This is a genomic window from Luteibacter sp., assembly GCF_035539195.1.
Lineage (GTDB): Bacteria > Pseudomonadota > Gammaproteobacteria > Xanthomonadales > Rhodanobacteraceae > Luteibacter.
Window position 1 is genome coordinate 1 of the sequence record NZ_DATLIW010000028.1, and the last position, 55,558, is coordinate 55,558.

Annotated in this window: 59 protein-coding genes, 1 tRNA gene and 1 riboswitch (1 of these 61 cut by a window edge); of the genes, 42 read left to right on the top strand and 18 right to left on the bottom strand. The window is 64.8% G+C overall.

All coding sequences use genetic code 11. From position 1 onward, the window contains the following. Positions 1-192: 192 nt before the first annotated feature. The gene (locus tag VM621_RS08605; protein ID WP_325468555.1) at positions 193-1,029 is read right to left on the bottom strand and encodes a hypothetical protein; all 837 of its coding nucleotides are present in this window, start codon (positions 1,027-1,029) and stop codon (positions 193-195) included. Positions 1,030-1,317: 288 nt separating this feature from the next. Between VM621_RS08605 and VM621_RS08610 the strand changes: the two genes are divergently transcribed. From VM621_RS08610 to VM621_RS08745, 28 genes are all read left to right on the top strand, one after another. Next, positions 1,318-2,457, top strand: coding sequence for a tetratricopeptide repeat protein (locus tag VM621_RS08610; RefSeq protein ID WP_325468556.1), 1,140 nt, complete (start codon positions 1,318-1,320; stop codon positions 2,455-2,457). A 1-nt stretch (position 2,458) separates the two neighbouring features. Then, positions 2,459-2,731: a flagellar biosynthetic protein FliQ gene (locus VM621_RS08615; RefSeq protein WP_325468557.1), complete on the top strand. Its 273-nt coding sequence runs from the start codon at positions 2,459-2,461 to the stop codon at positions 2,729-2,731. After that, the gene (locus VM621_RS08620; protein ID WP_325468558.1) at positions 2,728-3,477 is read left to right on the top strand and encodes a flagellar biosynthetic protein FliR; all 750 of its coding nucleotides are present in this window, start codon (positions 2,728-2,730) and stop codon (positions 3,475-3,477) included. Before VM621_RS08615 ends, VM621_RS08620 begins: the two co-directional genes overlap by 4 nt. A gap of 1 nt (position 3,478) precedes the next feature. Continuing rightward, positions 3,479-4,555 carry an EscU/YscU/HrcU family type III secretion system export apparatus switch protein gene (locus VM621_RS08625; RefSeq protein WP_325468559.1) on the top strand — a complete coding sequence of 359 codons (1,077 nt, stop codon included), beginning with the start codon at positions 3,479-3,481 and terminating at the stop codon, positions 4,553-4,555. After that, entirely contained in the window at positions 4,552-6,624 is a 2,073-nt protein-coding gene (locus tag VM621_RS08630) for a flagellar biosynthesis protein FlhA (protein WP_325468560.1), read from the top strand. Before VM621_RS08625 ends, VM621_RS08630 begins: the two co-directional genes overlap by 4 nt. Before the next feature lie 2 nt (positions 6,625-6,626). Beyond that, positions 6,627-7,304 (top strand): flagellar hook basal-body protein, encoded by a 678-nt coding sequence (locus VM621_RS08635; RefSeq protein ID WP_325468561.1) that lies wholly within the window; start codon positions 6,627-6,629, stop codon positions 7,302-7,304. 4 nt (positions 7,305-7,308) lie between these two features. Next, on the top strand, positions 7,309-8,076 hold the full coding sequence (flgG, locus tag VM621_RS08640) for a flagellar basal-body rod protein FlgG (RefSeq protein ID WP_325468562.1): 768 nt from the start codon (positions 7,309-7,311) through the stop codon (positions 8,074-8,076). Continuing rightward, positions 8,073-8,756, top strand: coding sequence for a flagella basal body P-ring formation protein FlgA (locus VM621_RS08645; protein WP_325468563.1), 684 nt, complete (start codon positions 8,073-8,075; stop codon positions 8,754-8,756). Before flgG ends, VM621_RS08645 begins: the two co-directional genes overlap by 4 nt. Then, positions 8,746-9,348 carry a flagellar basal body L-ring protein FlgH gene (locus tag VM621_RS08650; protein ID WP_325468564.1) on the top strand — a complete coding sequence of 201 codons (603 nt, stop codon included), beginning with the start codon at positions 8,746-8,748 and terminating at the stop codon, positions 9,346-9,348. The genes VM621_RS08645 and VM621_RS08650 overlap by 11 nt, the downstream gene beginning before the upstream one ends. After that, positions 9,345-10,475, top strand: coding sequence for a flagellar basal body P-ring protein FlgI (locus VM621_RS08655; protein ID WP_325468565.1), 1,131 nt, complete (start codon positions 9,345-9,347; stop codon positions 10,473-10,475). Before VM621_RS08650 ends, VM621_RS08655 begins: the two co-directional genes overlap by 4 nt. A 9-nt stretch (positions 10,476-10,484) precedes the next feature. Next, on the top strand, positions 10,485-10,859 hold the full coding sequence (locus VM621_RS08660; RefSeq protein ID WP_325468566.1) for a hypothetical protein: 375 nt from the start codon (positions 10,485-10,487) through the stop codon (positions 10,857-10,859). Beyond that, positions 10,856-11,230 carry a flagellar basal body rod protein FlgC gene (locus VM621_RS08665; protein ID WP_325468567.1) on the top strand — a complete coding sequence of 125 codons (375 nt, stop codon included), beginning with the start codon at positions 10,856-10,858 and terminating at the stop codon, positions 11,228-11,230. The genes VM621_RS08660 and VM621_RS08665 overlap by 4 nt, the downstream gene beginning before the upstream one ends. A 2-nt stretch (positions 11,231-11,232) precedes the next feature. Continuing rightward, entirely contained in the window at positions 11,233-11,532 is a 300-nt protein-coding gene (fliE, locus tag VM621_RS08670) for a flagellar hook-basal body complex protein FliE (protein ID WP_325468568.1), read from the top strand. A gap of 7 nt (positions 11,533-11,539) precedes the next feature. Then, on the top strand, positions 11,540-12,919 hold the full coding sequence (gene fliF, locus VM621_RS08675; RefSeq protein WP_325468569.1) for a flagellar basal-body MS-ring/collar protein FliF: 1,380 nt from the start codon (positions 11,540-11,542) through the stop codon (positions 12,917-12,919). Further along, on the top strand, positions 12,916-13,281 hold the full coding sequence (locus VM621_RS08680; RefSeq protein ID WP_325468570.1) for a hypothetical protein: 366 nt from the start codon (positions 12,916-12,918) through the stop codon (positions 13,279-13,281). Before fliF ends, VM621_RS08680 begins: the two co-directional genes overlap by 4 nt. Before the next feature lie 2 nt (positions 13,282-13,283). Further along, complete coding sequence (locus tag VM621_RS08685) at positions 13,284-13,943, top strand: FliH/SctL family protein (RefSeq protein WP_325468571.1); 660 nt, start codon at positions 13,284-13,286, stop codon at positions 13,941-13,943. Further along, on the top strand, positions 13,940-15,265 hold the full coding sequence (locus VM621_RS08690) for a FliI/YscN family ATPase (RefSeq protein WP_325468572.1): 1,326 nt from the start codon (positions 13,940-13,942) through the stop codon (positions 15,263-15,265). The genes VM621_RS08685 and VM621_RS08690 overlap by 4 nt, the downstream gene beginning before the upstream one ends. Next, entirely contained in the window at positions 15,262-15,708 is a 447-nt protein-coding gene (locus VM621_RS08695) for a hypothetical protein (protein WP_325468573.1), read from the top strand. Before VM621_RS08690 ends, VM621_RS08695 begins: the two co-directional genes overlap by 4 nt. Further along, entirely contained in the window at positions 15,705-16,490 is a 786-nt protein-coding gene (locus tag VM621_RS08700) for a hypothetical protein (protein WP_325468574.1), read from the top strand. The genes VM621_RS08695 and VM621_RS08700 overlap by 4 nt, the downstream gene beginning before the upstream one ends. Further along, entirely contained in the window at positions 16,480-16,905 is a 426-nt protein-coding gene (locus VM621_RS08705) for a flagellar hook assembly protein FlgD (RefSeq protein WP_325468575.1), read from the top strand. Before VM621_RS08700 ends, VM621_RS08705 begins: the two co-directional genes overlap by 11 nt. An 11-nt stretch (positions 16,906-16,916) precedes the next feature. Continuing rightward, the gene (locus tag VM621_RS08710) at positions 16,917-18,083 is read left to right on the top strand and encodes a flagellar hook-basal body complex protein (protein WP_325468576.1); all 1,167 of its coding nucleotides are present in this window, start codon (positions 16,917-16,919) and stop codon (positions 18,081-18,083) included. Next, positions 18,076-18,819: a hypothetical protein gene (locus VM621_RS08715; protein WP_325468577.1), complete on the top strand. Its 744-nt coding sequence runs from the start codon at positions 18,076-18,078 to the stop codon at positions 18,817-18,819. Before VM621_RS08710 ends, VM621_RS08715 begins: the two co-directional genes overlap by 8 nt. Before the next feature lie 20 nt (positions 18,820-18,839). Beyond that, a complete protein-coding gene (locus VM621_RS08720) occupies positions 18,840-19,148 on the top strand; it encodes a FliM/FliN family flagellar motor C-terminal domain-containing protein (RefSeq protein ID WP_325468578.1) in 309 nt (102 codons plus the stop codon). Positions 19,149-19,153: 5 nt separating this feature from the next. Continuing rightward, entirely contained in the window at positions 19,154-19,501 is a 348-nt protein-coding gene (locus tag VM621_RS08725) for a hypothetical protein (protein ID WP_325468579.1), read from the top strand. Next, entirely contained in the window at positions 19,498-20,241 is a 744-nt protein-coding gene (gene fliP, locus VM621_RS08730; protein ID WP_325468580.1) for a flagellar type III secretion system pore protein FliP, read from the top strand. The genes VM621_RS08725 and fliP overlap by 4 nt, the downstream gene beginning before the upstream one ends. Before the next feature lies 1 nt (position 20,242). Then, a complete protein-coding gene (locus VM621_RS08735) occupies positions 20,243-20,971 on the top strand; it encodes a sigma-70 family RNA polymerase sigma factor (protein ID WP_325468581.1) in 729 nt (242 codons plus the stop codon). Positions 20,972-21,090: 119 nt separating this feature from the next. After that, the gene (locus VM621_RS08740; protein ID WP_325468582.1) at positions 21,091-21,366 is read left to right on the top strand and encodes a hypothetical protein; all 276 of its coding nucleotides are present in this window, start codon (positions 21,091-21,093) and stop codon (positions 21,364-21,366) included. Continuing rightward, the gene (locus tag VM621_RS08745) at positions 21,363-22,310 is read left to right on the top strand and encodes an NAD-dependent epimerase/dehydratase family protein (protein ID WP_325468583.1); all 948 of its coding nucleotides are present in this window, start codon (positions 21,363-21,365) and stop codon (positions 22,308-22,310) included. The genes VM621_RS08740 and VM621_RS08745 overlap by 4 nt, the downstream gene beginning before the upstream one ends. A gap of 350 nt (positions 22,311-22,660) precedes the next feature. Here VM621_RS08745 and VM621_RS08750 read toward each other — a convergent pair whose 3' ends face one another. After that, the gene (locus tag VM621_RS08750; RefSeq protein ID WP_325468584.1) at positions 22,661-22,972 is read right to left on the bottom strand and encodes an alpha/beta fold hydrolase; all 312 of its coding nucleotides are present in this window, start codon (positions 22,970-22,972) and stop codon (positions 22,661-22,663) included. A 236-nt stretch (positions 22,973-23,208) separates the two neighbouring features. On the opposite strand from VM621_RS08750, the gene VM621_RS08755 reads away from it, so the two are divergent. Both VM621_RS08755 and VM621_RS08760 read left to right on the top strand, forming a co-directional pair. Continuing rightward, positions 23,209-23,628 (top strand): heavy metal-responsive transcriptional regulator, encoded by a 420-nt coding sequence (locus tag VM621_RS08755; RefSeq protein WP_325468585.1) that lies wholly within the window; start codon positions 23,209-23,211, stop codon positions 23,626-23,628. Then, positions 23,625-25,949 carry a heavy metal translocating P-type ATPase gene (locus VM621_RS08760; protein WP_325468586.1) on the top strand — a complete coding sequence of 775 codons (2,325 nt, stop codon included), beginning with the start codon at positions 23,625-23,627 and terminating at the stop codon, positions 25,947-25,949. Before VM621_RS08755 ends, VM621_RS08760 begins: the two co-directional genes overlap by 4 nt. A gap of 109 nt (positions 25,950-26,058) precedes the next feature. Here VM621_RS08760 and VM621_RS08765 read toward each other — a convergent pair whose 3' ends face one another. From VM621_RS08765 to gcvP, 4 genes are all read right to left on the bottom strand, one after another. After that, positions 26,059-28,464 carry a GH92 family glycosyl hydrolase gene (locus tag VM621_RS08765; RefSeq protein ID WP_325468587.1) on the bottom strand — a complete coding sequence of 802 codons (2,406 nt, stop codon included), beginning with the start codon at positions 28,462-28,464 and terminating at the stop codon, positions 26,059-26,061. 113 nt (positions 28,465-28,577) lie between these two features. Continuing rightward, complete coding sequence (locus VM621_RS08770) at positions 28,578-29,456, bottom strand: bestrophin family protein (RefSeq protein ID WP_325468588.1); 879 nt, start codon at positions 29,454-29,456, stop codon at positions 28,578-28,580. Then, the gene (locus VM621_RS08775) at positions 29,453-30,124 is read right to left on the bottom strand and encodes a carbonic anhydrase (protein ID WP_325468589.1); all 672 of its coding nucleotides are present in this window, start codon (positions 30,122-30,124) and stop codon (positions 29,453-29,455) included. Before VM621_RS08775 ends, VM621_RS08770 begins: the two co-directional genes overlap by 4 nt. A gap of 222 nt (positions 30,125-30,346) precedes the next feature. Beyond that, the gene (gene gcvP / locus VM621_RS08780) at positions 30,347-33,217 is read right to left on the bottom strand and encodes an aminomethyl-transferring glycine dehydrogenase (protein WP_325468590.1); all 2,871 of its coding nucleotides are present in this window, start codon (positions 33,215-33,217) and stop codon (positions 30,347-30,349) included. A gap of 41 nt (positions 33,218-33,258) precedes the next feature. After that, a riboswitch (glycine riboswitch) is annotated at positions 33,259-33,355 on the bottom strand. A 466-nt stretch (positions 33,356-33,821) separates the two neighbouring features. Between gcvP and VM621_RS08785 the strand changes: the two genes are divergently transcribed. Next, positions 33,822-35,786, top strand: a complete 1,965-nt coding sequence (locus VM621_RS08785) for an RICIN domain-containing protein (protein ID WP_325468591.1) — start codon at positions 33,822-33,824, stop codon at positions 35,784-35,786. Between the two features lie 118 nt (positions 35,787-35,904). On the opposite strand, the gene VM621_RS08790 is transcribed toward VM621_RS08785, so the two are convergent. Beyond that, complete coding sequence (locus tag VM621_RS08790; protein ID WP_325468592.1) at positions 35,905-36,636, bottom strand: SDR family oxidoreductase; 732 nt, start codon at positions 36,634-36,636, stop codon at positions 35,905-35,907. A gap of 187 nt (positions 36,637-36,823) precedes the next feature. Between VM621_RS08790 and VM621_RS08795 the strand changes: the two genes are divergently transcribed. The 3 genes from VM621_RS08795 (at position 36,824) to VM621_RS08805 (ending at position 38,864) form a co-directional block, all read left to right on the top strand. After that, complete coding sequence (locus VM621_RS08795; protein ID WP_414674514.1) at positions 36,824-37,348, top strand: TetR/AcrR family transcriptional regulator; 525 nt, start codon at positions 36,824-36,826, stop codon at positions 37,346-37,348. A gap of 65 nt (positions 37,349-37,413) precedes the next feature. Beyond that, a complete protein-coding gene (locus VM621_RS08800) occupies positions 37,414-38,196 on the top strand; it encodes an SDR family oxidoreductase (RefSeq protein WP_325468594.1) in 783 nt (260 codons plus the stop codon). Between the two features lie 17 nt (positions 38,197-38,213). Beyond that, complete coding sequence (locus VM621_RS08805) at positions 38,214-38,864, top strand: TetR family transcriptional regulator (protein ID WP_325468595.1); 651 nt, start codon at positions 38,214-38,216, stop codon at positions 38,862-38,864. Between the two features lie 32 nt (positions 38,865-38,896). On the opposite strand, the gene VM621_RS19585 is transcribed toward VM621_RS08805, so the two are convergent. The 3 genes from VM621_RS19585 to VM621_RS08820 all read right to left on the bottom strand — a co-directional run bounded on the left by VM621_RS19585 (position 38,897) and on the right by VM621_RS08820 (position 40,866). Beyond that, complete coding sequence (locus tag VM621_RS19585; protein WP_414674515.1) at positions 38,897-39,397, bottom strand: alpha/beta hydrolase; 501 nt, start codon at positions 39,395-39,397, stop codon at positions 38,897-38,899. Between the two features lie 621 nt (positions 39,398-40,018). Next, positions 40,019-40,399 (bottom strand): VOC family protein, encoded by a 381-nt coding sequence (locus VM621_RS08815; RefSeq protein ID WP_325468597.1) that lies wholly within the window; start codon positions 40,397-40,399, stop codon positions 40,019-40,021. Positions 40,400-40,494: 95 nt separating this feature from the next. Beyond that, complete coding sequence (locus VM621_RS08820) at positions 40,495-40,866, bottom strand: hypothetical protein (RefSeq protein WP_325468598.1); 372 nt, start codon at positions 40,864-40,866, stop codon at positions 40,495-40,497. 270 nt (positions 40,867-41,136) lie between these two features. On the opposite strand from VM621_RS08820, the gene VM621_RS08825 reads away from it, so the two are divergent. Next, positions 41,137-41,850 (top strand): hypothetical protein, encoded by a 714-nt coding sequence (locus VM621_RS08825; protein WP_325468599.1) that lies wholly within the window; start codon positions 41,137-41,139, stop codon positions 41,848-41,850. Here VM621_RS08825 and VM621_RS08830 read toward each other — a convergent pair. Continuing rightward, positions 41,820-42,422 carry a pentapeptide repeat-containing protein gene (locus VM621_RS08830; RefSeq protein ID WP_325468600.1) on the bottom strand — a complete coding sequence of 201 codons (603 nt, stop codon included), beginning with the start codon at positions 42,420-42,422 and terminating at the stop codon, positions 41,820-41,822. The two genes, VM621_RS08825 and VM621_RS08830, sit on opposite strands and share 31 nt — an antisense overlap. A gap of 157 nt (positions 42,423-42,579) precedes the next feature. Between VM621_RS08830 and VM621_RS08835 the strand changes: the two genes are divergently transcribed. Continuing rightward, positions 42,580-43,278, top strand: a complete 699-nt coding sequence (locus tag VM621_RS08835) for an aspartate/glutamate racemase family protein (protein WP_325468601.1) — start codon at positions 42,580-42,582, stop codon at positions 43,276-43,278. Further along, positions 43,271-43,912 carry a dihydrofolate reductase family protein gene (locus VM621_RS08840; protein WP_325468602.1) on the top strand — a complete coding sequence of 214 codons (642 nt, stop codon included), beginning with the start codon at positions 43,271-43,273 and terminating at the stop codon, positions 43,910-43,912. Before VM621_RS08835 ends, VM621_RS08840 begins: the two co-directional genes overlap by 8 nt. Positions 43,913-43,972: 60 nt before the next feature. Here the strand turns inward: VM621_RS08840 and VM621_RS08845 are convergent. Beyond that, positions 43,973-44,057 (bottom strand) — tRNA-Leu (locus VM621_RS08845). Positions 44,058-44,177: 120 nt separating this feature from the next. On the opposite strand from VM621_RS08845, the gene rnr reads away from it, so the two are divergent. The 4 genes from rnr (at position 44,178) to sugE (ending at position 48,423) form a co-directional block, all read left to right on the top strand. Continuing rightward, entirely contained in the window at positions 44,178-46,943 is a 2,766-nt protein-coding gene (gene rnr, locus VM621_RS08850) for a ribonuclease R (RefSeq protein WP_325468603.1), read from the top strand. Beyond that, the gene (gene rlmB, locus VM621_RS08855; protein ID WP_325468604.1) at positions 46,940-47,686 is read left to right on the top strand and encodes a 23S rRNA (guanosine(2251)-2'-O)-methyltransferase RlmB; all 747 of its coding nucleotides are present in this window, start codon (positions 46,940-46,942) and stop codon (positions 47,684-47,686) included. Before rnr ends, rlmB begins: the two co-directional genes overlap by 4 nt. Further along, complete coding sequence (locus tag VM621_RS08860; protein WP_325468605.1) at positions 47,683-47,967, top strand: CBU_0592 family membrane protein; 285 nt, start codon at positions 47,683-47,685, stop codon at positions 47,965-47,967. The genes rlmB and VM621_RS08860 overlap by 4 nt, the downstream gene beginning before the upstream one ends. Positions 47,968-48,102: 135 nt before the next feature. Beyond that, positions 48,103-48,423, top strand: coding sequence for a quaternary ammonium compound efflux SMR transporter SugE (gene sugE / locus VM621_RS08865; protein WP_325468606.1), 321 nt, complete (start codon positions 48,103-48,105; stop codon positions 48,421-48,423). 240 nt (positions 48,424-48,663) lie between these two features. Here sugE and phoU read toward each other — a convergent pair whose 3' ends face one another. The 6 genes from phoU to rnt form a co-directional block, all read right to left on the bottom strand. Further along, complete coding sequence (gene phoU, locus VM621_RS08870; RefSeq protein WP_325468607.1) at positions 48,664-49,380, bottom strand: phosphate signaling complex protein PhoU; 717 nt, start codon at positions 49,378-49,380, stop codon at positions 48,664-48,666. A gap of 20 nt (positions 49,381-49,400) precedes the next feature. After that, positions 49,401-50,144 carry a phosphate ABC transporter ATP-binding protein PstB gene (gene pstB / locus VM621_RS08875; protein WP_325468650.1) on the bottom strand — a complete coding sequence of 248 codons (744 nt, stop codon included), beginning with the start codon at positions 50,142-50,144 and terminating at the stop codon, positions 49,401-49,403. 82 nt (positions 50,145-50,226) lie between these two features. Continuing rightward, on the bottom strand, positions 50,227-51,096 hold the full coding sequence (pstA, locus tag VM621_RS08880; RefSeq protein ID WP_325468608.1) for a phosphate ABC transporter permease PstA: 870 nt from the start codon (positions 51,094-51,096) through the stop codon (positions 50,227-50,229). Beyond that, positions 51,096-52,127 (bottom strand): phosphate ABC transporter permease subunit PstC, encoded by a 1,032-nt coding sequence (gene pstC / locus VM621_RS08885; protein WP_325468609.1) that lies wholly within the window; start codon positions 52,125-52,127, stop codon positions 51,096-51,098. Before pstC ends, pstA begins: the two co-directional genes overlap by 1 nt. 113 nt (positions 52,128-52,240) lie before the next feature. Next, positions 52,241-53,227, bottom strand: coding sequence for a phosphate ABC transporter substrate-binding protein PstS (gene pstS, locus VM621_RS08890; RefSeq protein ID WP_325468651.1), 987 nt, complete (start codon positions 53,225-53,227; stop codon positions 52,241-52,243). Between the two features lie 178 nt (positions 53,228-53,405). Continuing rightward, on the bottom strand, positions 53,406-54,065 hold the full coding sequence (gene rnt / locus VM621_RS08895) for a ribonuclease T (RefSeq protein ID WP_325468610.1): 660 nt from the start codon (positions 54,063-54,065) through the stop codon (positions 53,406-53,408). A 208-nt stretch (positions 54,066-54,273) separates the two neighbouring features. Here rnt and VM621_RS08900 point away from each other — a divergent pair, with 208 nt between their 5' ends. Then, positions 54,274-55,558: the 5' portion of a carbohydrate porin gene (locus tag VM621_RS08900; protein ID WP_325468611.1), read on the top strand. Its footprint extends 104 nt past the window's final position; only the first 1,285 of its 1,389 coding nucleotides appear in the window; the start codon lies at positions 54,274-54,276; its stop codon lies off the right edge, out of view.

Sequence of the window (55,558 nt, forward strand, 5' to 3'; positions counted from 1 at the left end):
CCCGACTCGGCCAGGCGCAGCGCGTAGATGACCTGTTCTTCGGTAAACCGCGACTTCTTCATCGCTCCTCCGGGGCCCGATCGGGCCGGTGGGTGAAGCGACCTTACCTCTAGTTATGGGCTGTGTCGAAAAAGCGGGATAGCGTCACTTCTTATGCGTCGTAGGAAGCATGGATCGATCACGTCCATTGAACTAACTCCAAAACTCAGCAAACGATGCCTGACGCTTCGTATCCGACGTCATATGCATCAAAGCGATCTCCTGTCCCGCTGGCCCCGGTTCCAGAAACCGGCCGGTGATGCGATGCCTCAGCGGTGGTGACAAATGACAAAGCCAGTTGCAGATCGCCGGGAGCGAGCTGACAACCAGTCCGTCAGTATGGATAGCCTCATTGAGTGCGCTTTGATCACAGATAAGCGCACCCTGCGTCGCATGGATACCGTCGCCAAAGCGCGCGCGCCAGGCCTCCCAATGCGGCGCGTCGGCGGTCAGTGCGAAGACGCCTGCGTTGTAATAGGTCTGCCACAACGTCCGTCGCGCGCTTGTCGAGCCGAAGTAGCGATACATGCGGTCGTAACGCCAGTGCGTGGATGCCTCAGTCTGTGCGTAGCTGAAGTGCACCTGGGGCACTAAGGCCATCCCGCATCCGCGTGCACCTGCCACCAGCCAGTCGATCGCCACCGCGTGTTGTACGTGCACGTCGGTGTCGATCCATACGTAGATGTCGTAGCCGGGCAGGTAGCGTCGCAGGTGGGGACGGACGGTCAGGACGCGAAGATACGCCTCGTTGAGCCGAATGCTCTCCGACACGTCGAAGTCCCATGCCGGCTCGATGAGCTGCACGCCGAGCGATCGCAGTGCCTCACGTGTCGCTTCGCTCAACCCCAGGTCGAAGCAGGCGACGTCATAGCCTCTCGGGCGCGCGGCGGCGCAGATCTCGGATCCCCAACCGCGCAGCCGAATGGCAAACGCTTCGTCTGCGCCGGTGACGATGACTACCCGTGGCGTCTGGTTCTGGATGCCGCTCATACCTTCTCCCGCGTCCGTGCGCGCTTTTTACATATGGACATAGTGAACCAACATGTGCAAAGCCGGCAAATTTGTAGGAAAAACCCTACACAACTATCAGGTTGTGGACTACAAGGATGACGCCGTAGATTCGCTGCTGCTGGAGCTTTGAGAAAAAACTCAAAAGCTCTCTATACGGGCAGTAGGCGTCCAGTTTCGGACGGCAGGGGGCATGGTGAGTTCTTCAATGGATGACGCGCAAAATATTGCGCGTGGTGAGCTGTCGTGCGCGCTCCAGGGAGCCTTTGCATGGATCGCCTGAGCGAACTACGTAATTTCTTTCGACAGGATCCCGAAAACTTGCCCCTGGCGATCGACCTGGTCGATGCGTTGCTTAGCGCGGGTGAAGTGGCTGAAGCCGATGCCTTGATCGCCTCCTGGCCATCCGCCTGGCTCACCCGCCCCGAATGCCAATTCCGGGTCGGTCGCTGTGCGATCGCCCGTGCGGACTACGCTGCCGCCGTGCCGCCACTGCGCAGCATGGTGGATGGTGGTGTCGACGAGCCGGCGGTCCATCACGATCTGGCGTACGCGTTGCTCGGCTTGGGTGACGTGGACGGTGCGGAGCGGGTGCTTGCACCGCTCGTGCCGCAGTCCATCGTGATACCGAGCATCGGCCTGCTGCATGCCCGCGTGCTTCACTACCGCCGCCGTTACGACGACGCCGCGCTCATTCTCGAAGCGATCGTTTCCGAGCGCCCGGACGATGCGCAGGCCTGGGGCGTCCTGGCCATGATCGAGATGGATCGGGAAGACGCCGACGCCGCTGGCTTTGCCGCAGGCCGTGCGCTGAGCCTGTCGCCGAACCAGCCCGACGCCCTTGCCACGCTGGGCACGCTTTCCCTGGCGCGCTTTGATTCCGAGGGTTCGTACGCCAGCTTCTCCCGCTTGCTGGAGTCGCAGCCGCATAACGGCCGCGCGCTGGCCGGTGCGGGCGAGGCTCTGCTTCTGCGGGGCGATTCGCAGGGCGCCCGTCCTCTGCTGGAGAAGGCGTCGCATGCCATGCCGGGGCATCTCGGTACGTGGCACGCGCTGGCCTGGTCTGCGCTATTGGAAGGGGACGTTACCGCGGCACGCGCGAGTTTCGATGCGGCGCTCGCCGCCGACCGCAACTTTGGCGAGAGCCATGGCGGTGTTGCGCTGGTGCATGCCTTGCGCGGTGAATTCGACGATGCGCGCCAGGGCGTGCGGGTGGCCTTGCGCCTCGATCCGGCCGGGCGTAACGCGCGTTACGCGCAGAGCCTTATCTGGCGTGCCGAAGGGCGCGAGCGTGAGGCGACAGCCATGGTCGACGGCATTCTCGCCGAGGTGGGCATCGATGCCGCAGGGCGTCCGGCGGACTTTTTCGCGCGCCTCCAGGCGCGGATCACCGGTACTGGCGAACACTGAGATGGACGCCGATACGGGCATGCACCTGCTCGCCGAGACGCTGCTCACGGCGGCGAAGATCTCCGCGCCGATCCTCGTCGGCACGCTGGCGATCGGTTTGCTCATCTCGGTGTTCCAGGTGGTGACCCAGATTCAGGAAATGACGCTGACCTTCATCCCCAAGCTGGTGCTCGTGGTCGGTATGTTCCTGCTGCTCGGCTCCTGGATGATGTCGGTGGTGGTGGAGTTCGCCAAGCGCGTGATCGGCATGGCCGGCGGATTCGGCGGCCCATGAGTCAGTCCCTTTCCCTTGCCGTGGTCGGGTGGCTGCTGGCCTTGCTGCGCTTCGCCCCGTTGCTGATCATTCCGGCGGTGACGCCTTTCAGCTGGGCACCGCTGCACGTGCGAATCCTCCTGCTGTTCGTTCTGTCAGTGTTGCTTGCGGGCGTCGCCCCCCTGGGCAGTTTGCCTGACGGGCTTTTCGCCGCGACGGTGTCCGAGTTGTTGATCGGCGGCTGCTACGGCCTGGCGGTGATGCTGCCGATGGCGGCACTGGGCCTGTCGGCACGCGTGCTCGATATCCAGGCGGGTCTGGCATCGGCGAGCCTGTTCAATCCCAGCCTGCAAACCAACGACACCACCCTCGGCAGTGCGCTGTCCATGGTGGGCACGTTCGCCTTCTTCGCGCTCGGGTTTCATTTGCTGGTGGTGCGCAGCCTGATCGCCTCGGCGCGCTGGCTGCCTCTCGGTGCCGGCGCGCGGCTGCCGGCGGCGGCGGCCCTGTTCGCGATGCTGGGCTCGCAGTTCCTGCTGGGCCTGATGGTGGTGATGCCGGTGATGATCGGCCTGTTCGCGATCGACGTGTTCGTCGCCATCGCGAGTCGCTCCATGCCCCAGGCCAATATCTATTTTCTCGCGCTGCCGATGAAGGTTGCCGCGGTGCTGGTGCTGCTCGCCGCCTCATTGAAGATGGCGCCGACGCTCATGGCACGCCTGTTCCGCGATGCGCTCGACGGCGCCAACGCGATGGTGGGAGGCTGAGATGGCTGACGACCAACAGGACAAGACCGAACAGCCCACCGCTTCACGCCTGCGCGATGCTCGGGAAAAGGGCCAGGCCGCGAAGAGCGCCGAGCTCACCGGCGTCATCACGTTGATCGTCTTCGCCGTCGCCTTTACCTCGGCGCTTGGCGGGCTGGCGGTGGCCTTTGCACGCGCCATGCGTGCTTCGTTGCTGATAGCGGGTGCAGGCCCCGCGCTATCGGGTGGCCTTGCACGCTGGCTGGCCGCGGCGTTCGCGCCGGCATGGAGCGCCTTGCTGCCCTCGCTGTTTGCCTTGGTGGTGACGGCCATCGCGGCTAACGTGATGCAGACCGGTTTCATGTTCTCGACCGAGCCGCTCAAGGCCGACTTTTCTCGCATGAGCCCGGTCAAGGGGTTCAAGCGGGTGTTCTCCATTCGCACGGTGTGGGATCTGTTTCGTCTGCTGCTGAAGATAGCGATCCTGGGCGTGGTGTTGTACGCCTTGAGTCACTCGCTCGAGGGCACCTTGCTGGCCTCGGCGACGCGCTCGCCGGCCGACATGCCGGCTTTGCTCGAGGAATCGTTCGTTCGCGTGCTGAAGTGGGTACTGAGCATGCTCGCCTTGATCGCGGTGCTCGATCTGCTGTTCTCTCGCCGCGAATTCATCCAGAAGCTCCGCATGAGTCGCCGTGACATGAAGGACGAGCACAAGCGCCAGGAAGGCGATCCGGCTATCCGCAGCAAGCGCCGCCGCCTGGCTCGCGACCTGCTCAAGAAAGCCCGTTCCATCGCCCGTGTGCCGTCCGCCGATGTGATTGTCACTAATCCCACCCATGTGGCGGTGGCGCTACGTTATCGACCGGCGACGATGCTCGCACCGATCGTCGTCTCCAAGGGTAGCGGCTGGATGGCAGCGCGTATTCGTCGCATGGCGGCGAACCATGGCGTCCCGATGATGCGGTCGCCGGAACTGGCACGCGCCTTGTTCCGCGATTGCGATGTCGACGATGCGATTCCCGCCGACCGCTACACCGAGACCGGTCTGGTCTACCGCTGGGTCATGGCCCGGCCCGGTCATAAGGTCCACGCCGCATGAACGCCTTCCGTTATCTCCTCAAAGGCAAGGGCGAGTTGCTGCTGGTCGGCGCGATGATCTTTATCCTCACGATCCTCTTCGTGCCGGTGCCGGCCGGGTTGCTGGATTTCCTGCTGATCGTGAACTTCAGCGTGGCCCTGCTGGTTCTGCTGATCACCTTCCTGACCGACTCGCCGCTCAACTTTTCCACGTTCCCGTCGCTGCTGCTGATCGCCACGCTGTTCCGCCTGGCGCTCAACGTCTCGGCCACCCGCCTGATTCTCGCCGGCGGCAATGCCGGTCACGTGATCGGTGCGGTGGGGGCGTATGTGGTGGGCGGCAACTACGTCATCGGCCTGGTGGTCTTCCTCATCCTGGTGGTCGTGCAGTACGTGGTCGTGACCAGCGGTGCGCAGCGCGTGGCCGAGGTCGCCGCACGCTTCACCCTGGACAGCATGCCCGGCAAGCAGATGAGCATCGATGCCGACATGAACATGGGCCTGATCGACGAGACGGAGGCCCGTCGTCGTCGCGCCCTTATCGAGCGGGAAGCGAATTTCTACGGCGCCATGGACGGTGCCACCAAGTTCGTCAAGGGCGACGCGGTCGCGGGCATCATCATCCTGCTGATCGACATCATCGGTGGCCTTTCCATCGGTATGCTCCAGCACGGCATGCCATGGACCGAAGCGGTGCACCGCTACACGCTGCTGACCGTGGGCGATGGCATCGTGACGCAGATCCCGTCGCTGGTTATCGCGGTGGCGACCGGCATCATCATCACGCGCGCCGCGTCCGACGGTGAGCTGGGCGGCGAGATCGCGCGGCAGGTGCTGTCGAATCCGCGCACCCTGCTCGTGGTCGGCATCACGCTGTTCCTGGTCATGCTGCTGCCCGGCCTGCCGGCCTTCCCGGTACTGATCGTGCTGGCCGGTATCGCGTTGATGATCAACGTGGCCAGGCATCGCAAGAGCGAGGCGGTGGAAGAGGCCCTGGTCGAGGCCGCGACCGTGAGCCGCGCCGAGGCGACGGCGCAGGAAGACGACTTCTATCGCAGCCTCGATATCGAGCCGCTGGAGATCCGCCTGGGTGCAGCGATCGCCGAGACCTTCCGCACGCGCACGGTGGAAATGAACGAGCGCGTGCAGGGCCTGCGCCGCCAGTTCGCGCTGGACTATGGTTTCGTGCTCCCGGCGATCATGACCCGCGAAGGCCAGCCGGGCACGGTGACGGATCACCAGTATCAGGTGTTCCTGCATGGCAACCGTATCGGGCAGGGCGAGCTGCATTTCGACGGCGTGCTGGCGATCAACCCGGGCGGCAACCGGCCGCGCCTCGAAGGCCGCGAGACTCGCGACCCGGCCTATGGTTTACCCGCTCAGTGGATTGCCCCGGAGTCGCGCCAGTTCGCGCGCGGTGCCGGCTACACACTGGTCGACCCGGACACGGTGCTGGTCACCCACCTCAACGAGCTGGTGAAACGCCATGCAGCCGAGCTGCTCAGCCGGGCCGAAGTCGAACGCCTGAGCATTCGCATGAAGGAACGTCATGCCAGCCTGGTCGACGAACTGATTCCTTCGGTGATGAGCTACACCGACGTGCAGAAGGTCTTGCAACAGTTGTTGCGCGAGCTGGTCAGCATCCGCCAGCTCGAAACCATCTTCGAAACCCTGGTCGATGCGGGCAAGACGACCAAGGTAGCCGAGGATCTCGCCGAGCGCGTGCGTGAGCGCCTGGGCGCGACGATCTGCCAGCGCGCAAGTAACGACCAGGGCGAGCTGCACGTGCTTACACTCGCCCCGGACTTCGAACGCTCCATGCTGGTGGCCTCACGCCAGCGCGAAGGGCAGGGGCCTCTCGTGGCCGACGCCACCCAGCTCGACGGTTTCCTTTCCAGCCTCGCACGGCAGTCCGACGCCATGCTCGGCAAGAGTCTCAGCCCTGTGCTGTTGTGCCCGGCGGCGCTGCGTCGCCAGATCCGCGCACTGATCCAGCGTTCCCTGCCGCATGTGGCCGTGATCGGGGTGAACGAACTCCCGGCCACGGTCATGGTGCGCGCTTTCGCCACTGTCACTCCTTCGGCGACCTGACCATGACCGATCCGATTTCTTACATTGCCCGCTTCCTCAGTGCAGATGTGCGCGCACTCGGCACGCTGAGCCAGAACGTGGCGAACATGACGACGCCGGGCTACCGCGCGCTGCGCCGCGTGGAGGGCTTCGGTGCAACGCTGACCGCTTCTACCAGCGTGAACCGCGACGATGGCGCACTGATCCATACCGGCAGGCCGCTCGATCTGGCCCTGCAGGGTCCGGGCTTTTTCCAGGTCACCGATGGCGACCGTACCTTCCTCACCCGCAACGGCCAGTTCGTCCTCGGTGCGGACGGTCGTGTCGTCGATGCGCGGGGCAGGGCACTCGTCGGCGAATCCGGTCCGCTGTCGATCGCCGGCGGTGCGATCACCATCGGTGAAGACGGCTCCGTGCGTGCCGACGGCGAGGATGTCGACCGCATTGGCCTTGTCGACGTGCCGGCGGACGTTTCGCTCGATGTGCTCGGTGACGGTCTCTACAGCGCGCCCGACGGGAGCACGTCGGAGGCCAGTGCCAAGGTGCATCAGGGCGCGCTCGAAGGTTCCAACGTCGACCCCGGCAGCGAGATGGTAAAGCTCATGGAGCTCACCCGCCACGCCGGTTCGGTACAGCACGCCATCTCCACTTATCACTCGGCGGTCATCGCCGGGATCGACGAACTCGGCAAGGAATCCTGATCCCATGATCGACGCACTCCATATCGCCGCCAGCGGCCTGACGTCGCAGCAACAGCAGATCGACGTGATCTCCAACAACCTGGCCAACATGCAGACGCCCGGCTACAAGCGCTCGCGCGTGGCGTTCGCCGACGTGTCCTCGCTGACGCCCGCCCAGGCGCGCGAAGGCCAGGCGACGAACGAGGTGGGCGCAGGCACCCAGATCACCACGACCTCGCCGGTGATGGTGGATGGCACGATGCAGGAGACCAACAACCCTTGGGACCTCGCCATCCAGGGCAATGGTTTCTTCGAAGTGCAGAATGGGGACAGCGATCGCCTCTACACTCGTGCCGGCAGCCTGAAGATCGACAGCGACGGTTATGTCGCGACGGCCTCCGGCCAGCGTCTCGCCCAGGGCATCCAGATTCCCGCAGACGCTACGCACATCGTCATTGCCACCAACGGCGAGATCAGTGCCCAGCTCCCCGGTGACAAAACCACCACCGTCATCGGCCAGATCGAACTCTCCACCTTCGCCGCGCCCGAGGCATTGCGCTCCGTGGGCGGGAACAACTTCGCCGCGACCGACCTTTCCGGCGACGCCACGGTCGGCAAACCGGGCGATGCCGGCTTCGGCACGGTGACTCAGGGCTATATCGAAGGATCCAATGTCGATCTGGTGAGCGAGATGTCCACGCTCGTCCTTGCACAGCGTGCCTACCAGCTCAACGCACGCGTGTTGCAGGCCTCGGACCAGATCCTCGACACGATCAACAACCTCAATCGATGAGCGCTCGTTTTCTCCTTCCCTTGCTGGTGGCGCCATTCGCCAGCGCGGCGGCGGCCGCACCCACGACCACCGACGCCGTGGTGGAGGCTGCACGCTCGTCGGTCGAGACGAGTCTCGGCCAGCGCTACGGCCAGATCGATCTGGCTGTGACGGGGCGCCCGGCCGCGGTACCGAAAACGGACGTCGCGTTGCGCGCGATGCCGGTCGTTGGCCGCTTTCCGCGTGAGCGCTTCACCGTGGATGTGGAGCTGCTGCGTGACGGGCGCGTCGTCGGCAAGGCGACCGTCGGCTTCTCCCTGCACGCGAGCACCGAAGGTTGGGTCTACAGCGCCGATGCGCACGACCACGACCTGGCGACTGCCGTGACGATGCAGCGACAGACCGTGGACGTGGCGCATGGCGAATGCGTGACGCCGGAACAGGTCGAGGGACTTCGACTCAAACACAACGTGAGGGCGGGGCAGGCCGTGTCGTTGGCGGACTTCGAGCGCGTGCCGGACATCGACAACCGGCAGCCTATCCGCCTGCGTGCCGCGTTCGGTGACATCACCGTGGAGCGTGCCGGCATGGCCATGCGAGCGGGCAATCGTGGCGATGTCGTCACCGTCCAGGTGGATGGTGCGACGGCGCCGGTCAAGGCGACGGTCACCGACCGGGGAGAGGCGGAACTTGTCCAGTAAACATCACGCCATCGGGCGGCTGGGCCTCGCGCTGCTCGTCGCGCAAGCGATGCCGCTGGCGTTCGCTCAGGACCACGGCACCGGCATGATCGACCCGCGGACCTACCACGGCCTCGCTGAGGATCGTCGTGCCTGGCGCATCGGCGACACGCTCACCGTGCTCGTGGTGGAGACCTCGCGTGCGTCGGCCGCCGCCAATACCGATTCCTCCAACGATGTGACCCTCGCAGGCGCCGTCCGCGGTACGCACGCCTCGCACAGCGGCTCGATCGGTATTTCCGGCAGTGACACCGGCGCGGGGCAGACCACGCGCTCGGGCGCCCTGCAGGCACAGCTGGCGGTGCGTGTGGTCAATATCGACCAGGTCGGCACGCTGATCGTTCACGGCGAACAGGCGGTCGTGGTCAACGGCGAAACGCAGCACATCGCGCTCAATGGTGCGGTTCGCCCGGAGGACATCAGCTCGGGCAACACCATCCTGTCGACGCGTATCAGCGAAGCCCACATCGAGTTCACCGGCCGTGGTGACGTGAGCGCGCCGCAGCGCCGCAGCATTCTCTATCGCATCACGAAATGGCTGGGTCTCCTATGACACGCCTGCAGCGACTCGTCCTCTTTACCCTGGCCCTGTGCGCGATGCCGATGGCCTTCGCGCAGCAGACCTTCGTGGGTGTGCGCCTGAAAGAGATCGCGCGTGCGGAAGGCGTGCAGGACAACGCCTTGATCGGTTACGGCCTCGTGGTTGGCCTGGCGGGTTCGGGCGATACTTCGCGCAATCACGCCACCTTGCAGTCGGTCGGAAACACGCTGAGCCACTTCGGCATCAACGTGACGCCGGAAGACCTCAACAGCCGCAACGTGGCGGCGGTGATGGTGACCACCACCTTGCCGGCGTTCGCCGAGCCGGGTCAGAAGCTCGACGTGTCCGTGGCATCGATCGGCGACGCGCGCAGCCTCAGTGGCGGAACGCTGCTGCTGGCGCCGCTGGATGGTCCCGACGGGCAGCTCTACGCGCTGGCGCAGGGCGCGATCTCCACCGGCAGCTACAAGGTCCAGTCGTTCGGCAGCTCCGAGCAGAAGAACCACCCGACCGCCGGTAACGTGCCCGAGGGTGCCACGGTGCAGCGCGCCGCGCCGCTCGGCGACCTGGGTACGGCGGGACGGATCAACATCATCCTGTACCAGCCCGACTTCACCACCGCCACGCGGGTCGCCCAGGCCATTCGTCGCGCCATACCCGGCGCTACCGCCACGGCGGCACACGCGGGCAAGGTGGTGGTGGACTTCGGTGCCGGCTCACCCAGCGCGGTGCAGAACATCGCCGCGCTGGAAAGCGTGATGGTCGAACCGGACCAGGTGGCACGCGTCGTCGTCAACGAACGCACGGGCACGGTGGTCTCGGGCGGCGATGTGCGGCTGGCCAGCGTGACGATTTCGCAGGGTGACCTTCGCGTATCGATCAAGACCGATTACCTCGTGTCGCAGCCGGACGGCGTGTTCGTCGACCCGGGTCGCAACGTACGTACCGCCGTGGTGCCCGAATCGAAGATTCGCGTCAACGAGGACGACGCACGCATGGTCAACCTTCACAACGGGGCGACCGTGGCCGACCTGATTGCCGCGCTGCGTTCCATTCATCTCTCCACCCGTGACGTCATCAGCGTCCTGCAGTCGATCAAGGCTGCTGGTGCGTTGCGTGGCGAACTCCTCATCCAATAAGCCGCCCTCATGACGATCAACAGCCTTACCGTAGGTGCCGTTGACCTCGCGCTCGACATGGCCCAGCGCCGTGCCGAAGTGGCGAGCCGCAACATCGCCCTGACCAATGTGCCGGGCAGCCGCATGGAGCGTCCGGATTTCGCGGCCGCCAACGATCTTCTCGGTCGCGTGGCGCAAGGCGACGCGATTCCGCGCGACACCCTGGGCTCGGTGGATATCCGTGCGACGACCTCGCAGCCGAGCCTCGGCGTCGAAGGCGAGGGCGACGTGGATGGCCAGGTGGCCGACCTCGCGCTGGCCAGTGCGCATTTCCAGGCACTGTCCGAGGCACTCAACCGCCAGTTCGGCCTGATGTCGATCGCGCTTTCCGGAGACCAGTCATGAGTACGGATGCCATCTTTGCCGTCACCCGCCAGGGCCTCGATTTCGAGCGCGGCCGCATGGAGGCAGCGAGCCGCCGCATCGCAACCGCCAACCTGCCGCTTGCCACCCGACGCGATGCCCTCAAGGCGGCAGGCGCGAACGAGTTCGCCGCCACCCTGCCGGGTACCGACTCGGCTGACGGGGCACACAACGTACAGGATCCGCAAAGTCCGCTTGCCGGGGCGGACGGCATGGTGGCCTATCCCGATACCGACCTCGCGCAGGAAATGTCGACGCTCATGTCGGCACAGCGCGGCTACCAGGCGGACATCCGTGCGTTCAACGCCCTGCACGGCATGTTGCTCAAGTCGCTGACGATCGGGGGACGCTGACCGTGATCGAAGCGATTGCTCCCCTGGGCGCCATGCCCGACCTCGAGAAACCGGCCCTCGTGCTGCCGCCCGTGACCCAGGGGCCGACGTTCGCCACGGCGATCGGAGACGGCCTTGCCGGTATCAACCAGTCGGTGACCGCGGCTGATTCGGCGACACGTGCCCTTGCCGCTGGCGAGGACATCCCCGTGCACGACGTAATGATCGCGCTGGAAGAAGCGCGGGTGGATATGCAGATGGTGGTGCAGGTGCGTAATCGCCTGCTCTCGGCGTACCACGACATCGTAACGATGCAGGTCTGACGCGCGCATGGAACAGGCAAAGACATTCTGGCAGGACTGGTCCACGCAGAAGCGGGTCACGCTCATTGGTGGCGCCCTGGCCATCATCGCTATCGGTGCGGCCCTGGCCTGGTGGTCGATGCGCCCGCGCTTCGAAACCTTGTTTTCCGAACTGAAGGAAACCGATGCGGCCGAAATCAGCGCGGCACTCGACACGCTGCAGGTACCGCATCATTTTGCCGACGGCGGTGCGACCTTGCTCGTGCCGTCCGACGCGGTGTACGACACGCGCATGAAGCTCGTCGCACAGGGCGTGCCGCACGGCGGAAGCGTCGGCTTCGAATCCTTCAAGGATTCGGACTTTGGCGTGACCGAGTTTGCGCAGCGCGTGAACTACCAGCGGGCCTTGCAGGGCGAGCTGGAGCGGACCATCGGTTCGATCGCTGAAGTGGCTTCGGTGCGGGTGCATCTCACCCTGCGTCGGGCTGGCATGTTCGAAAGCGACGAGTCGCCGTCCAAGGCGTCGGTGACGCTTGCATTGCATCCCGGAAGCACGCTCGAACCGCGCCAGGTGGCGGGCATCCAGCGGTTGGTTGCCTCTGCCGTGGAAGGCTTGGTGCCGGAGCGCGTCGCCGTGCTCGGGCCGGGAGGCATGCCGCTGTCCAGTGGCTCCGGCAACGCGGCGGAGCAGGGTGACGAGCAAGCTCGTATTGAAAGCCGGCTGCGGCAGCGCGTGGATGGCCTCTTGCACGACGTGCTCGGCGACGGTGCCCGCTACAGCGTTTCCGTCGATGTAAGACTCAATTACGACCGTGTGAAACAGGTGAGCGACCGGCTCGTCGCGCAGGGAAAGGATGGCAATGGCCTTGTCGTGCGGCAGAAATCCTCGACCAACCACGGAGCGACGACCGCTGAAGGCGAAGCGGGTCGCAGTGGTGGCGATTCCGAACTCGAATTCGCTCACGGTCGTGAGCAGGAAGAAGTGGAGCGGGCCCCCGGTCGGATCGACCGCATCAGCATTGGCGTTATCGTCCCCGCGGGCCTCGATGCGGCGACGATGTCACACCTCGAAGCCGTGATCGGTGCGGCGGCGGGACTGGATACGCAGCGTGGTGACCGACTTGACGTCGCGGCCGTATCCGGCGTGACGCGCGTGGCGCCGGCCGCGGCGCACGCATTGCGCCCTGCGCCGCCTGTGGCGGCGATAGCCAGCCGTGCGACGCCGGCAAGCGATGTGCCGGTCTGGATGTGGGCTGTGCCGGGAAGCGCGCTGCTTGCCGGTGTTATCGGTGCCGGTTTCGGTGTCGCGGCACAGCGTCGTCGTCAACCGAAGCGCCTGGCTCTGGCCGAGCGCGAACGTCTGCTGGCCGACGTCCGCCAGTGGATCGATGTGGCGGAGTCGCGATGAACCGCGCGGGCCTTCGCTACACCGCACTGCGCCTGGCGACGCTGCATCCCGCCGATCGCGACTGGCTGCTCGAGCGCCTGCCGGTGGCGGCGGCTGACGCCCTGCGTGCGCTCGGCAAGACACCGGGTCTGGACCGCCTGGCCCGGGTCGCGGACAGCATCGAGCCGCCCCGTGAGCCTGCCGAAACACCGGTCACGCCAGTCACCGACGATCGTCCGCTCCTTATCCCGCGCGACCTCGATCCGACCTGGGCGGCCCTCTGGGCCCAGGCAAGCGGTGGCGTGCATGGCGAGGGTCCGATGCCAGCGCGACTCCGGGCCGCCTTGACGAGCTGGGTGCCACCGAAGGACGTGGACGCGTGAACATGGACGACGAACAAGGCGCCCGTCGTGTCGAAGCGAACGTGGTGAGCCGCGGTGTGGCGCGACGCCTTACCGCGTCGTCCGGCGCGGGCATCTCCGCGGACGAACTCGATCATCGGCTCGGATTCGACCTGGGCTACCGCGATGGTCTTGCTCGCGCCACTGCCGAGGCCGAGACAGCAGCTATCGAAGCAAGGTTGAACTGGGAAGCCCAGGCGCAAGTGCAACTCGATACCGCCCTCGCCGAACTGACGACGGCGCGGGAGCGACTCACGGTCGCCGCCGACGCCTTGAATGTGGCCTGCCTCGACGAGCGCGACTGGGCGGTCGGTCTCGCTGTCGAGATCGCTTATGCGGCGGTTGTGCGCCTGCTCGGCGAACGTCATGCGCAGAACGATCTGATCGGCGCGCTGTGCGCACGGGTGGTGCAGGACATCCCGGAGCGTCCTCTACGCCTGCGGGTGCCGCCGGACGATGTGGAGGCTGTATCGGCGCATGTGCGCGGTATGAGCGTGGACGGTGACGAGCGTCTCTCCCGTGGTGCCTGCGTGCTCGAAACGCCGCGCGGTCGTGTCGTTGCCGGTCTTGCCGAACGCTTGTCCGTACTGCGCGATACCTTGCTTGCCGTGGTCGGCGCCGGCTCCGGGAGCCCGGGCGCATGAACGCGGCAGCGGCTCTCCTTGATGCCATCCAGTCCATGCCGGTGGGCTACCGTGAGGGTGAGGTGGCCGCCTGTAACGGGCTGGTGATCGAGGCCTATGGACCCGATGCCCGCATGGGCGAGGTATGCGAGTTGCATTCGCGGGATCATGGCGCGCCGGTGCTGACCCAGGTCATCGGGTTTCGCGAGGGACGGGTGCTGTTGATGCCCTATGGCGATACCGCCGGTGTCGCCGTGGGCGATCGCGTGCGGGCCTGCGGCATCGAACTCTCCGTGCCGGTGGGCCCGGCGTTGCTCGGTCGCACGATCGACGCTTTCGGCCGGCCCCTCGATGGCGGACCGCCGATCCAGGCGGAAGCGCAATGGCCGGTACGACGTGAGCCCATCGAGCCGCTTCGTCGCCGCGACGACAACGACGTCCTGGAAACCGGGGTGCGGGTCGTCGATACGCTGCTCACGCTGGGCAAGGGCCAGCGTGTCGGGGTGTTCGCTGGTTCGGGCGTGGGCAAGAGCACCTTGCTCGGCATGCTGGCGCGCCATGTACGCGCCGACGTCGCCGTGATCGGCCTGATCGGCGAGCGCGGCCGGGAGGTGGGTGACTTCATTGCGCACGCCTTGGGGCCCGACGGCATGCGCCGGGCGGTGGTCATCGCTGCGACTTCCGACCAGCCGGCGCTGGTGCGAGCGCATGCGACACATGTCGCTCATGCCGTCGCCGAGTACTTTCGCGACCAGGGCAACGATGTCCTGCTGATGGTCGATTCGGTGACGCGGTTCGCGATGGCCCAGCGCGAGATCGGCCTCGCCGCGGGCGAGCCGCCGACCTCACGCGGTTATCCGCCGTCCGTCTTCAACGCGCTGCCACGCCTTACGGAGCGTGGTGGCGCGATCACCGGCGCAGGGTCTATTTCCAGCATCTACAGCGTGCTGGTGGAAGGTGACGACATGAACGAGCCCGTCGCCGACCACATGCGTGCCTTGCTCGACGGGCACATCGTGCTGACGCGCGAGCAAGCGAACCGTGGCCAGTGGCCGGCGGTGGACCCGCTGCAAAGCGTCAGTCGCTGGGTCGGCCGGTTGATGACGCGCGAGGAGCGTGAGCTGGCCACCGAGGTCCAGCGGCTTTTCGCCACTTACGAGGCATCGCGCGACCTCATCGACATGGGTGCCTGGCAACGTGGCGCCAACGCGACGCTGGACCGTGCCGTGGAACAGGTGCCGGCGCTCCAGGCGTTGTTCCGCCAGGCGCCGGGCGACAGCCACGATCGCGACGACGGTTACACTCGTCTCTCGGCGCTCCTCGCCAGCGGGGAGGCGGCATGAGGAACGCGCGCGTACGACTCGCGACGCGAATCGCAGCAGTCGAGGCCTTCCGCGAAGAGCGCGACCGCCAGAAGCTCGCCGTGGCCCGCCACGAGTCGACCCTCGCCGAGGCGGCGCTGACGAAAGCCGAGCTGGCCTGGCGTGGGATCGAAGAAGAGCGCGCCGTCGCCCTTGCCGTGCATCACGACCTTGCGCGCTACATGCTTTGGGGCGACCTCGCCGCCCATGCCTGTGATGTGCACGCGCTGGCGACCACGAAAGCGACCCTTGCCGATGCGATGGCGACGGAAGCTTCTCAACATTGGGCCGACGCGCGCGTGCGCGCCGACGCCACGCAGGACCGCGCCGAGCGTGTCGAACGCGATGACACCGCGGCCGTCGACGCGCGTATCTTCGCCGATGCGGTGGATCTGTGGCTGTCGCGTGCGCAGAGGCCGGCGTGAAGACCCTTCCTTCCGAACAGATGGCCGTCCGCGAGACCGATGCGGCGCGCAAGACACGCGACGACACCCGGGAATCATTCGAGCGCCACATCACATCCGCGAAGATGGAGACAGGTAGCGATGCAGGCCGGGCGGATCATGTCGATATCGGCGTGGCCGCCACGCCTGACGCGAACGCCAAGCCGTTTGCACCGGCCGCCGCCGTGAATGCAGTGCCCTTGGCGCCGACAGATGCGCTGTTCGGCAGCGGCGCGAGGGTCTACCCGCAAGGGCTTGCCGTGGTCGGTTACCTGTCCATGCTGGCGGCGGCGACGGATACGTCCCCCGATGGCCCGGTGGTTCTTTCCGCGGATACGCCGGCTGCAAACGCAACGATGCGGCCGCTGGTCGGCGCGCCGTCGGCTATCGCGGCTGGGCATGGCGACACCGATGTTGCGGCACCGACGCCCATGGGACGTGCTTCGCTCAGGAGTGCCGAGAGTGCCGAGAGTGCTGATGAGGCGTCCGATGCGACGCCTGTTTTGACCGGCATGGCCGACATGCCCGCATGGCTCGCTCGGCGGGTTTCATTCGCCGGTCGGGGCGCAACGACCACGTTGCGCCTGCGCGACTACCGCATCGGCGACGCCGGCCACGGCGACCTGGTCGATCAGTTGCTGCGCTACGCCAGCACGCAGGACCAGTCGGTCGGTCGCGTCGTCATCAACGGTCGCGAGGTCTGGCGGCGGGACGGCATGGACACACATATCAACGAACAGGGAGTGACGTGGCATGACAGTTGATTCGATTGGTGCTGTTCTCGGTGCCTCCGACACCGCCTCGGGTGTGCAGGCGAAGTCGATCGACCAGCAGGATTTCGTTCGCCTGTTCGTCAGCGAGTTGCAGTTTCAGGATCCGATGCAGCCACTGGATAACAGCCAGTTCCTGCTGCAGATGTCGCAGTTCGAGAGCATCGAACTGGCGGGAGAAACCAACCAGGGCATCCAGGACATGCTGACGATGAACTCGTCGAGCCAGTCCATGACCTTGCTCAATCACGCGGTACAGGTCACCGATTCGGATGGCTCGACATCCGCCGGAAAGATCAGCGCCGTGGAATTCACCACCGGTGGCGTTCAGCTCTCCGTGACCGATAGCGCCACGGGTGCGGTCGTCACCGGGGTGCGCATGTCACAGATCAGTCTGGTCCAGCCCTAAGGAGCGACACAATGCTGCAGGCACTTTATAACGGCTTGTCGGGTCTGTTCGGCTTCTCCAAGAGCCTCGACGAGATCGGCGACAACATCTCCAACATGAATACACCGGGCTATCGCGGCCAGAGCGCCTTCTTCGAGAACGTCGGCAGCGGCATCGGTTCGCAGCTGAGCGGCGAGCAGACCGACCTCCAGCAAGGCGATACGCAGCAGACGGGGACTGGCACCGACGTGGCGATACAGGGCAACGGCCTCTTTGTCCTGAAGAGCGATCGCGGCGATACGTTCTACACGCGAGCCGGGCACTTCCGTTTCGATGGCAATGGCATCTTGATCGACGACAACACGGGCTATCGCGTCGCGTCGCTGAACGACGCAGGCCAGGCAGCGGACTTCGATATCTCCAGTCTCGCCACGTTGCCGCCGGTGGCGACGACCTCGATCGGATTCACGGGCAATCTGCTGGTGAAGACGGACACGACCAAGCAGGTCACCGGGCTGCAGGTGTACGACGCGTCGGGCGGTGTGCACACGCTGACGCTCACCTTGACGAACACCAACGCCGCGACGCCGAACAGCTGGTCGGTGTCCGTGAAGGACGATAGCGGCGCGCTGGTCGGATCCGGGCAGATTCGCTTCGATTCGACCGGTTCACCGATGGCAGGGTTCAGCGATATGACCCTGAACCTTGCCTACAATGGCAACAAGCAGAACGTGAAGCTTTCGTTCGGTACGGCGGGGACCTTCAGCGGCGTTACGCAGATCACCGGCGGCACGTCGTCGCTCGGCGGCAAGGTGGCCGACGGTCACGGCGTGCTCGGTGTGTCGAACTCGACCTTCGATGACGACGGTGTTCTGCAGATCACCTATACCGACGGCGAGACCGTGAGCGGGCCGCGCCTCGCACTGGCGAAGGTGTCGGACGAACAGCAACTCGTCCTGCAGCAAGGTGCCATGTACCGCGCGCCGGGCTCCGTGGACGTGAAGCTCGGCAAGGCGAACGATGCCGACTTCGGATCGATTGTCGGTGGCAGCCTCGAGTTGTCCAATGTGGATCTCACGCGCGAGCTGACGCAGATGATCATCGTCCAGCGTGGGTACCAGGCAAGCTCGCGCGTTCTCACCGTAACGGACAGCATGTTGCAGGAGCTGTACTCCAGCACGGGAGGCGGCGGTGGCTGATCGCTTCGGTTGGATTGGAACGACCCGCCAGCAGTTCGTCGTCGATTGGGTCGCCGCGCAGGTGCGCGAGTGGTGGGGCGACTGGTCGGCGCTCGACGCCGCACCGGCGGTGCGACTCGCTGAAACGATGGACAGTCTGGCGGACGCCGGCGATGACGCTACATCGCTGCTATTAACGACCGATTTCTTTTTGGCGATCCCGGGTCCGTCTGCCCTTGCGGGCGCCTTCGTCGGCGTAGCGGTCGATGCGCCGGGATCGCTGGCGAGCTACGTCGGCGAAGAGGCGACGCACGACCTGGTGCATCGCCTTTCCCGCGATGACCGCCGAAAGGCTTCGCAGCTGCCGGACGCGGCGGCATTGCCGCCAGCATTGTCCGATCCGAGGCTGGGATGCGTCGCCCTGACGGTGGAGATAGGCGGACTGGCCTTGCGCATCCGGCTGGCGAGACGCCTGGTCGACACGATCCACTCGCCGGAGCGCGCTCGCGGTGTGTCCCTGACCACGCTTCGTCTCGCCATCGGCGAGGCTTCCGCCCGGCTTCGTGGCCAGCTGGACCTCGGCGAGATTGCACTCGCTGAACTACGAGCGCTCAAGCCCGGCGATGTCCTCGTCACACGCGCCCGGCTGGAGACGTTGCCTGCGCTCGTTATCGAAAGCGACGGCGCTGCAGTCGTCGCACGCGCCCAACTCGGCGAGCACCGGGGCCAGCGCGCCCTGCAATTGCTCGCACCCTGATATCCAAGGAGCACCCCATCATGAGTTCCGTCCTGGTCGAACCCCTCGAACTTGAAACGCTGGTAAACCCCGCCTCGGATGAGCCGGCGGCGAGCCTGGCCACCGATCTGTCAATGGTCGGGCACGTGCGCGTCAGCCTCACGGCGATCCTCGGCGACGTGGAGCTGCCGTTGGCCGAGCTGATGGATCTGAAGGCCGGCGTGGTCGTTGCGCTCGACCGACAGATGGATGAGCCAGTGACACTTGCACTCAACGGCAAGCCGGTTGCGACGGCTCATCTCGTCGCCGTGGGCGATCACTTTGGCGTACAGATCGAGAAAGTGCTCTGAATCAGATGCCTGTCATGCCGGCGCATGCGTCGTCGACGGCGGCGATTCCGTTCGAACAGCCCGCTGCGGCACCGATGGCCGGCTCCACAGGCGGCCTGCTTGTCGCCACAGTGCTGCTGGGTGCGGCGTTCGTCGTGCTCTGGTGGCTGCGCCGTCGTGGCTTCGGAGGCGTTCCCGCTACAGGCGCGGCGGAACGCGGTGGCGACTCTCGCCTGACGGTGGCTCAGAGGTTGCGTCTGGGCCCGACGTGCAGTGCCTTCGTCGTGCACGACGGCGACACACGCCTGCTTATCGTCGAATCGCGTTATGGCGTGCACGTCAGTTCATTGTCTCCGACGGAGCCGGCACCATGACGCGGTATCGCTTTGCATCGCTCGGCATGTCCATGGCGGTGGCGTTGCTGGCATTCGCGTGGCCACACGCCGCCTTCGCCGACCCATGGAGGGACATGGCGGGGCAGCCCGACATCGCCCCTGCACTGCGCCAGGTGATGATGCTTACGGCGCTGTCGATGATTCCCGCGCTGTTGATTGCGATGACATCGTTCACCCGGATCGTGATCGTCCTGTCGATGATTCGTGGCGCGCTCGGTCTGCAGCAGACGCCCCCCAATGTCGTGATCATCACGCTGTCACTGTTCCTCACGCTCTTCTCCATGTCACCGGTGCTGCAGGCGGCCAAGGAACGCGCCGTCGACCCATGGGTCGCCAAGACGATGGATACCGGCTCGGCGGTGGCTGCAGGCTTTCAGCCGTTCAAGGAGTTCATGATCCGGCAGACGCGTGAGGGCGACCTGCGCGCGGTCGTCGACATGGCTCGTGCGCCGCAACCGAAGAACCTCGACGAAGTACAGGCGCTGCATCTCATTCCGGCGTTCATGCTCAGCGAATTGCGCACCGCGTTTCAGATTGGCTTCGTCATTTTCCTTCCCTTCCTGCTCATCGACCTGGTGGTCGCTGCCATCCTCATGGCGCTCGGCATGATCATGGTGCCGCCGGCGACGGTGAGCCTGCCGCTGAAGATCCTGCTGTTCCTGCTGATCAACGGCTGGGTCCTGGTGGCACAGGCGCTGCTTGGAAGCTACCGGCACTGACATGGCCACCGCCGCTCCGTCGATTTCCGAGGTAGACCTGCCCGAGACCGCGGCGGCGGTATGGCGCCGATGCCGCGAGGGATGGGAGCAGGGTCGTGCGGAATTGGCTCGACGCTACGCGCCCTGGGTACGCTCGGTGGCGCGCAGTGTCTTCCTGCGGGTCCGCGGCCGAAGCGACGACTGGCCCGATTACGTGCAAAACGCCATGCTCGGCATGCTCGAAGCGATGAATTCGTTCGATGTGGAGCGAGGTGTTCCGTTCGAAGCGTACGCGCGACCCCGCGTCCGCGGTGCCGTGTTCAACGGCCTTCGTGCCTTACGAACGCTGCCCCCGGAACTGAGTGGAGCGCGGCTGTCCGAGGAGTCGGTAGCATCCCTGCTCGACGATGAACACGACGACCCAGTCGAGCGCCTGATCGCCATGGTCTCGGGGCTGGCGCTCGGCCACGGATTGTCGCTTCATGGCGATATGGCCGCGATGGTCGAACCTACCGGGCCTTACGATGCGGCAGTGCGTAGCCAGTTAGGCGAGCGTCTGTCCAAGCATCTGAAGCGGCTGGGCGAGCGGGAACGACTGGTGCTGGAGTGGCACTATCTTCAGCACCTGTCGTTTACCCACGTCGCCGATACCCTGGGTATTTCACGGGGGCGCGTGTCCCAGCTGCATCGACAGGCGCTTCTGCGTCTGCGCGAGCGTATGATACACGACCAATGGCAGCAGTCCCTGTGACTGGCCGGCGCGAAGGGTAGTCTACCGTGGATCCGATACGTCCCGACGCATCGCAAGTGCTCATAGAGACGCTGGCCTCCCTGCGCGCCGAAGGCCGGGGACGTAAGCATGGGCCCAAGGTGGAAGCCCGCCGCGAATCGGCGATGTTACGACGACAGTTGCAGGCCATCGTCGCCGGCGTTTCTCCTGCGGATGAGAAGGCCATGGCGTCGGTTCGTTTGCCCGTGCTCCGTTGTATCCTGGGTGAGCAATACGGTGGCGATCTGGGCACGGATCCTTTATTCGCCGAGGTGCTCGCGTCGGTCGATCGCGACATTCGCGAACGGCCCGAGTTGGATGCCGTTTTCCGTCAGGCCATCGCGAGCCTGGTCACGAGGCGATCGTCTGCTCCGTGAGTGAAACCATCTTATTGATTGGCGCCGCAGGCTTTGTCGGTCGCCATCTCACGTCTGCGTTCCTAGACGCAGGACACTCCGTAAATGCTGTGACCCGTCGCGGCACCTCCGCAATCGATCGTCGTGCCAGCCAGATTGCGTTGGATACGGTCGGTGGCGAAGCGGGCGGGTGGGCACCGTATCTTGACGCCAGTTCCGTGGTCATTCACCTGGCGAGCGCCTCGACTCCCGGTAGCTCTGCGGGCAGCCCGCGTAAAGAAATCGATCAGAACCTTCTGCCGTTCCTGTTGCTTCTCGACGCACTCCAGTCGCGACCACATATCCCGTTACAGTATTTTTCTTCGGCAGGATCCCTCTACGCACCGCGTGAAGGGAGGCCTAGCGCGGAAAGCGACCCGGTTTCGCCACGGTCTTATCACGGGGCGGCAAAAATAGCTGCGGAACACTTTATTTCCGCCTGGGCGGCACAGTTTTCGACGTCTGCCACGGTCATCCGCCCGTCCAATATCTACGGGCCTGGGCAACTTCCGCGCAGCGGCTTCGGTGTCATTCCCCATGCTTTCGCACGCATGACTCAAGGTCTGGCCATGGATGTGTGGGGCGACGGCAACGAGACGCGCGATTACCTGTTCGTGGGCGACCTCGTTGATCTCTGTCTGGCCGCCCTTGTGCGTCCGCCCAGCGGAAAAGTACGTACCATCAACGCAGCTCACGGCGAGAGTACGAGCTTGAACGCGCTGTTCTCTTTGCTAGAGAAGATAGTGGAGCTGCCACTGAAGCGTACTTATCATCCCCAACGGTCGGTCGATGCGGACCATGTCGTCGTCAACACACGATACGCTGACGAGTTATTCGGGTGGAGGGCGCGCACATCTCTGGAAAGAGGGCTGGCCGAGACTTGGCAATGGTTTCGCAGCACACAGGTGGTTGGTTGGGGCGGGTAGCCCAGAAGGACACCCACCCCCATCCTCGTCAGAGACGATCCGCGTCGACAATCGCCTGGGCGAATGCCTGGGGCGCTTCCTCGGGCAGGTTATGCCCGATCCCACCGGCAATCAGCCGGAACTCATACTTCCCGGTGAACTGCTTGGCGTACGCCTCCGGCTTCGGATGCGGCGCGCCGTTGGCATCGCCCTCCAGCGTGATTGTCGGTACTGAAATCTTCGGAGCCTGAGCCAGTCGCTTCTCGAGGGCGTCGTACTTCGCCTCGCCCTAGGCGAGGTTCAACCGCCAGCGGTAATTGTGGATGGTGATGGCGACATGGTCCGGATTCTCGAGCGCCTGGGCGCTGCGCTCATAGGTCGCGTCGTCGAAGCTCCAAGAACTGATACCACCACTGGTATTCGGCTTCGGGAGGCAGCGGCGCCTGGCCGGCTTCCTGACTGCCGATGAGGTATCCGCTCACGCTGACCAGCGCTTTCACGCGTTCCGGCCACAGCGCCGCAACGATGTCGGTCGGGCGTGCGCCCCAGTCGAAGCCACCGAAGACCGCGCGCTTGATGTGCAGCGCGTCCATGAAGTCGATGACGTCCTGACCCAGTGCGGCAGGCTCAGTAATGGTCGGCCCCGGATACGTTTCGATACAAAGGCGTTCCGCGTTTATCATGCGAAGGCGATAGCTCTGAGCAAACCCCGGAGCAGGTACACGTGGCATTTGGAGAAAAGGACACCCATCGGACATTCAGACGTCTTTTTCTGACGAAGGGAAGCCGGAGAGAGCGGCTATGATTCCTCGCGTCCGTCGGTCGGTGATAAGCAGTGACAAGGTAAAGGGAAGCCGACAAGCCGAGGCGTAGCGTAGCGATTGACTCTAGACCTAGATCAAGGGTCTAGACTTGCCCCATGAACACTCAAACCTCCGCCCTCACCATCGGCCGCATCGCGCAGAGCGCGGGCGTCGCCATCGATACGATCCGGTTCTACGAGCGGGAAGGGCTGCTGCCCGAGCCGCGGCGCCGGCCTTCCGGTTACCGCGAGTACGACCAGGCCACGGTATCCCGCTTGCGGTTCATCCGGCGGGCGAAGGATCTGGGTTTCACGCTCGATGAGATCCGTGAGCTGCTCGCCCTCTCGGCCGACCGCCATGGCGGTGTGGAAGGGGTGCGTGAGCGTGCAGCGGCGCGGCTTCTGGCCATCGACGAGCGTATCGCCGAGTTGCAGCGCGTACGCGATGGTTTGTCCGAGCTGGTCGACGCCTGCCCGGGGCACGGCTCACCGGAAGACTGTCCGATCCTGAAGGCGCTGACGGAGCCGAACCCGTGACCCACGCTTGCTGCTCGCACAACGCGGCTACCGAGGCCGCGACCGCGATCGATCCCGTCTGCGGCATGACCGTGGACCCGGCGACGACGCCGCACCACGCCACGCACGATGGCCACGAATACCATTTCTGCGGGGCACGCTGTCGCGAACGCTTCATGGCCGAGCCCACCCGTTTCCTCGGGCCGCCGCAGGCGGAGGCGCCGATGCCGGCGGGGACGATCTACACCTGCCCGATGCATCCGGAAGTCCGCCAGGTAGGTCCCGGTGCATGCACGAAGTGTGGCATGGCCCTCGAACCCGCCATGCCGTCGCTCGACGACGACGACGGCGAGGTGCGGTCGCTCGGTCGCCGTCTCGGCGTGCTCGTCGCCATCAGCGTTCCCGTCTTTCTGATCGCCATGGTCCCGCACGTCACCGGGCATATGTGGCATCAGCCATGGGCGGCGATGCTGGCCTGGGTGGAAGCGCTGTTGGCGACGGTCGTCGTGTTGTGGGGCGGCGCGCCGTTCTTCGCGCGCGGTTGGCGCTCCCTGCGGCCCTGGTCGCCCAACATGTATACGCTGATCGCGCTGGGTACCGGAGTGGCGTGGCTGTACAGCGCCGTGGCCTTTGCGTTGCCTGGTCTCTTCCCGCCTGCCATGCGTGACATGCACGGGCAGATAGCCGTCTATTTCGAATCGGCCGCGGTCATCGTCACGCTGGTGACGCTGGGTGACTTCCTGGAACTTCGCGCTCGTCGCCAGACCGGCGAGGCCTTGAGTGGCTTGCTCGGCCTGGTGCCGAAGACGGCGCGACGCATCGGCACGGATGGTACCGAAAGCGATGTGCCCCTGGCTGCGCTGCACGTCGGCGATAACGTGCGCGTCCGTCCGGGCGAGAAGCTGCCGGCAGACGGCACGGTGATCGACGGCGAAAGCTATGTCGACGAAGCGATGCTGACCGGCGAGCCCGTGCCCGTGGCGAAGAAGGCGCACGACAAGGTCACCGGCGGCACACAGAACCAGCATGGTGCGCTGGTGGTTCGCGTCGACCACGTCGGCCAGGACACCGTGCTCTCGCGGATCGTCGCGCTGGTGGCCGAAGCGCAGCGATCGCGTGCACCGCTGCAACGCGTGGCCGACCGGGTGGCGACATGGTTCGTGCCGACCGTGGTCGTCGTTGCGCTGGTCGCCTTCGCGGCATGGTGGACGGTGGGGCCGGCGCCTGCATTCACGCACGCATTGGTCGCCGCGGTCTCCGTGCTGATCATCGCTTGTCCGTGTGCGCTGGGCCTGGCGACGCCGATGTCGATCATGGTCGCCAGCGGTCGCGGTGCGCAGGCGGGCGTGTTGTTTCGCGATGCCGCCGCCATCGAAACGCTTCGAGAGATCGATACCCTGGTCTTCGACAAGACCGGCACGCTTACCGAAGGCCGGCCGACGCTGGTCGACCTGCAGGTCTTCGGGCGGGAGCGCTCGGATGTCCTGGCGATGGCTGCGGCGGTCGAGCGGCTCAGCGAGCATCCGCTGGCGTCGGCCATCGTGGCGGCGGCGGAGTCCGAAGGACTCGCGATTCCGGCGATCGCCGGTTTCCAGGCCGTCGTCGGCCGCGGTGTAAGCGGTCGCGTGGATGGTCACGACGTCGCGCTGGGCAATGCGGACATGATGGACGACGAACGCATCGATGTGACGACAGGTCGCGAGATCGCTGAAAAAGCGCGCGCGAAGGGTGCGACGGCCATGTTCATGGCGATCGATGGCCGTCTCGCGGCGGTGCTCGCGTTGGCGGATGCCGTGAAGCCGTCGACGAAGCCGGCGCTGGATGCCCTCCATGCTGCCGGCGTGACGCTGGCGATGCTTACCGGCGATAACGAAGCCACGGCCAAAGCGGTTGCCGCATCGCTGCCGATCGACGAAGTGCACGCCGGCGCGTCGCCCGAGGACAAGGCGAACCTTGTCAAGACGCTGAAGGCGGCCGGCCGTCGGGTTGCCATGGCCGGTGACGGCGTGAACGATGCGCCGGCCCTGGCGGCGGCGGATATCGGCGTCGGCATGGGCAATGGCAGCGATATAGCCATCCAGAATGCGTCGGTCACCCTGCTAAAGGGCGATCTCGCGGGCATCGCGCGCGCCCGTGCGCTTTCCGAAGCGACGGTGAAGAACATCCGGCAGAACCTGTTCTTCGCCTTCGTCTATAACGCGGTGGGTGTGCCGTTGGCGGCGGGGGTGTTGTATCCGGTGTTCGGGATCACCTTGTCGCCAATGATCGCGGCGGTGGCGATGAGTCTGAGTTCGGTGTCCGTCGTTGGAAACGCGCTGCGGCTGCGCCGCGTTTCCATCTGATCGTCATAGCCGATCCCGCTCCATGTGGGAGCCGCTTCAGCGGCGATGGGATGTGTCGCAAGCATCCAATCGCCGCTGAAGCGGCTCCCACACTTACCTTCAGTGCGGATTACTTCCGGGTGTCGAACGAGGGTGGGGCGTCGGCTGGCTTGCTTGCCCAGGCCTTGTTCGGCTTATCCGACAGGTCGAACTCCAGCTTGCCGCCCTTGAGGGCGAAGGACTCCGGCAGCCACGACTTCGTCGTCGGCTTGCCATCGACCTTGAGTGCCGTGACGTACGGCTTGCCCATGCCGGCGTTCGGGGCTTCGATCACTACGTCGCCGTCGGGACGGTGCACGGTGGCCTTGGTAAACAGCGGGCTACCCACGACCATCTCCGCACGACCCGGAATGGACGGATACACGCCTAGCGCGGCAAACACGTACCACGACGACATCTCGCCGAGATCGTCGTTGCCCGGAATACCGTTCGGCGCGTTCACCCAGATCGTATCCAGCACGCGGCGTACGAGTTCCTGCGTCTTCCAGGGCTGGCCGGCGAAGTTGTACAGCCACGGTGTGCCGATCGACGGCTCGTTGTCCAGTTCCGCGTGCAGCGGGCCGGACTTGGTGACAGCGAACGTGCCATCCGGCTGGTAGAAGAAGCCGTCGAGCCGCTTGCGCGCTTTCTCGCGGCCGCCCATGGCATCGAACAGACCGCCGACGTTGAACGGCACCATCCACACGTACTGCGCTGCGCTGCCTTCGACGAAGCCGTCTTCGGTGGACGGCGTGAAGGCGTGCGGCTGCTCCTTGTCGTCGTCCTTGATCAGCGCCCACGTGCCATCGGCATTGCGGTTGCGAATGTAGCCCCCTTCCGGCGTCGCCTTCGGATCGAACAGGTTGCGCCAGTACTGCGCGCGGCCGAGGAAGCGCCGCGAAGTGGCGGTATCGCCCAGGCGTGCCGCGAGCGCGCTGATACCGAACTCGGCAGCGACGATCTCCAGCGTATCGGCAGCCGGGCCCCACGCGGGTGCGCCGACGGGGATGTAGTGCAGCTTGAGCCATACGTCGAGACCGGGCCGCTGGCCGACACACTCCACTTCGCAGCCATCGTGCGAAAGGTCGAGCGCAGTCGGGTTATCGGCGGCATGGACGAGCGAGGCGAGGGCAGCTTTGGCGTCGAAGTCGCGACCGCCGAAGGCGTAAATGCCGGCCATCGCCGCGGCGGCGGGATCGCCGTTCATCACGTGCGTGCCACCGTTGTTATGCGTCCAGCGGTCCCACACACCGTTGTTTTGCTGAGCCTGGTTGTAGAGGCTTTGCGCGATGTCGCTGGCTGTCTTCGGTTCGAGCCACGCGACCATCGGCAACTGCGAGCGATAGACGTCCCAACCGGAGAAGTTCGCGTACTGCGCGTTCTGTGTGCCGCTCACCTTGTGTATCCGCTGGTCGAAGCCGGCGTATTCGCCGTTGACGTCGCTGAACACGTTCGGTGTCATCAGCGAGTGGTAGAGGGCCGTGTAGAACACGGTGCGCTGGTCGGGCGTGCCGCCTTCGATGTCGATGTGCGAGAGCCGCGCGTTCCATGCGTCGACCGCCTTGTCGCGCAGCGCTTCGAACGTGGTGCCCTTGGGGTTTTCCGCATCGAGGTTGGCCTGCGCATTCGCCGTGCTGACGTACGAGATACCGACACGCGCGTTGACCGTGCTTGTGCCCTTGGCAAAGCCGACCCATGCGCCCGATCCCTTGCCCGATTCCGGGAAGCCCTTCGCACCGTAACCCGTGCCACCGTCGGCCTGCTTGCCGCCCTTGGTGACGGTGGTGTCCTGCCAGGTGCCCGTGGTCGCAAAGGGCCGATCGAACTCGATCACGTAATGGACGGTGTAATAGCTGCGCCGATCCGCTTCGTTGATGTAGCCGCAGAAGTTGCCGCTGGTGACCTCGCCGCTGATACGTTGGTGGGTCGCGTCGACGGTGACCGTCGCTTTCTCGGAGCCCGATTCGGAATCCGAGGCGCGCACGAGCACGTTGGCCGGCTTGCCGGCAGGGAAGGCGAAGCGTGCCGCACCCGAATGCAGGGCGGCGGTGAGATCGGCGGTGACGCCGTTATCGAGGGTCACATGGTAGTGGCCGGCCTTGGCCACCTCGTTCGCATGCGAGAACGTCGACGCATACGCGTGGCGGAAGTCCGTCGATGGCGAGGTGGTGACGTCCTCGCTGATCGGCATGATCGGCACGTCGCCCGAGCCGCCGGCGCAACCCCAGCCTTCCACATTGGTCAGGCTGAAACCGCGGATCGCATCGGCGCGATATTCGTACCCACCCGGTGCGGCGATCGGCGCCTTCTTGCCGGGGAGCGGCGAGGCCTCGGGGGAGAACTGCAGCATGCCGAACGGGACCACGGCGCCAGGGAAGACATTGCCTCCATTGGCCGTGCCGATAAGCGGATTGACGAGGTTGGCGGGTCCGGAAGCGGCGGCGACAGCCGCGGGCAGCAGGGCGGCGGCAAGAACGAACGGCGGTATCGCGCGCAAGGGCAGATCTCCGTGGGACCGGTATTTATATCGATTGAAATCCGAATCGGCGGCGCGGTCGTGTGCCAACGGTCATGGGTGCGCTGCACCATGCCGTCACACGGGAGAGGTGGTTACCAGAGAATGCCGTCGATCGGTTTGGCCGGCTCCAGGCCATGCGTTTCGCCGAGGCCATCGCGCAGATCGATCTCGATGCCGCGGGTGAGCGTCGTGAGCGGGACGTCGTCCTCGAGGTTCTCGAACGGGTTCTGCATGTCGTTACCGATCTGCAGCAACGCGAGGAAGAGGAAGCCGGCGACGGTGGATCCCAGCGGCGTGTACAGGCCCAACGTCTCGACCAGGCCGAGCGGAAGGAGGATGCAGAAGCCGTGGGTGAAGATGGCCGGGTAGGTGGCGTACTGCTGGGGCAACGGCGTGTTCTTGATCCGCTCCATGCCGCCCTGGGCGTTGGAGATATCGGAAAGGGTGCGCGCGAGGGCGGTCAGCAGGATCGGCTCGGGCTTTGCCTCGGCGATCAGCGTGCCGGTGCGGGCGTGGATCGCATTGGGCACGTTGGTGACGCCGCGCAGCCTCTCGACTTCCTCGGCGGGCAGGCGCGCCGACAGTTCGTCCCAGGGGGACTGGCGACGAAGGTGCAGGCGCAAGGCGTGCACATAGGCGATCTGCCGGTGCGCCACGGCGACGCCGTTGGCGCGTTCGGGCAGCATCGTCAGCGCTTCGCGGGCGAGCGTGCGCGAGGCGTTGACCATGGCACCCCACAGCGTGCGTGCCTCCCACCACCGCGCGTACGCGGTGGTGTTGCGGAAGCTCAGGTAGACGGCCACCGCCGAACCCAGGAGGGTGAGGGGCAGGGCGGGAAATTCGGCCGTCCACCGTGGATGCATGACGAACCAGAACGCGGTCACCGCCACGTCCCACGCGAGCAGCCAGATCAGCGGCTTGCCCACGTACCGCAGGATATGACCCAGATGCGCGCGCCCGGGAAGGATCACGCCTGGTGCTCGCGCTTGATCGCTTCGGCCAGGGGAATGAAGTGATTGGTCGTTTCGTCGAGGACGGTGATCGTGCCGTCGCCGATGTCGTAGACCCAGCCGAGCAGGTTGATCGCGTCGTTGGCCAGCGCCGCGGCGACCGCCGGATGCGAACGCAGGTGGGTGAGCTGGAGGCGCACGTTTTCCTCGATCACCTCGTGCATGGCCTCGGCGCCCTCGAGCTTACGCGCGAATACCGCGCTCTTGGCAGCCTGCGCGTTGCGCAGCCACGCTTCGACCGTGGGCAGGTCCTTGGTGGACTCCGGGTTGAGCAGGCCCTTCATGGCGCCGCAGTCGGTGTGGCCGCAGACCACGACGTGCTGGACGCCGAGCACCATCACGGCGTACTCGACGACGGCGGACACGCCGCCGAGCATCTCGCCATAGCCCGGCACGATGTTGCCGATGTTGCGGCAGACGAAGAGCTCACCGGGCTGTGTCTGGGTGATCATTTCGGGCACCACGCGGGAATCCGCGCAGGTGATGAAGAGGGTATGCGGGGTCTGGCCCTCGGCCAGCTCGCTGAACAGCTTGCGGTTTTCCGGCTCGGGGAAGACTTTGTGGCTGAAGTCCTCGACACCTTTGAGCAGGCCGAGGAGGCTGTCGTCGCGCGGGGTTTCCTGGGTCATGTGCGTTGCCTTGGAAAGCTAGGCGAGCAGTTTATGCCAATTAAAGTGGTGTGGGAGCCGCTTCAGCGGCGAAAAACCAACGGAGCGGGTTGGCGGCAGGCCCCATCGCCGGCATAGCCGGCTCCCACAATCGCCGATGAATCGGCTCCCACGATCGCCGACGAATCGGCTTCCACGATCGCCGATGAATCGGCTTCCACATTTTCTTGTTGACGCAGAAGCTTAGGCCTCGGCGTCTTCCTTGTACGCATCGATCGGGATGCAGGCGCACATCACGTTCTTGTCGCCGTAGACGTTGTCCACGCGGGACACCGGCGGCCAGTACTTGGAGAGCTTGAGCGACGGCAGCGGGAAGGCCGCAAGTTCACGCGGGTAGGCGTGCGTCCACTCGGTGCCCGTGACCATGGTGGCCGTGTGGGGGGCATTGCGCAGCGGGTTGTCCTCGCGGTCCAGGCGGCCGTCTTCCACCGCACGGATTTCGTCGCGGATCTGGATCATGGCGTCGATGAAGCGGTCCAGCTCGTGCTGCGATTCGCTCTCGGTCGGCTCGACCATCAGCGTGCCGGCGACCGGGAAACTCAGGGTCGGGGCGTGGAAGCCGAAGTCGATCAGGCGCTTGGCGACGTCTTCCGCGCCGACGCCGGTGGCGTCCTTGAGCGGGCGCAGGTCGAGGATGCACTCGTGGGCGACCAGGCCGTTACGGCCGGTGTAGAGGGTGTCGTAATGCGGAGCGAGGCGCTTGGCGATGTAGTTGGCGTTGAGCAGGGCCACCTGGGTCGCCTTGCGCAGGCCTTCGGTGCCCATCAGCGTGATGTACATCCAGGAGATCGGCAGGATCGAGGCCGAGCCGAAGCTCGCCGCGCTGACCATGCCCACATCACCCTCGGCGCCGAAGGCACGAGGCAGGAACGGGGCGAGGTGCGACTTGACCGCGCACGGACCGACGCCCGGGCCGCCGCCGCCATGCGGGATGCAGAAGGTCTTGTGCAGGTTGAGGTGGGAGACGTCCGAGCCCCACTTGCCCGGCTTGGCCACGCCGACCAGCGCGTTCATGTTGGCGCCGTCGGTGTACACCTGGCCACCGTGCTTATGCACGATGTCGCAGATGGCGACCACGTCTTCCTCGAACACGCCGTGCGTGGACGGGTAGGTGATCATGATCGCGGCGAGACGGTTCGAATACTTCTCGGCCTTGTCGCGGATATCGTCGATGTCGACGTTGCCGTTGGCATCGCAACGCGTGACCACGACGGTCATGCCGCACATCTGCGCCGACGCCGGATTGGTGCCGTGCGCGGATTCCGGGATCAGGCAGATGTCGCGGTGGCCTTCGTTGCGCGAGCGGTGATAAGCCCGGATGGCGAGCAGGCCGGCGTATTCACCCTGGGCACCGGAGTTCGGCTGCAGGCTCACCGAGTCGTAGCCGGTGCACTCGACCAGCATCGCTTCCAGCTCGTCGATCAGCTGCTTGTAGCCCTGGGCCTGGTCGGCCGGGGCGAGCGGATGGATATTGGCGAACTCCGGCCACGTTACCGGGATCATCTCGGCGGTGGCGTTGAGCTTCATGGTGCAGGAGCCGAGCGGGATCATGGTGCGATCGAGCGCGAGGTCCTTGTCGGCGAGGCCACGCAGGTAGCGCAGCAGTTCGTGCTCGCTGTGGTGCGTGTTGAACACCGGGTGCTGCAGGAAGTCGATATCGCGCAGGAGGCCCGACGGGAGGGCATCCGCGGTCGCTGCATCGAGCGCGTCGATATCGTCGGCGTTCGCACCGAAGACGCCAGCCAGGGTGGCGATGTCCGCACGGGTGGTGGTTTCATCGAGGCTGATGCCGATGCTCGTGGCGTCGATGGCACGCAGGTTGACGTTGGCGGCCGCAGCCTTGGCGTGGATCGCCTTCGCGTCGATGCCGGTGACGTGCAGCGTGTCGAAGTAATCGCTGCCGACAGTGACGCCTGCCTTGGTCAGCGCGCCGGCGAGGATCGCGGCCAGGCGATGCGTGCGGCGTGCGATGCGAACGAGGCCTTCCGGACCGTGGTACACGGCGTACATGCTGGCCATGACGGCGAGCAGCACCTGCGCGGTACAGATGTTGGAGGTGGCCTTCTCGCGGCGGATGTGCTGCTCGCGGGTCTGCAGGGTGAGTCGGTACGCCGGCTTGCCTTCGGTGTCGACGGAGACGCCGATCAGGCGGCCCGGCATGGAGCGCTTGTACGCGTCGCGGCAGGCCAGGTAGGCGGCATGCGGGCCGCCAAAGCCGTACGGCACGCCGAAACGCTGTGTGTTGCCGACGACGATGTCCGCGCCCCAGCTGCCCGGCGAAGCGATCAGCGTCAGTGAGAGCAGGTCGGTGGCGACGCAAACGATGCCGCCGCGCGCGTGCGTCGCTTCGGCCAGCGCCTTGTAATCGTTGATGCGGCCGAAGGTGTCCGGGTACTGCAGCAGCACGCCGAAGCTCTCGACCGTGGCGCCTTCGGCGTCGTCGCCGACATGCAGCACGATGCCGATGCCGTCGGCGCGGGTGCGCAACACTTCCAGCGTCTGCGGATGCACGTGCTTCGAGACGAAGAAGACGTTGGACTTCGACTTGGCCGACCGCTTGGCCAGGGTCATCGCTTCGGCGGCCGCGGTGGCTTCGTCCAGCAGCGAGGCGTTGGAGATGTCCATGCCCGTGAGGTCGGCGACCATGGTCTGGAAGTTGATCAACGCTTCCATGCGGCCCTGCGAGATCTCCGCCTGGTACGGCGTGTATGCCGTGTACCACGCCGGGTTCTCGAGCACGTTGCGCAGGATGACGTTCGGCGTGAGCGTGCCGTAGTAGCCCTGGCCGATGAAGCTGCGGAAGACGGTGTTGCGGTCGGCGATGGCGCGAATCTTGGCCAGCGCTTCTTCCTCGGTCACCGCGGCGGGCAGGGCGAGCGGGGCGGGCGACTTGATCGAGCCGGGGACGATGGCGTCGGTCAGCGCATCCAGCGTGTTATGGCCGACGACGCGAAGCATCTCGGCGATTTCGGCATCGTTCGGACCGATGTGGCGTTCGATGAACGCGCCATGGTTCTCGAGCTCGCGCAGCGAAGGAGAGTTTTTCTGGCTCATGACTTGGAGGCATCCGAAAGAACGTGCCGTGCCGGCACGTGGGGCGCCCCTCTGTCCTTTTGCCTGAGAGTTTGGAGGCTGAGGAAGCCTCTTGCACCTTCGGCGCCGGATCTAACCGGTCTCTCCAGAGTGATGAAGCACGTCGGTGGTCATGGAAGCCTGAGCGATTACGGGCGTTGCGCCTTCGGCAGCGGGTCCATCCGCTTCTCCCACCGGGTGTTGCTGGCGGGGATTATACAACCCCGGGGTGGGCGATGATCGATTTTCGAGGTAGTTCTGGGCCGCGGCTAAGTACTTGATTGTCCAGCGCGAGCGAGGAGGTGCCACGGCGACTATGCGCGCTCGGCAAGCAGCGCAGGCGAATGCCCCGCCTGCGTGCAGGTGATGGCCGAAAGTCGCGTAGGCGTCTGTGGGGTTCCACTTAGGGGAACTCCTGGCGGCCATGAAGGTGTGTCGCCATCGTCGGCGATCGAGTCGCCGAGGAGGGAAAAACGACGGCGTTTGGGAGCGTGGCGAAGATCGGCGGAGGCCAGAAGAGCCCCGTTGCGGCCCCGACGACCGGCGTAACGTCGGTTCCGGACTACGAACAAGGAGGTCCGATCCCATGAAAACCCTCGCGCTTTCTTCCAAGACGCTCACTCTCGCCCTTGCTGCCGCCCTCGCTACGTCATCTCCGGCCACGGCGACATCGCTCGACGGGCCGACGTCCTCAACGATCGCCACCGACGCCCTCACGGCCGTCGTCGCCTTCGGTGGCCGCCCGGGCCGGTTGTCCCAGGACACTGCGCCGACGTTCGCATCGGCCATTCCCGTCATTTCTCCGGCGGACGCGGCCGGCCTCGCTCCCGAGGCATCGAGGCACTTGCTTGCCATGGTCGATGCCACCTCGCTTCCGCTTGCAGCCGACGAGGAGCTGACGCTTTCCCGCCTGTTCGGCCAGGGCTCGCCCGTCCTTCTGCACATGGATGCCCGGGCGCCGGACGACCTTGCCCGTGTCAGCGCGCTGTTCGGTATCGCGCCGACGACCGGCGATGTGATCGTCCGCAACAACGGGGACGCCATCGATGTGTTCACTTCCTCACCCGAGAGCGTCGCCGATATGTCGGCCCTCCTGCATGCCCTTGTCGCTTCGACCGAGCCGGCGCCGCCGGAGGAGGCTCCGCTTGCGCGCCTGCAGGGCGGGTACACCCCCGAAGCAGACGACCCGAATTCGCCGGCCGTTCTTCCCGGGCGACACTTCGATGTCAACATTGTCGATTCGCAGGGTGAGATATCCGGTGTGACCGGCATCGACATCGTCCGCAGCCGCACCGTATCGTCCGACTTCAAGCTGATCACCGTTACCTCGAAGGCGACGGTCAAAACCGCGAACAACGGCGTGAGCGATGGGGGGAAGACGGGCAAGAACGCGTGGACCGCCGATCTGCCGTTGGAATATCGTTTGCGCCACACCGTCTCGGCGGGCACGGCCGAAGTCACCTACCTCGACCATTTCCCCGTGACCGACGGGCGTACCGACTTTACCCAGACGGACACCGAGGTGCGGGGATTCACGATCGGCGGATCCACCGGCTCCGAGATCAGTTCAACCGGCAAGGCCGATGAGACCCTCGCCGCGAAGGTGCCGTTCAACCTGTCGTTCGGCTACGAACACAAGTGGCAGTCGAGCCTGACGACGACGTTCCAGGACTATTCGATCCAGGCCACGCCGCAGGCCCCGGGCAGCGTGACATGGAAAGCGCTCATCGCGCCGAGGCTCGAGAATGTCCTCATCAAGCGCTGGGGCGCGGACATGCCGATCCTGACCGAAGACCGCATGACCCCGATGATGCGGGCGACCACGTTCGAGGCCATGTCGTACTGGAAGGTGCCCGGCATGTACGCGGGTCTGGCGAACGTCACGATAGCGGCCGGGTATGACCTCGACCGGAAGAAATGGTGGTGGAACCGTACGCGGGTAGAGCACTCGCGAAACCGCGTGCCACGTGACGTCGCGTTGGATTTCGTCATCGACCTGACCGATCCCTACCTCTCGGCGGAGATCACCGTGTTGATCCGAACGGCGACCGGCTCGGGATCCTGCCTGAGCGACCATCGCGGTGTCGTCGACCTGGCCCCTTGCCGCGCCACGGACCGTAGCCAGATGTGGGGCCTCGACGCGGCGAGCCGTTACGTGAACCGGGGGTCGGGTCGCTGCCTTGCCGCCCAGCCGGCCACGAACTCGGTCATTACCGAATCCTGCGCGAACATCACGTTCGAGAAGCAGTGGCAGTGGCGTGCCGACCGCCTGCATTCGCGCATCGACCATGGCCGGTATCGCCTGTACGTGGAAGGCGGGCAGGTGCGGTACGCGGCCCCCGAGGCACGCTTCCCGGATTTCCCCGTGAATCCCTATTCACCCGCGCTGGAACCCTGGACCAACTATCCCTCGGCGCCGCGCGCGGGCATCGATCACATCATGGGCCCCGCGGGTAGCCGGACCTTGGAAGTGGGCAAGGAGTACGAGGAGTTCCCTCGTGTTTCGGATGACCAGCGCTGGTATATCGAGATCCTGCGCCAAGGACTGTAAACGGCCGCGAAAGAAGACTCCCCCGCACGACGCGGGGGAGTCTTCGTATCCGCTGCGGAGCGCTGCCTTCTACGGTCTTCTACGGTGATGGCTCGCGCGCCGGTTGCGGGGGTCGTCCTTACCAGGGCTCGACACCTTCGGAGTTGGAGAACCCGCCCGTCGGGCCATCGGGGAGCAGGGCGACGCGCACGGTTTCCGCGGCGCCTTCGGCCACGGTCTGGTGACCGCTGTTGCCGTTGAGGTCGGTCGCGGTATAGCCGGGGTCTACGGCGTTCACCTTGATACCTGTGTCCTTCAGCTCGGCCGCGAGCAGGACAGTGAACATGTTCAGTGCTGCCTTCGACGCGTTGTAGCCGGTGAGTTTGACCGCCGCGTACGGCCAGTCCGGATCGGCATTGTGGGTGATCGAACCGAGGCCGCTGGAGACATTGACGATACGGCCCGACGAAGACTTCTTCACGAGGGGCAGCAAAGCCTGGGTCACGGCAATCGTGCCGAAGTAGTTCGTTTCGAACGTGCGCCGCACGACATCGACGTCGACGTTGCCGGGCAGGCCGTCGCCCTGGATCGCGACGCCCGCGTTATTGACGAGGACGTCGATACGGCCCTCGTGGGCTTCGATATCGGCGGCCGCCGCCTTGAGCGATGCGACGTCCGACAGGTCAAGGGCGACATGGCGCGCGTCGATGCCTTCGGCCTGCAGGGCCCTGGCCGCCTCGAGGCCGCGTGTCTTGTCGCGCGCACCGAGGAGGATCCGGTGGCCGGCCTTGCCCAACTGCCGTGCGACCTCCAGGCCGATGCCTTTGTTGGCGCCCGTGACCAGGGCGATCCGGCGGTCTGCTGCATTCATGGCGTTTCCTTTGGATGATGAGGGGCGGGTGTCGCTGTGTTCTAATTTATGAATCATCCTTCGGTTTTTACATTCGCATATGCCAGTCGTGCCATCGGACGGGCTCAGGGCCCGTAAAACCCCACGTCAGGCGCGCTCGTCGGCCACCGTGGCGGCCATTCACGAGGCGACCTTTCAGGTTTTGCTCGTGGAGGGGATCGGCAAGCTCACCACGACGCGCGTCGCGGAACGGGCAGGCGTCTCCGTCGGCACGATGTACCAGTACTTCCCGCACAAGCAGGCGCTGCTCTATGCCGTGCTCGAGCAGTATCTGGAACACGTGGTCATTGCCGTGGAGCAGGCGTGCGAACGCCTCGCAGGCACGCCGTTGGCCGAGATGACGGAGGGTCTGGTCCACTCCTATCTCGAAGCGAAGTTACGCCATATGCCCGGCTCGCTTGCGCTGTACGCGATAGCCGCCGATCTCGACACGGCGATGTTGATCGCCGACGTGACCGCGCGCGTCGACCGCGCGGTAAGGCGGCTCCTGCTCAGCGCGCCGGATGCCGTCTTCGACGATATCGACAAGGTGACATTCGCGTTGCGCACCTTGCTCGTCGGCACGGTGCGGGCGGGCCTCGAGCACGATGCATCACCGACGACGCTGGCCATGCTGCGCAGTCAGTTGCCGCTGATGTGTCGCGCTTACCTGGTCGCCGTATCGCGAGACTGAGCGGTGCTTGCAAAATGACCGGCGGTCATTTACGTTATGACCGCTGGTCATTTCTGGAGCATTCCATGGCATCGCAACAAGGTTGGGCGCTGGTCACCGGCGCATCGAGTGGTCTGGGACGAGACTTCGCCCACGCGCTGGCCGAGAAGGGCAATGACGTGGTGCTGGCGGCTCGTCGGGAGGAGCCCATGGAGCGACTGGCCGACGAGTTGCGGTCGCGGCATGGCGTGAAGACGCGGGTGGTAGCGCTCGATCTGTCCGCGGAAGGCGCCGCGGCGTCGTTGAAGGCGCGGCTGGATGCGGAAGGTATCGTCGTCGACACGCTGATCAACAATGCCGGCCACGGGCTTACCGCGGACTTCCTCGATGCCCCTGCCGGTGGCATCAACGCGATGCTTCGCCTCAACGTGCTCGGCCTCACCGACCTGACCCATGTCTTCGCCGGCGACATGGCGACGCGGGGCGGTGGCAGGATCATGCTCGTTGCCAGCGTCGCGGCCTTCCAGCCGTGCCCTCACTTTGCCGCGTACGCGGCCAGCAAAGCCTATGTGTTGTCGTTGGGCGAGGCCCTGCACACCGAGCTGAAGGCGAAGAACGTGGTGGTCACCGTGCTGTCGCCCGGCGTCACCGAGACCTCGTTCTTCGATGCGGCCGGCGAAGCGCCGAACGCGGCGATGAAGCGGTTGATGATGAAGTCGCGCCCCGTGGTCGATATCGGACTTGCCGCCATGGCGGCGGGCAAGTCCGCGGTGGTGGCCGGTCGCATGAACCGCGTGATGGCATTCCTTTCGCGCCTGTTCTCGCGACAGCAGCTCTCGCGCATCACCTATAGAATGGCCACCACCTGACGATGGAATGAGCGTGCATGGTTCGATACGCCCTCGCGGCCGAAGATAAGGAAGCGCGACGCGACGCGATCCTGGTCGCGGCACGCGCGCTGTTCCTGCGCGATCCGGAAAAGCTCCCGTCCGCCGCGGCCATCGCGACGGAAGCGGGGCTGGCGAAGGGCACCGTGTACCTGTATTTCGCCACCAAGGAGGAGATCTTCATGGATCTGCTTCACGTGGAGCGTGTCGCAATGATGGCGCGTATCCGCGAGGCGTTTGCGGCGGATAGTCGGACGGTGGACGCGAAGATCGACGCCTTTATCACCGACTATGTCGCGCACGTGACCGCCCGGCCCGATATCTCGAAGCTGGAATCGCTTGGCTACAGCGTGCTCGAACGAAACATCGAGCAGGATCGGTTGCGCGCGTACAAGCAGGAACTCGGCTCCGCCCTCGCCGGCGCGGGCACGGTGGTCGAGGCGGCGCTCGGCCTGGCGGAGGGCGAGGGCGCCCGCGTGCTCGTGCATAGTTACGCGCTCACGCAAGGCTTGTGGCAGGCCCTCGACATTCCGCCCGATTGCCTGGAAATGATGGGCGATGCGGCAGTGGCGTTCACCAGCCTGGATTTCGCCACGGAGCTGAAAGTGTCGCTGGATCGTTATTGGCGCGGGCTGCGTTTCCACGCGTGACTCCCATTGACGTCGGCCTGCGCGTGCGTCATTTAACCGGGCGGAATCATGCCTATCGACTGCATCCATTTCTCGGCAAGTTGCGGCCACGCACCGATCGGCATGTCCTTCTCTCTCAAACCGAACGCATGGCCTCCGCTCGCGTACAAGTGCATCTCGACGGGCACACTCGCCTCTTTCAACGCGAGGTAATAGGCGATTGAGTTCCGGACGTTGTCTACGGGGTCGTCTTCCGCCTGGACCAGGAATGTCGGCGGTGTTTTCACGGACAGGTGGAGCGTCGGGTTGAGGACGACACCCTTACCCTCCCACAGGCGACCAGGGTAAAGGGCCATGGCGAAATCCGGCCGAGCGCTCAGCTTGTCGGCGTCATCCACCGGCGTGTAATTCCTGCCGCTTGCGTTGCTCACATCCGCCACCATGTTCCCGCCGGCCGAGAAGCCGATCACACCTACCTTATTGGGAGCGATGTGGAGACCAGACGCTGCTTGGCGTATCAGCCGGATCGCGCGCTGGGCGTCTTGCAGGGCCATATGGACGCTCGGCTCCCGGCGACAATCGCACGATCCGTCCCATTGGGGACCGGACGTCGGAACGCGATACTTCAATAGAACGCACGTGATCCCTTTGGCGGTCAGCCAGTCGCAGACTTCCGTACCTTCGCCAGCCATGGCTACGACACGATACCCACCTCCCGGAAAGACGACGACCGCCGTGCCGCTGTTCGTCCCCTGGGGCGGGAAGACAGTCATGGTGGGACGGGTAACGTTCTCGACGATCGACTCATCCCTGACGGATTCAGGACCGGTGACTGGCGGCTTTGTAATAGCATGCCCCTCCGGCCATAGCTCCGTCTGGGTGAGGGGCGCCGGCGGCTGCCACGTCGGCGGCTGACTTCTGCCGTTTGTCGCGTCGAGCGGAGCTCCTATAGCGCTCATGCTCGCCACCCACAGGGCGGCGACACGTACTGCAATGCGCAATGTGTGATTCATCGTCGTCCCTCCCCGGAGAAGCCTTCAGGCTAGCTGGGACTTGGGGCGTTTCCATGGCAACGATCTGGCGGGGGCGGCAGGTTTATGCGGTCATCCGGCTACTCGACAGGGAAGGGGTTGGTGGCGACGTGTCACTCGGCGCTGGCGTCTCGGCAACAGCGCTTAATCCCAGCGGTTGGCGTTCCCGGGAAAGTCGGGGCGCTGGGCGCGCACGACGCAGAAGCGCTGCCCGGTTGGCGCCTGCATCACCACCCAGCGCTCGAGCCGGTCGACGACGACCGCGCCCAGTCCCTCCAGGCGAAGCACCTCGGCTGGGATGTCATCGGTCTCGATATCCAGGTGAACGCGGCTTCCGTGGCTGACACGCTGGATCTGCACGATGGGCTCTTCGGGCGGCGAAACCAGCATCATGTAGTTCTCGTTCGAGCCAGCATGGCCGGGGTCGGTTGGACGTCCCAGCGCACTGGACCAGAATCCGGCAGCCTGATCCAGGTTGTCGGTGTTGCAGTCGATCAGCACCGCGCACAGCCTCGAGTAATGCATGGCGACCTCCGTTGATTCGGCAGGCCCCGAATATACGCCACCGGCGAATCGAGCACCCTGGTGTGTATAAGCATTGGAATCGCGAATCTGCCGGTTCACACGGGGCTGATGTCTTCAAGCATCACAAAGAGGTCTTTCCCGGACGTCGCTACGATCAGCTCGACGAGCAAGGGCGTTTCGTCATCCACCAGGATCACGCACTCTATGAGGGCGTGCAGGTGGGTGTTCCCGGGCTGAAAATACTTGATGACAATAGAGGCCTCGTCACGATCCGGCGATCCTGATGCCTTCGTCAGAGCAGACTGATAATCCTGTTCGATCGCGAGCGCGGGGGATCTATCGTAAGCCAGGGCATAGCCGAACCTGTCCGCTATCGCCTGGAAATCACGCGTCGCGAATAGTGCTACCGCGTCTGCCCCTAACTGCGACAAGTAGGGAGCATCCGTCTGGGTGATGATCTGGACCATCGCGCCTGCTCCCCTGTGCCTCTCGTCAGTGGGTCATTCTCCGTGATTGGAGCGGTGGGCCCACACGTGGTAGAACCACGCGTGAATCCGATGGTTCGCCATTCCTCGTGCCAGCTTCCCGCCCATGTAACGCCAGTTCGCCTCCTGATGCTCCGGCGGCGGGCGGGCTACGCCCGCCAATGTACCGCGTCGTGCGGGGCAGCATCATGACGAAATGTCGGGCCGTAATCCGCGTAGGATGGGGTGCTACCCCTCGAAGAAGGCTCTGCCATGACGTTTCGCGTCCTGATCATCGGTGGCACCGGGGAGGTGGGCGCGGCCGTCGTGCGTGCACTGATCGCCGAGCCGGCCTGCCTCGAAGTCGTCATGGTGAATCGCCGGGAGATTTCCGCGCCGTCCGATCCGCGTGTGCGGAAGGTGGTGCTGGATACGGCGGCTACCACCTTTTCGGCTGAGGTGGCCCAGCTTGCGCAGGGCCTGGTGGCACAAGGCGAACCCGTCTACGCCGCGTCGTGCGTCGGGGTCGGATCAGGCAGCTTGAAGTGGAGCGAGGAAGAGCTGAAGGCGCTCGAAGTCGGGGTCGTCGGCGCGTTTGCGCGGGGCTGCCGTGCTGGCGGCATTTGCCATTTTTCGCTGCTCTCCGCCGTAGGCAGCACGCCGAAGAGCAGGTTTCGCTATGTGCGTGTCATGGGCCTTAAGGAACAGGCCATCGAAGCGATCGGGTTCCAGCGCCTGGCCATCTTTCGTCCTGGCATTATCGCGGGCAATGCGCATACGCCGGGTTACGTGGCCTGGTTGGGACGTCTGGTTCCGGGGCGGTTCGGCGTGATCGAACAGGACGATATCGGGCGGGCCTTCGTTGCCGAGTTCGTCCATGGTTCGGCGTCGACCGGTGTGGCGTACTTCGAGAACGATGCGATGAAACGGGCATCGCGTACGTTAGTCCCGCATGATCAGTCGACCAGCTCGATTCCCAGGCCGTAGAGAAGCCCTGCCGCCTCGGTACGCGTGAACCGCGCTCCTTTGATCTGGTTCTCGCGGATGTCCATGACGTAATTCGTCGCTTCGCTGAAGTCCGTGCCTTGAAGCTTCGTGTCGCCGAACAGGCTTTCCGCGAAGTCGGAGTACGTGAAGTTCGAGCGCGCGAAGTCACCCTGCCTGAAGTCGACGTTCCGGGCCTTGCACTCTTCAAGGACGAGCTCTTGCAGGTTCAGGCCGAAGAACGAGGTGTAGTTCACGATCGACTTGCGAAAGGCCAGCTTGGCCGGCGCGGCGTATCGCGGCCAGTCGGCCCGTGTCCAGTCCACGCCGATGACCTTGCACTCTTCGAACGTCACCGCCTGAAACTTGCTGGCGTTGAGCTTGACGTTACTCAGGTCGCACGAGCGGAACGTGCACTCGATGAACTTGCAATGGTCGAATTCGGCATCGCCGAACGAGCACTGGTTGAAGGTGCATTCTTCGAAGATTTTCGAGGTAAGCGTGCGCTCGGCATAGTCCAGGCCCTGGAAGTCCTTGAGGTAGAACTCCTTATCGTCATCGATCGGGTCGCTCATCGGTCCGGGGCTCGTCGAGGGGGCAGGGCATTGTCCGGTCTCGGGGTGTATTTGGCGAGGCCATGCTGGCTGCCTTAGTCAGGGCGGACATCGTGGCTTGAAGCGTATTCGCACTGCTACTCTTTGGCATCCAGCAACCGTGGCGGAGATCGGTCCGTTGAAGACGATCGGAGTGCTCGGCGGCATGTCTGCCGCGTCCACGCAAATCTATTACCGCCAGTTGTGCCGGCTCACCAGCGAGCGGCTCGGTGGCCTTCATTCGCCGGAGCTGCTCATCCGTTCGCTGGACTTCGCGGGCATCGAAGCGCTCCAGGCCGCTGGGAACTGGGATAAAGCCGGAGATATCCTCAATGCGGAGGCGATGGCCCTCGAACGCGGCGGCGCCGCATTCCTGATCCTGGCGACGAACACGATGCATAAGCTGGCGGACCGCATGATGCGTGGCGTGTCGATCCCCTTGCTGCACATTGCCGATGCCACGGCGGCGGCCGTAGGGCGCGTGGGGTTGCGTCGGCCCGGGCTCATCGCCACCGCGTTCACCATGGAGCAGGCGTTCTATCTGGACCGTCTGGTGGCGGCGGGTCTGGATCCCATCGTCCCCGACGCCACCGATCGCGCCGATGCGCACCGGATCATCTATGAAGAACTCTGCCGCGGTGTCGCCACACGCGAGAGCGAGGCGCGGTTCGTGGCGATCGCTGCCCGGCTGGTGGAGCGGGGTGCGGATAGCGTGATCCTGGGATGCACCGAGGTGGGTATGCTACTCAACCAGGGCAATGTATCCGTGCCGGTTTTCGACACGACACTGATTCACTGTGAGGCCGCGTTGGATTTCGCTGGAGCCATTCATGACTAAAGTAAAGGTTGCCGGGTTCGGTATCTCGCTCGACGGCTTTGCGGCGGGCACCGCCCAGAGTCTGGAAAATCCGCTGGGGGTGCGAGGCCCGGAGTTGTTCCAGTGGTTCTTCCCGACGCGGACGTTTCGTCAGATGCAGGGCAAGGAGGACGGCGAAACCGGGCTGGACGACGCCTTCGCCCGACGTGCGATGGACGGCTTCGGCGCCTTCATCCTGGGCCGCAACATGTTCGGGCCGATTCGCGGCGAATGGCCGGACGACGAATGGAAAGGCTGGTGGGGCGACAGCCCGCCTTATCACGCGCCGACCTTCGTGCTGACCCATTACCCGCGACCGTCGATCGAGATGCTGGGTGGAACGACCTTTCACTTCGTCTCCGAGGGCATCGAGGTCGCGTTGCGGAAAGCGCGCGAAGCCGCGGGTCCGAAGGACATCAAGATTGGCGGCGGTGCCGATACGGTGAGGCAGTACGTGCAGGCCGGCTACGTGGATGAGATCCACCTCGCCTTGGCTCCGGTGGTGCTCGGCCAGGGCGAACCGCTATTCAGTGGCCTGGACCTCCGTGCGCTGGGCTACCGGACCGTCGAGCACGTTCCGACGGACCGGGCCACGCATATCGTGCTCGCGAAGTAGCGCTTTTCTGAACCCCGGAAACAACAAAGCCCCGCATCACTGCGAGGCTTCGTCTATAATTGGTGCCCAAGAGAGGACTCGAACCTCCACGGTTTTACCCGCTAGTACCTGAAACTAGTGCGTCTACCAATTCCGCCACCTGGGCAGGTGTCCCGAAGCATCGCTGCCCCGTGAGCCGCGTAGATTAGGTAGGTCCGGGAAACTTGTCAACGATTTTGCACACAGGATGTGAAACTATTTCGCATCCACCTTCAAAGGTCCTTACGTGACGAAGAAAAACTCAGGTTCGGGAGCCGACCGCGGCCCCCGTAAACCCAAGGCCAGCCGCCCCGGCAAGGCGCTGGACAAGTATCGCGATCGCCCGGCGGGCTCCGCCGTGGTCGATCCCCATGCCGACCGGGAAGCTGCGCTTTACGACCAGCCCATTCCCAGCCGCGAGGCCATCCTCGCCCTGCTCGACGACCGCGGCGAGCTGCTTTCGGAAGAGAGCATCGCCCATGCGCTGCGGCTGTTCACCGACTACGAGATCAACGCCCTGGGCAAGCGCCTGGGTGCGATGGTCCGCGATGGCCAGCTGCTGCGGAACCGTAAGGGCGACTATGCCCCGGCGCAGAAGCTCAGCCTGATCCCGGGCCGTGTCATCGCCAATGCGGAGGGCTACGGCTTCCTGCGTCCCGACGAGAGCGGAGAAGAAGACCTCTACCTGTCGCCCGCGCAGATGCGCAGCGTGCTGCATGGCGATCGCGTGCTCGCCAGCGTGGTCGGTATCGACCGCCGTGGCCGTCGCCAGGGTGCCATCGTCGAGGTGCTCGAGCGCCGCTCGCCGCGGCTGGTCGGCCGTGTGGTCATCGAGAACGGCGTGACCCTGGTCGAGCCGGACGACCGCCGCCTGCACCAGAACATCATGATCCCCGCGGGCCGAGAGGCCGGTGCCAACTCCGGCGAGATCGTCGTGGTCGAGATCACCGATCCGCCGACCCCGCACCGTGGTCCGATGGGTACCATTCGCGCCGTCCTCGGCCAGCGCCTGCAGCCGTCGCTGGTTGTCGAGATGGCGATCGCCAGTCACGACCTTCCGCACGAATTTCCGCCCCAGGTGGTACGCCAGGCCGAAGAAGTCGAGCCAAAGGTCACCTCGGAAGAGCGCAAGGGTCGCACGGACCTGCGCAAGTTGCCGCTGGTCACCATCGACGGTGACGACGCACGCGATTTCGACGATGCCGTTTATGCCGAGCCCCTGAAGGACGGCGGCTTCCGTCTGGTCGTCGCCATCGCCGACGTCTCGCACTACGTGCCGGTCGGCACGCCGCTGGACGTGGAAGGCTATAACCGCAGCACCTCCACGTATTTCCCCGGTTTCGTCGTACCGATGCTGCCGGAGACGCTGTCGAACGGTATCTGTTCGCTCATGCCCAAGGTGGAACGCCTGTGCATGGTCTGCGACATGGAGATCGACGAGGAAGGCGAGGTCACACGCTCCAAGTTCTACGACGCCGTGATGTTCTCGCACGCGCGCCTCACCTATAACAAGGTGTGGCAGGCGGTGGGCGAGCGCAACGCCGATGTCCGCCAGGAGATCTCGGACGTGCTTCCGCACATCGAGTCCCTGCATCGCCTGTACAAGCTGATGGCGAAGGCGCGCAAGCGTCGCGGTGCGATCGATTTCGAAACGCCGGAAGTGAAGTTCCGCATCGGCCCGTCGGGCGATGTCGAATCCATGGGCGCGTCCGATCGCAACGATGCGCACAAGATGATCGAGGAATGCATGATCGCCGCGAACGTTCAAGCGGCCCGCTACCTCACCAAGCGCAAGATCCCCGCGCTTTACCGCGTGCACGCGCCGCCGCCGGCCGAGAAGTACGAAGATCTCCTGCGCTTCCTCAAGGAGTTCAAGCTGAAGATGCCGCCGGCGGACGAAGTCACGCCTGCGGATTTCTCGGCACTGCTCAAGCGCGTGCACGATCGCCCCGAAGCCGAGCTGATCCAGTCGGTGCTGCTGCGTTCGCAGAGCATGGCCATCTACCATCCCGAGAATCAGGGCCACTTCGGCCTGGCGCTGGACGCGTACGCGCACTTCACCTCGCCGATCCGCCGCTATCCCGACCTGCTCGTGCATCGCGCCATCCGCTATGCGCTGACCAAGGGCAAGCCGGCCGACTACGTCTACAGCGAGACGCAGATGGCCGCCATGGCCGTGCATTGTTCGCAGCGCGAGCGTCGTGCCGAAGAGGCCGAGCGCGATGTGGACGAGCGCTTCAAGTGCGCCTGGATGGAGAAGCACGTTGGCGAGGAATTTGCCGGCACCATCACCGGGGTGACTTCGTTCGGCCTGTTCGTCGAGCTGGCGGCGTCGCGCGTTTCCGGTCTGGTGCACGTGTCGCAGTTGCCGAACGACTACTACAAGTTCGACCCGATCCGTCATCTGCTCAGTGGCGAGCGCACCGGTTCCACGTATCGCCTCGGCGATTACGTAAGCGTGCAGGTGCTTCGCGCCAGCCTGGAAGACCGCAAGATCGACTTCCGTCTGGTGGCCCGTCTGGCTCAGTTGCCCAAGCCGGCACCGAGGGTGGATGTCGTCGCTCCCGTCGCGTCGAGCTCGGGCATGGCCAAGGCCGGCAAGGCCATCGGCCGCGCCGCGAAGAAGGCCATGAACAGCATCTTCGGCAAGAAGGCCAAGGCACCGGTTGCAGTCGAAGCACCTGCAGAGCATCATCCGGCCCCCGCGCCGACCTCGCGCCGCCGCGCGGCGGAGCCGGCGGCGAATGAGTCGTCGTCACGGTCGCCGCGTCGGCGTTCGCAGGCACCTGCTTCCGGGCAGGGGCGTAGCGACCCGTCGGCACGCAACGAGCCTTCGTCGCGCAACGAACAGTCGCCACGAAAGGCAACCACCAAGACGACCGCGGCGAAGAAGACCGCCGTGACGAAGCAGCCGAGCCGGCAAGCGCCGGTCGCCACTTCGGAAACACCGGCACCGGCCAAGAAATCGGCCCGGCGTCGGTCGCGCAAACCCAGGAGCAAGCCAGAAGCATGAGTGAGTCGTGGATCGTAGGAATCAATCCGGTCGAAGGCGCCCTCGCCAACGACCCGGATCGTGTCCGTGAAGTTCTGGTCGAACAGAACTCGAAGAATGCGCGCGTGCTGGAAATCGCCGCGTTGGCGCGCAAACTCGGCGTCGTGCTCAAGACCGTGGGCAAGGAACAGCTTGAGAAGCTCGGTGGTGAAGCACGCCACCAGGGCGTCATCGCTCTCTACCAGACACCGCCCTTGCGCGACGAAACACACCTGCCGCCGCTTCTGGAAGCGGCGGGTTCGAACACGCTCGTGCTTGTGCTCGACGGCGTGACCGATCCGCACAACCTCGGCGCCTGCCTACGCAGCGCGGCCGCAGCGAATGTCACCGCGGTCGTCGTGCCGAAGGACCGTGCGGTCGGCATCACGCCGACCGTGCGTCGCGCGTCGGCTGGTGGTGCGGACCTCATCCCGGTGATCGCCGTAACCAATCTTGCCCGTGCGCTGCGCATGCTCAAGGATGCCGGCGTGTGGATCACCGGCCTGGATGGTGACACCGACACCTCGATCTACGACGTCGACCTGAAGGGGCCGATCGCGCTGGTCATGGGAAGCGAAGGCGACGGGATGCGCCGGCTCACGCGCGACACCTGCGACTTCGTGGCGAAGATCCCGATGCCCGGCGGCATGGAGAGCCTGAATGTCTCCGTTGCCACCGGCATCGTTCTGTTCGAGGCATTGAGGCAGCGAGGAGCCAAGCGATGAGCAGCATGTTATGGCACGACTGGGCCGGCCTGATCGGCGTGGCACTTGTCCTGATCGCCTTCTTCCTGCTGCAGGCACACAAGCTGTCGGGGCAGGGCTACACGTACCAGGTGATGAACCTGGTCGGCGCCTTCGGCATCCTGCTGTCACTGATCTTCGGCATGTTCAACCTGCCGGCCTTCCTGCAGGAAATGGCCTGGTTCCTTATCAGCGTCTACGGCATCGTCCGCGGCGTGCGGGCGCGCAAGGCGGCGATCGTGACGCCGAACAGCCTGCCCTGACCTCCGGGTCAGCGAGGGGTTACATACGCTCCGTATAATGGGGGCAGATCGGCGCAACGCCGGTCTGCCCGTGGGGACGACCCCATGGCGCGCAATATCTCCGCGGGGACGACCCCGCTTCTGCGGAGCCACACCATGTATTGGTTCGTGCTTGTTCTTGCCGGTCTCTTCGAGATCGCCTGGGCCGTTGGCCTGAAATACACCGAGGGCTTCAGCAAGCTCGTCCCCAGCGTGCTTACCGGCGCGGCCATGCTGGTCAGCATCGTGTTGCTGGCGTATGCCACGAAGAAGCTTCCGCTGGGCACCGCCTACGCGGTCTGGACCGGCATCGGTGCGGTCGGTGCCGTCACGCTGGGCATCGTCCTGTTCGGCGAGTCCGCGCAGCCGTTGCGGCTGCTTTGCGTGGGGTTGATCGTGGTCGGGATTCTGGGCCTGAAGCTGACTTCGGCGGGTTGAGGGTTCGCGAGAAGCATCGCCGATGAATCGGCTCCCACACAAAGCCACCCGCCGCTCCATATGCGAGCGGCTTCATGTGCGAGCGGCGCCACGGGAAAGGCTCCATGGAGAAAGGCCCCATCAGGAACGGCGCCATGGGGAAAGGCCCCATGGAAAAGGCCCCATGGAGAAGGCGCCATGGGAAAAGGCGCCATGTGGGAGCCGCTTCAGCGGCGATGGTTACTCGCCGCCGCCTCCAACCTACGGCCGATCGAAATCCGGGTTGGCCGTATTGTCTTTCTTGATCCGCGGTGCGACCAGCGGCTCGCCGTTCACCACGAACCACACGTTCTCCGCGATGTTCGTTGCGTGGTCGCCGATGCGCTCGATGTTCTTCGCCATGAACAGCAGGTGCGTGCACGGCGTGATGTTGCGCGGGTCTTCCATCATGTACGTCAGCAGGGCGCGGAAGACGAGGGTGTATTCCTCGTCCAGGCGTGCATCCGCTTTCCATACTTCGTAGGCGGCCTCGGCGTCCTGCTCGTCGTACGCCTTGAGCACGTCGCGCAGCTCCTGGATAGCGAGCTCGGCGAGATTGGCCAGGCCACCGACCACGGCGATGGGTGCCACGCGGCTGAGTGGAATGGAGCGCTTGGCAACGTTCGCGGCGTAGTCGCCGATCCGCTCGATGTCGGCGGCGATGCGCAGCGCGGCGAACACGTTGCGCAGGTCGCCGGCGATCGGCGCGCGCAGGGCGAGCAGGCGGACGACGTCCTGGCTGATTTCCTGCTCGAGCGCGTCGATCGCCTCGTCGTTGTCGACGACACGCTGCGCGGCGCGCTCGTCCCGGCGCTCGACCACGTCGATGGCGGCCTCGAGCTGGGCAACGGCGAGCTCGCCCATGCGAACGATTTCGCCGGTGAGGCGCTTCAGTTCGTCGTCGTAGCTCTTGATGATGTGCTGGTGCGGAGTGTTCATCGCATGCCTCGGTAGGGGGCTTAGCCGAAACGGCCGGTGATGTAGTCTTCGGTCTGCTTCTTGTTCGGCTTGGTGAAGATCTTCTCGGTGCGGTCGAACTCGATCAGCTCACCCATGTACATGAAGGCGGTCATGTCCGAGCAGCGTGCGGCCTGCTGCATGTTGTGGGTGACGATGACGATGGTGAACTGGCTCTTCAGCTCTTCGACCAACTGCTCGATACGGCTGGTGGCGATCGGATCGAGGGCCGAGGTCGGCTCGTCGAGCAACAGCACTTCCGGCTTCAGCGCGATACCGCGGGCGATGCACAGACGCTGCTGCTGGCCGCCGGAGAGGCCGAGCGCGCTCTGCTTGAGCTTGTCCTTCACTTCGTCCCACAGGGCGGCGCCCCGCAGCGCCTGCTCGACGCGGCCTTCCATGTCGGTGCGGTTGAGGCTTTCATGATGGCGAATGCCGTAGGCCACGTTCTCGAAGATGGTCATCGGGAACGGAACCGGCTTCTGGAACACCATGCCTACCTTGCTGCGCAGGCGATTGAGCGAGTACTTCGGGTCGAGGATGTTCTCGCCGTCGAGCACGATCTCGCCATCGGCGCGCAGGTTCGGGTAGATCGCGTAGATACGATTGAAAATGCGCAGCAGGGTGGACTTGCCGCAACCGGATGGACCGATGATGGCGGTGACCTTCTTCTCCGGCACGTCCATCGCGATGCTCTTCAGCGCGTGGAATTCGCCGTAATAGAAGTTGAGGTCGCGCACGGTCATCTTCGCCGGAGTTTGGCCCAGATCGACCCCGGACTCATGCGGCGAGGTGCCGAAACCCGGTTTGGAGGCGACTTCGTTCATGTTAGTCATGGGACACCTTGGAGCGCGAGAATACGAAGCGGGCGACGAGGCTGAGCGCCAGCACGAACATGGTCAGGACGAACGCGCCGGCCCAGGCGATGGTATTGATGTCCGGGCTCGGATCCTTCGTGTAGTCGTAGATGACCTGCGGCAGGCTCGGCATCTTGTTCAGCGGATTGAACGTCATGAAGTTGTTGCCGAACGCCGTGAGCAGCAGCGGCGCGGTCTCGCCGCTGATACGGGCAAGGGCCAGCAGGACACCGGTGACGATACCCGAGCGCGCGGCACGGATCAGGATCTGCACGGTGAGCTTCCACTGCGGCACGCCGAGCGACAGCGCGGCCTCGCGTAGCGTGCCCGGCACGAGGCGGAGCATTTCGTCGGTGGTGCGGACGATGACGGGCAGGGCGATCAAGGCCAGCGCGATGCCGCCGGCGATACCGGAGAAGGTAACGTCGCCGTTCGTCAGCCACTGCGAAGGCAGGACGATGATCGTATAGACGAACAGGCCCAGGACGATCGACGGTGCCGACAACAGGATGTCGTTGAGGAAGCGGATGGTCGGCCCGAGCCGCGAGCGGCGCGAGTATTCGGCCAGCCATGTCCCCGCCATCACGCCGATCGGCGTGGCGATGAGAATGCCGATGATGTTGAGGATCAGGCTGCCGACCATGGCGTTGGCCAGGCCGCCTTCTTCGCGATAGGCGGTGATCTTGGTGAACAAGGCGGGCTTGAGGCCGGCGATACCCTGGCTCAGGGTTTCCCACAGGATCCAGGCCAGGAAGAGCAGCCCGATGCCGGTGGCGAGCACACTGCAGACCATCGCGACGATGTTCTTGATGCGGCGCTTGGTATAGAGCGAAGCGGACATCAGGTGCCCTCCTTCGAAGCCAGGCGGCGGAGCATGAGGCGGGCGATCAGCAGCACGATGAAGGTGACGACGAAGAGCAGGAAGGCGATCGCCATCAGCGCCGACTTCTGCAGGCCTTCCGCTTCGCCGAACTGGTTGGCGATGGTCGATGCGATGGTGCTGCCGGTTTCGAGGATGGACGGCGTGAACTTGAAGGTATTGCCGATCACGAAGGCCACGGCCATCGTCTCGCCGAGGGCTCGGCCCAGGCCGAGGAAGATGCCGCCGATCACCGCCGTGCGGGTATAGGGCACGACGATGTCCCAGACCACTTCCCAGGTGCTGGAGCCCAGCGCATAGGCGGATTCCTTCAGGCGGGTGGGAACGGTCTGGAAGACTTCGCGCATCACCGAAGAGATGAAGGGGACGATCATCACCGCGAGCACCAGGCCGGCCGTGAAGATGCCGGCACCGAAGAACGGATACTCGCTGGAGAAGAACTTCGCGATGAATGGCACGTGCTGCACCAGCCACGACACCTGGCCGTCCGGCGGCTCGGCGCTGAAGTTGTTCATCAGCCACGGCTTGATGTAGGTGGCGACGAACGGGGCGAAGATGAAGAGGCCCCACATGCCGTAGATGATCGACGGGATGCCGGCGAGCAGTTCGATGGCGGAACTGACCGGACCACGCAACCAGCCGGGCGCGATCTCGGTAAGAAAGAGGGCGATGCCGAAGCTGACCGGCACGGCGAAAACCAGGGCGATGAGGGCGGTGACCACGGTTCCCATGACGGGCACGAGCGCACCGTACTGGTTGTTGGTCGGATCCCATGCCGAGCTGGTGAGGAAGCCCCAGCCGAAGGTGGAGAATGCGTCGCGGCCCAGCCACAGGGTGGAGGCGGCGGCTCCGATCAGGGAGATGAGGACGAGCAGTGCGCAGGCTTTGAGCAGCCCTCCGAACAGGCGGTCGTTGCGCGTATCTCTCGCGTTGCGCGCCGCTTCCTCCGCACGGGCGGTGGTTGGAGCGTTGCTGCTGACGGTCGCATGCATGATGAGTGCGTTTCCCGGGCCTATGCAAAGTTGTGGGTCGCCGCTCCCGAGGGAACGGCGACCCGGTTTCCTACTCTGGGCCGCTTATGTGTCAGCCAGCCTGTCGAGAAGGATCAGTTCTTGTACTCGGCAGCCCAGTAGGCTTCGATCTGCTTGACCAGCGTGTCCGGGAGCGCGACGTAATCGAGCGAGGCGGCCTGCGACTGGCCGTTCTCCATCGACCACTTGAAGAAGTCGAACGCGACCTTGGTGTGCGAGGCGTTCTTGGACTTCTTGTACATGATGATCCAGGTCGTCGCCGTGATCGGCCATGCCTGGTCGCCCGGGGCATTGGTCATGATCAGGTTGAAGTCCTTGGCGTTCTTCCAGTCGGCCGTGGCGGCAGCGGCGGCGAACGTGGTGGCGCTCGGCTCGATCCACTTGCCGGCGGCGTTCTGCAGCTGGGTGTAGGAGATCGCGTTCTTCTTGGCGTAGGCGTACTCGACGTAACCGATCGAGCCCGGGATCTGGCGAACGTACTGCGAGACGCCTTCGTTACCCTTGCCGCCGACGCCGGCCGGCCACTCGACGGCCGTGCCGAACTTGACCTTGGACGCCCACTCCGGGCTGACCTTGGACAGGTAGTTGGTGAAGTTGAACGAGGTGCCCGAACCGTCCGAGCGATGCACGACGGTGACCTTGACGTCCGGAATCTTCACGCCCGGGTTCAGGGCGGCGATGCGCGGATCGCTCCAGCGGGCGATCTTGCCCAGGTAGATGTCGGCGAGGATGGCGCCATCGAGCTTGAGCTGGCCAGCGGCCACGCCCTGCAGGTTGACGATGGGAACGATGCCGCCGACCACGGCCGGGAACTGGCCGAGGCCGAACTTGGCGAGGTCTTCGGCGCTCATCGGAGCGTCGGAGGCGCCGAAATCGATGGTGCCTTCCTTGATCTGGGCGATACCCGCACCCGAACCGACGGACTGGTAGTTCAGCTTATTGCCCGTCTTCTCGGCGTACGTCGCCGACCACTTGGAGAGAACGGGATAGACGAAGCTCGAGCCGGCGCCGGTGATATCGGTGGCCTGAGCGGACATGCCGAACAGCGATGCAGCGATCATCGCGGCGATGCAGAGTTTGCGTGTGAACACGGAGTAGTCCCCTCGGATGAATGAGTGTCAGGCGAAGCCCGCCTGGGGCTGTATTCCAGCCCTGCCGTGTTGCAATGAGACGTACTGAATGTTTCAGCCCGATGACAGCCGCCTTTTTGCTGTCATATTCAGGAACTTACGAACTGTCTCAAACGGCGATCGAGGTCGTCCGATCGCGCTCGAACAGCTCCAGTCGGCGCCAGCGGTTGACGATTTCGCAGAACAGCTCCGCGGTGCGCTCGGCGTCGTAGATGGCCGAGTGCGCCTCGCGGGTATCGAAAGCGAGGCCGGCGGCGAGTACGGCCTTGCTCAGGACGGTCTGCCCATAGGCGAGGCCGCCCAGCGTGGCGGTGTCGAAGCAGCTGAAGGGATGGAACGGGTTGCGCTTGTGGCCGACCCGGCGCACCGCCGCATTAAGGAAGGCAAGGTCGAAGGCGGCGTTATGGCCGACCAGCACGGCGCGTTGGCACTCGGCGGCTTTCACCGCCTCGCGCACCGCGTGGAAGATGTGGTCCAAGGCCTGGCGTTCGGGCAGGGCGCCACGGAACGGGTGGTCCGGGTCGATACCGGTCACTTCCAGGGAACGCGGATCGATGTTGGCGCCCGGAAAGGGCTCCACGTTTGCCGCCACGGCGGGCTGCGGCACGAGGAGGCCGGAGGGCTCCATCTTGACCGCGACCACCGCGATTTCCAGGAGCGCGTCCCGTTCGGCGTCGAAACCACCGGTCTCGACATCCACGATCACGGGAAGGAAGCCCCTGAACCGCCCGGCCATCGCCGTCGCGGTGCTGTTACTCGTCGTATCCATGCGTGAAGGATATCAGCCCGGGGCGGTGTGAGGCGCTCGCGTTAAGCGGATGTGCTCGTGTCGTCAATCTGTAACAAAAAAGGCATGGAACGGTAAAGGCGACGGCTCATCCTTCGCGCCGTTGGCCCCGCTTGAGGTTTTTCGGACAGAAATATCTCAGGAGGGGGACAGGGGAAAACACTTAATCCATACCTAGCGGAGAAATCCCATGCGTTCCAAGTTGCTCACGGTGGCCATCGCTGCCGGTCTGGGCGTGACGAGCTTCTCGGCCCTCGCCGCGACTTCCAAGTCGCAGCAGCAGCCGGCCCGTGTCACGGTCGACGCCGCCACCCTTCAGCAGCTGCAGGCGCAGCTGGCCGCGCTCCAGGCCCAGGTCGCCGACCTCCAGGCCAAGCAGGAAGCCCAGGCCGACGCCCAGGTCGAAACGGCCAAGGCCGTCAACGACGTCCAGGTCGCCGCTACCAAGCCGACCGACGAACTGGCGAAGAAGCTCGACGCGCTGAACAAGATCGTCGACAACACGAAGATCGGCGGCACGATGTTCTTCGATGCGACCCACCAGTCGCACGACGAGAAGGTCGGTGCGGGCCAGAATATCAAGAAAGACGGCCACGGCTCGACCAACGGCACCGGCTTCGACGTCAAGCGTTTCTACCTGACGGTCGACCACAAGTTCAACGACATCTGGTCGGCCAACCTGACCACCGACTTCAGCTACCAGTCGACCTTGTCGTCGACCAGCCTGTTCGTGAAGAAGGCCTACGTGCAGGGCAAGTTCGATCCGCTCTTCACCGTCCGCTTCGGTGCGGCCGACATGCCCTGGATCCCGTTCGTCGAAAAGTGGTACGGCTACCGCTACGTCGAGAACACCATCACCGACCGTTCGTTCGAAGGTGGTCGTAGCGGTGGTACCGCAACCGCCGGCGGCGTCGGTGCTTTCGGCAACTCGTCCGACTGGGGTGTCCACGCTCTTGGCGCGACGACCGGCGACAACTCGATCAACTACCAGGTGTCCGTGGTCAATGGTCGCGGCTACCGCAACCTGAGCCGTTCGAACAGCGTCGATACCGAAGCGCGCTTCGGCTACTCGCCGATCGAGCAGATGGTTATCGCCGTCGGCGGTTACTCCGGCAAGCGCGGTAACGACACCCAGGGCGGTGCTCCGACCCGTACGGCGACCCGCGGCGACGCCCTCGTGGCCTGGCGCGACTCGACCTGGGGTGCGGGTGTGGAATATTTCCACTCCTCGAACTGGGACGACATCCTGAAGTACGCCGGTACGGGCCCGGGCGTGGGCGCGGCGGCGGGCACGACCAAGGACAAGGCCGACGGTTACTCGGCATGGGCTGACTGGCACTTCTATGACCAGTGGGCTGTCTTCGCTCGTTACGACAACCTCGATTACAAGTACAACAACCTTGTCCAGGTCGAAGAGAAGATCAAGGACAAGTACTACAACGCCGGCGTCTCGTACGACGTGCTGAAGAATCTGA

Coding starts and splice junctions, on each gene's coding strand:
- VM621_RS08605 (WP_325468555.1), bottom strand. CDS start 1,029: ATGAGCGGCATCCAGAACCAGACGCCACGGGTAGTCATCGTCACCGGC.
- VM621_RS08610 (WP_325468556.1), top strand. CDS start 1,318: ATGGATCGCCTGAGCGAACTACGTAATTTCTTTCGACAGGATCCCGAA.
- VM621_RS08615 (WP_325468557.1), top strand. CDS start 2,459: ATGGACGCCGATACGGGCATGCACCTGCTCGCCGAGACGCTGCTCACG.
- VM621_RS08620 (WP_325468558.1), top strand. CDS start 2,728: ATGAGTCAGTCCCTTTCCCTTGCCGTGGTCGGGTGGCTGCTGGCCTTG.
- VM621_RS08625 (WP_325468559.1), top strand. CDS start 3,479: ATGGCTGACGACCAACAGGACAAGACCGAACAGCCCACCGCTTCACGC.
- VM621_RS08630 (WP_325468560.1), top strand. CDS start 4,552: ATGAACGCCTTCCGTTATCTCCTCAAAGGCAAGGGCGAGTTGCTGCTG.
- VM621_RS08635 (WP_325468561.1), top strand. CDS start 6,627: ATGACCGATCCGATTTCTTACATTGCCCGCTTCCTCAGTGCAGATGTG.
- flgG (WP_325468562.1), top strand. CDS start 7,309: ATGATCGACGCACTCCATATCGCCGCCAGCGGCCTGACGTCGCAGCAA.
- VM621_RS08645 (WP_325468563.1), top strand. CDS start 8,073: ATGAGCGCTCGTTTTCTCCTTCCCTTGCTGGTGGCGCCATTCGCCAGC.
- VM621_RS08655 (WP_325468565.1), top strand. CDS start 9,345: ATGACACGCCTGCAGCGACTCGTCCTCTTTACCCTGGCCCTGTGCGCG.
- VM621_RS08660 (WP_325468566.1), top strand. CDS start 10,485: ATGACGATCAACAGCCTTACCGTAGGTGCCGTTGACCTCGCGCTCGAC.
- VM621_RS08665 (WP_325468567.1), top strand. CDS start 10,856: ATGAGTACGGATGCCATCTTTGCCGTCACCCGCCAGGGCCTCGATTTC.
- fliF (WP_325468569.1), top strand. CDS start 11,540: ATGGAACAGGCAAAGACATTCTGGCAGGACTGGTCCACGCAGAAGCGG.
- VM621_RS08680 (WP_325468570.1), top strand. CDS start 12,916: ATGAACCGCGCGGGCCTTCGCTACACCGCACTGCGCCTGGCGACGCTG.
- VM621_RS08685 (WP_325468571.1), top strand. CDS start 13,284: ATGGACGACGAACAAGGCGCCCGTCGTGTCGAAGCGAACGTGGTGAGC.
- VM621_RS08690 (WP_325468572.1), top strand. CDS start 13,940: ATGAACGCGGCAGCGGCTCTCCTTGATGCCATCCAGTCCATGCCGGTG.
- VM621_RS08695 (WP_325468573.1), top strand. CDS start 15,262: ATGAGGAACGCGCGCGTACGACTCGCGACGCGAATCGCAGCAGTCGAG.
- VM621_RS08705 (WP_325468575.1), top strand. CDS start 16,480: ATGACAGTTGATTCGATTGGTGCTGTTCTCGGTGCCTCCGACACCGCC.
- VM621_RS08710 (WP_325468576.1), top strand. CDS start 16,917: ATGCTGCAGGCACTTTATAACGGCTTGTCGGGTCTGTTCGGCTTCTCC.
- VM621_RS08720 (WP_325468578.1), top strand. CDS start 18,840: ATGAGTTCCGTCCTGGTCGAACCCCTCGAACTTGAAACGCTGGTAAAC.
- VM621_RS08725 (WP_325468579.1), top strand. CDS start 19,154: ATGCCTGTCATGCCGGCGCATGCGTCGTCGACGGCGGCGATTCCGTTC.
- fliP (WP_325468580.1), top strand. CDS start 19,498: ATGACGCGGTATCGCTTTGCATCGCTCGGCATGTCCATGGCGGTGGCG.
- VM621_RS08735 (WP_325468581.1), top strand. CDS start 20,243: ATGGCCACCGCCGCTCCGTCGATTTCCGAGGTAGACCTGCCCGAGACC.
- VM621_RS08750 (WP_325468584.1), bottom strand. CDS start 22,972: ATGATAAACGCGGAACGCCTTTGTATCGAAACGTATCCGGGGCCGACC.
- VM621_RS08755 (WP_325468585.1), top strand. CDS start 23,209: ATGAACACTCAAACCTCCGCCCTCACCATCGGCCGCATCGCGCAGAGC.
- VM621_RS08775 (WP_325468589.1), bottom strand. CDS start 30,124: ATGACCCAGGAAACCCCGCGCGACGACAGCCTCCTCGGCCTGCTCAAA.
- gcvP (WP_325468590.1), bottom strand. CDS start 33,217: ATGAGCCAGAAAAACTCTCCTTCGCTGCGCGAGCTCGAGAACCATGGC.
- VM621_RS08785 (WP_325468591.1), top strand. CDS start 33,822: ATGAAAACCCTCGCGCTTTCTTCCAAGACGCTCACTCTCGCCCTTGCT.
- VM621_RS08790 (WP_325468592.1), bottom strand. CDS start 36,636: ATGAATGCAGCAGACCGCCGGATCGCCCTGGTCACGGGCGCCAACAAA.
- VM621_RS08800 (WP_325468594.1), top strand. CDS start 37,414: ATGGCATCGCAACAAGGTTGGGCGCTGGTCACCGGCGCATCGAGTGGT.
- VM621_RS08805 (WP_325468595.1), top strand. CDS start 38,214: ATGGTTCGATACGCCCTCGCGGCCGAAGATAAGGAAGCGCGACGCGAC.
- VM621_RS19585 (WP_414674515.1), bottom strand. CDS start 39,397: ATGGCCCTGCAAGACGCCCAGCGCGCGATCCGGCTGATACGCCAAGCA.
- VM621_RS08815 (WP_325468597.1), bottom strand. CDS start 40,399: ATGCATTACTCGAGGCTGTGCGCGGTGCTGATCGACTGCAACACCGAC.
- VM621_RS08820 (WP_325468598.1), bottom strand. CDS start 40,866: ATGGTCCAGATCATCACCCAGACGGATGCTCCCTACTTGTCGCAGTTA.
- VM621_RS08825 (WP_325468599.1), top strand. CDS start 41,137: ATGACGTTTCGCGTCCTGATCATCGGTGGCACCGGGGAGGTGGGCGCG.
- VM621_RS08830 (WP_325468600.1), bottom strand. CDS start 42,422: ATGAGCGACCCGATCGATGACGATAAGGAGTTCTACCTCAAGGACTTC.
- VM621_RS08840 (WP_325468602.1), top strand. CDS start 43,271: ATGACTAAAGTAAAGGTTGCCGGGTTCGGTATCTCGCTCGACGGCTTT.
- rlmB (WP_325468604.1), top strand. CDS start 46,940: ATGAGTGAGTCGTGGATCGTAGGAATCAATCCGGTCGAAGGCGCCCTC.
- VM621_RS08860 (WP_325468605.1), top strand. CDS start 47,683: ATGAGCAGCATGTTATGGCACGACTGGGCCGGCCTGATCGGCGTGGCA.
- sugE (WP_325468606.1), top strand. CDS start 48,103: ATGTATTGGTTCGTGCTTGTTCTTGCCGGTCTCTTCGAGATCGCCTGG.
- phoU (WP_325468607.1), bottom strand. CDS start 49,380: ATGAACACTCCGCACCAGCACATCATCAAGAGCTACGACGACGAACTG.
- pstB (WP_325468650.1), bottom strand. CDS start 50,144: ATGACCGTGCGCGACCTCAACTTCTATTACGGCGAATTCCACGCGCTG.
- pstA (WP_325468608.1), bottom strand. CDS start 51,096: ATGTCCGCTTCGCTCTATACCAAGCGCCGCATCAAGAACATCGTCGCG.
- pstC (WP_325468609.1), bottom strand. CDS start 52,127: ATGCATGCGACCGTCAGCAGCAACGCTCCAACCACCGCCCGTGCGGAG.
- pstS (WP_325468651.1), bottom strand. CDS start 53,227: ATGATCGCTGCATCGCTGTTCGGCATGTCCGCTCAGGCCACCGATATC.
- rnt (WP_325468610.1), bottom strand. CDS start 54,065: ATGGATACGACGAGTAACAGCACCGCGACGGCGATGGCCGGGCGGTTC.